This window comes from Micromonospora yongxingensis, assembly GCF_052601155.1.
This window is the reverse complement of the sequence record NZ_JBQXEO010000006.1, coordinates 173,014-228,549: the sequence shown is the minus strand read 5'-3', so window position 1 is coordinate 228,549 and position 55,536 is coordinate 173,014. Positions and strand designations below refer to the sequence as shown.

Below are 55,536 nucleotides of genomic sequence, written 5' to 3'. Positions count from 1 at the left end.
GACGGCCCGGCGTGGGTCCGCCACCACGTGCCGCACGTCGGCCGCCCGGGCGCCGCCGACAACCCGGGGAGCCGGTCCGCCCATCGCCTCGGCCAGGGTCGCCGCCAACTCCCCCACCGTGTGCGGCTCACCCGAGCAGATGTTCACCGGCACCAGCGTGGCCGGTGGCGCGGCGCCGGCCAGGGCCAGCAGGTTGGCCCGCGCGACGTCGGTGACGTGCACGAAGTCGCGCCGCTGCCGGCCGTCCTCCAACACCCGGGGTGCCTCGCCGGCCGCCAGCGCGGACCGGAAGATCGACGCCACTCCGGCGTACGGGGTGTCGCGGGGCATCCGGGGACCGTAGACGTTGTGGTAGCGCAGTGCCCAGACCGTGCCACCGGTCTGGCGGGCCCACGCCGCCGCCAGGTGCTCCTGGGCGAGCTTGGTCGCCGCGTACGTGCTGCGCGGGTCGAGTGGTGCGTCCTCGGGCACGAGGGCCGGGTCGAGGTCGAGGCCGCAGTGTGGGCAGGTCGGGTCGTACCGGCCGGCCGCCACGTCCTCGGCCCGGCGGGGCTCCGGGCGCACCGTGCCGTGGCCGGGGCAGGTGTAGCGCCCCTCGCCGTAGACCACCATCGAGCTGGCCAGCACCAAGCGTCCGATCCCTGCCCGGTGCAGCGCCGCCAGCAGCACCGCCGTGCCGTAGTCGTTGTGCGTGACGTAGTCGGGGGCGTCCGACGGGTCCAGGCCGTGCCCGACCATCGCCGCCTGGTGGCAGACCGCGTCCACCCCGGACAGCAGCCGGTCCAGCAGTGGGCCGTCGCGGACGTCCCCGCGTACCACGTCGTGCGTGCGGGACCACGCGGGCAGCTCACCGCCGTGCGCCTGCGGCAGCAGCGCGTCCAACGCCACCACCTCGTGCCCCTGCTCGACCAGCAGGTCGACGACCTGCGACCCGATGAACCCGGCCGCGCCGGTGACCAGTACCCGCATACCCGGTCACGGTAGGGCGGACGGGTGCCCGGCGGGCCGGTTCCGGCGACCCGTAAGGAGTTCGCAACAGGTCGACGGGCACAGGTCAGCCGGTAAGCGTTCGGTAATCCGGCAAACGCGTCCGGGCCCGACCTGCGCGTTCTAGCCTGCCCGCAGCGCATCCGCCGCCGACCGACGGCGGCCCGCCGCCCGCCCGGCCGCCGGCCGGTGCGGCACCCGGCGGCGAGGAAGGAGCAACGGTGTCTCGCAGCAGACCCGGTCCGAGCACCGACCCGACCGGCGCGCCACCGGCGAACGCGGACGACCACGGCGCACCGCGCCGGTTCTGGCGGGCGCTGGACCGGCACCGGCCACCCGGCGTGGACACCCTCGACCGGAGCTGGCGCAGCCCGCTGCGCGGCCCCTGGCTCACCGCCGTCTACGGGTCGGTGCTGCTGGTCGGACTGCCGCTGGTGATCATCACCGGGCTGCTCGACTACGCGGCCTACGGCCCTCGCTTCGGCCAGGCGTTCCCGCACGACGTGGGCTGGCTGCGGCTGCCCACGTTCGACTGGCCGACCCGGCCGTCCTGGCTGTTCCGGGTCACCCAGGGACTGCACGTCACGCTCGGGATCGTGCTCATCCCCGTGGTGCTGGGCAAGCTCTGGTCGGTGATCCCGAAGCTGTTCAACTGGCCGCCGGCCCGCTCGCTGGCCCAGGTGCTGGAACGGCTCACCCTGCTGCTGCTGGTCGGGGGGATCCTGTTCCAGATCGCCACCGGGCTGCTCAACATCCAGTACGCGTACCTGTTCGGTTTCGACTTCTACACCGCCCACTACTTCGGCGGGTGGGTCTTCATCGGGGCGTTCGTGGCGCACGTGGTACTCAAGCTGCCCCGCCTGGTGACCGCGCTACGGTCCCGCCCGCTCGCCGCCGAGCTGCGTACCCCGGTCGTCGCGACCCGCCCCGAGCCACCCGACCCGGACGACCTGGTGGCGGCACGACCCGGCCCGGCCACGGTCAGCCGGCGCGGCGCGGTCGGCCTGGTCGGCGGCGCGACGCTGCTGCTGGCGGCGCTGACCGTCGGGCAGACCCTGGACGGCCCGCTACGTCGCACCGCGCTGTTGCTGCCGCGCGGGCGCGACAACGGCCCCGGGCCGAACGGCTTCCCGGTCAACCGCACCGTCGCCGCCGCCGGCGTACGTCCCGAGGAAACGGGCAGCGGCTGGCGACTGACCCTGCGCGGCGCGGGCCGCACGGTGACCCTGGACCGGCCCGGGCTGCTGGCCATGGCGCAGCACACCGCCGCGCTGCCGATCGCCTGCGTGGAGGGCTGGTCGACCCGGCAGACCTGGACCGGCGTACGGCTGCGTGACCTCGCCGCCCTGGCCGGGGTCGCCGACCCGGCCTCCGCGCGGGTGTCGTCACTGGAGAAGGCCGGGCTGTTCCGGGAGGCGGTGCTCGCGCCCAACCAGGTCCTCGACCCGGATTCCCTGCTCGCGCTGCGGGTCAACGGCGTCGACCTCTCCCCCGACCACGGTTTCCCGGCCCGGGTCATCGTCCCGGCCCTGCCGGGGGTGCACTGCACCAAGTGGGTCGCCGAGATCGACTTCCGGGTGCGCGGCGATGACTGAGCTGACCGCCCGGCTGCGCGCCGGTTACGGCGCCGGCCCCCGGCACCTGATCGTGGTGACGGCCGCCATCGTGCTCGCCGGCTGGGTGGCGCTGCGGCTGGCCGGCGAGGCGACGGCCGGCCGCATGCTGCTCTGGTTCCTCGGCGCGGTCATCGCCCACGACCTGGTGCTCTTCCCGGCGTACGCGACCGCCGACCGGGTGCTGCGGGCCGTGATCCGCCCCGGGCCGGACCGCCGGGTCGCACTGCTCAACCATCTCCGGGCGCCGGCGCTCGCCAGCGCCCTGCTGTTCCTGGTCTTCGCCCCCGGCATCCTGAGGTTGGGCGAGACCACCCACCTCGCGGCCACCGGCCAGAACCAGCACCCCTACCTGTCCCACTGGCTGCTGCTCACCGCCGCCCTCTTCCTGTCCAGCGCCCTGACCTACGCCCTCCGCGCAGCCTGGCGCCGCCTGACCACCCGCCGGCGATCATGAGGTTGGCGGGGCGATCGGAGACCGAATCGCCCGCCAACCTCATGATCAACGGGGTCGGGTGTGGGGGAAACGGCGGTCAGGCTCCCGGGAAGCGGTCGGAGAGGGCGTAGCGGAGGAGGACCACGTCGCCGATCTGGCGCGTCTCGGCCAGGCGGGCGCGGCGGCCGGGGTGCCAGGGGAACCGGCCCTCGCCGACGAACCGGGGCGCGCGGCCGTCCCCGACGAAGAACGGGGCGACCACCAGGTGCAACTCGTCGGCGAGGCCGGCGGTGAGGAACTGGGCGTGCACCGTCCCGCCACCCTCCACCATCAGCCGCCGCACACCCCGGCCGGCCAGGTCGGCCAGGACCCACCCGGGGTCGACCGGGTCACCCGCGTCCACCACCGTGGAGACCCGACCCAGCCGCTCCTGCGTCTTCTCCAACGCGCCGGTGGCGCAGTAGACGAGCCGGGGTGGGTCGCCGGCGGTGAAGAAGCGGGCGGTCGGGTCGAGGTCGCCCCGGGCGGTCAGGGTGACCTTGGTGGGCGTGGAGGGCCGGCCGCACGCCACCCGCTCGGCCCGACGGCGGGCTGAGCGCACCAGCAACCGGGGGTCGTCGCGGCGGACCGTGCCGGCGCCGACCAGGATCGCGTCGCAGCTGGCCCGGACCGCGTCTACCCGGTCCAGGTCGTCGTCGTTGGACAGCAGCAGCCGCTGGTCCGAGGCGTCGTCGATGTAGCCGTCGATCGAGGTGGCGCAGCTCAGCAGCACGTACGGCCGCGTCGGCGCCGGCCGGCAGGTCACCGCGAGAAGGGCCGGTCGGGGGTACGGCCCGCCGGCGCGGGAGGCGCACCGTCGGCCACCTCGGACCGTGTCGCCCCGGCCGCCGCCGCTGCCCTGGCCTCGGCCAACTCGGTCTCCGCCGCCTTGGCCGCCTTCGCCGCGAGATAGTCGGCGTTGGCCGGGGACAGGAAGATGCCGGTGGGCACCCGCTCGACGACCGTGACGCCCAGCCGCGTCAACTGCTCGGCCTTGTCCGGGTTGTTGCTGAGCAGCCGGATCCGCGGCACGCCCAGGGTGGCCAGCATCTGCGCCGCGACGCTGTAGTCCCGCTCGTCCTCGCCCCGACCGAGCGCGAGGTTGGCCTGGTAGGTGTCCAGGCCGGCGTCCTGCAGGGCGTACGCGTCCAGCTTGGCGTACAGGCCGATGCCCCGGCCCTCCTGCCGCAGGTAGAGCAGGAACCCACCGGCCTCGGCGATCCGCTGCACGGCCTCGCGCAACTGCGGCCCGCAGTCGCAGCGCTGACTGCCGAACACGTCCCCGGTCAGGCATTCGCTGTGCGGGCGGACCAGCGGCGGCTCACCCCCGGCGGCGAGCCGGTCCAGCGCGCCGGCCCAGTCGCCGAGACCGAGGGCGAGGTGTTCCCGGCCGTCCACGAGGCCCTTGAACGAGAACACCCGGGCGGTCGTGGCGTAGCCGTCGGGAAACGCCAACGGCACCGTGACCTGCGTACGGACCGTGGCTACCGGCAGTGCTTCGCGCATGGGACTCCTTTGTCCGGCGCCACCGTCGCGCGGCGGCGCGTCCTTCCACAACCGGCTCAACAGCCGTCGCCGGTTTCCCGCCCGCCCGCCGGAACCCGAGCACGCCGGGCGAGCAGCACAGCGGCACCGGGCAGGCTTGCCACCAGCACAAGTCCACCGTAGACGGTGGCGGTGGCAATTCCCTGGGCGGCGGTGAGCCCGGCCGCGCCGAACACCCACGCGGCCACCCCCTCGCGCGGGCCGAAGCCGGCGATGTTCAGCGGCAAGCCCATGGCCAGCAGGGCGAGCAGCGTCAACGGCAGCAGCCGGGACAGCGGGGCGTCCGAGCCGGCGGTACGCGCCGCCACCAGGAAGGTGGCCAGGTGACCGGCGACCATCACGGTGGAGGCGAGCAGCACGCCGAACCAGGTCCGGCGGGACAGCAGCCCGGCCCGGACGTCCGCCACGGCCGTGCGCAGCCCTCGTGCCCACCGCGACCGACCGGTCCGGGGCAGGACCCGGGCCAGCAGCACGGCCGCCAACCCGGCGGCGACCAGCAACGCGGCGGCGGCCGGCAGATAGGGGCGCACCGGCGACGGGAAGGCGGCCAGCACCACGAGCGCCACGGCCACCAGCACCACCTGACCGGCGGCACGTTCCCAGACCACCGCGCGGATGCCCCGGCTCACGTCGCCGGCGTCCCGGCCGTGGCGTACCGCACGGTGCACGTCCCCGAGCACACCGCCGGGCAGGGTGGCGTTGAGGAACACCGCGCGGTAGCAGTGCGCCACCGCGGTCGCCAGCGGCAGCCGTACGCCCAGGCCACCGGCGACCAGGCTCCACCGCCAGGCCGCGCAGACCGTGGTGAGCACACCGATGAGCAGGGCCGCGGCCAGCGCCGGCGCGTCGATCAGCCGCACCCCGGCCAGGAACGGACCGGTGCCCACCTGCCACAGCAGGACGGCGAGCAGGCCCACCCCGCCGACCACTCGTGCCCAGGCCCAGAACATCGGCGCCGGTCCTCCCTGAAGATCGTCCACTTGCCCCAGTTCACGTATCCGGGCCGCGAGCGGTTCATCCGTGGGCGAGGAGGTCCCGGTGCTCGACCAGCACACCGAGCCGGCCGGCGGCCGCGTCGGCCAGCCTGCGCCGGGCGTACGGCCCGACCCGGTCGGCCAGTTCCGGGCGCTGTGCGCAGGCCGCTCCCAGCCAGCCCCGGAACCACTCGACGGCCAGGTCGGCCTGTTCGGGGCCGAGCCGCCACGGGCTGGGCCGCTGGCGTACCGGGACGCCCCGGCGGGCGAACGCGGCGGCGGTCGCGTCGGCGGCGTCGGGGCCGAGCAGCCGCCGGCCGTCGACGGTACGGCGCTGGTGGTCGTTGAACGCGGCCTCGATCACCGGGTCCAGCGGGTCCGCCGGGGTGAGCCGGACCTGCCCGGTCACCGAGATCGCGAACAGGGTGGGGCGGCCGGCGGCGGCGCAGGCGTCCACCACCCTCTCGACCTCCTCGGCGGTCAGCATGTCCAGCAGCGCCGACGCGGTGATCAGGGCGCCGTCGGCCAGGTCCTCGGCGGTCAGCCGGGTGAGGTCACCGTGCCGGGTGCTCACCGTGACCGGCGCTCCGTCCGCGGCGGTTACGCCGGCCATGGCGTCGGCGGCCCGGGACAGCAGGTCGGCGTCCCGGTCGTGCAGCACCCAGTGCTGTGGGCCGGGCAGGCGGGCCGCCAGCCAGCGGCTCATCGAGCCGGTGCCGCTGCCCAGGTCGTGGATCAGCGTCGGGCCGTCGCCGGTCAACCGGGGCCGGAGCACGTCGACCAGGTCCTCGGCGCGGGCCGCCGCGTCGGCGGCTTCGCGCAGCCGTAGCCAGTCGGCGAACGGCAGGGTCTCCTCGACGGTCATCCCGTCACCTCCTCCAGCGCGGCGGCCAGCAGCGCGGTCGTCACCGGCCAGTCGGTCAGGGTCTCCCGCCGGGCGAGGGCGGCGCGCCGCAGGCGAGTGCGCAGCGTGTCGTCGCCCAGCCAGCGGGCCAGCGCTCCGGCCAGCGCCGCCGGGTCGTCCGGCGGGACCAGCAACCCGGGCCGGTCACCGCCGGGGGCGTGGCCGAGCGCCTCGGGCAGACCACCGACCTCCGTGCCGAGCACCGGCAGGCCTCGGGCCAGCGCCTCGGTGACGACCATCCCGTACGTCTCGCCCCGCGACGGGAGCACCAGCAGGTCGGCGGCGGCGTACTCGGCGTCCAGCGCCGCCCCGGTCAACGGGCCGGCCAGCCGGACCCGGTCGGCGACCTGCGCCCCCGCCAGCCGCTCCCGCAGCCGGTGCACCAACTCCGGCTCCCGGGCCAGTGTGCCGGCGCAGACCAGCGTCCACGGCAGCCCGGCCAGGGTGGACAGCGCGTCGACCAGCACGTCGTGCCCCTTGTGGCGGGTCACCGCCGCCACGCAGAGCAGCCGGTTGCCGGCGGCGGAGCCGGGCACCGCCGGGGCGGCGGTCACCCCCGGCGGTGCCGCCCGGACCCGGTCGGCGGGCAGCGGGTGGCGGGCGAGCAACCGGCGGCGGGTCCACTCGCTGGTGGTGACCACAACCCGGGCGGTGGCCAGCGCGGCGGCCTCGGCGTCGTCGTCCAGCGGCATGTGCACCAGGACGACCAGGCGCAACCGGCGGGCGTGCGGGGCGAGCAGGTCCGGCACGGTCGAGGCGATCAGGCCGTCGAGCAGCACCACCGCGTCGTCCGGCGTGGCCGCGAGCAACCGGGCGAGCGCCGACCGGTCCACCGGGTCGGGGTGCGGCCAGGCGCCGCGCACCGGATGCTCACGCACCGACCAGCCCTGCTCACCCAGCCCTCGACAGATCCGCCGGTCGTAGACGTTGCCGCCGCTGGGCGTCGCCGGGTCGTCGATGTCGCCGGGCAGGACGACGTGGACGGTGCGGCCCTGCGCTCCCGGCCGGCCGACCGGCGTCGCCCGACCCGCACCGATCACAGCGACCGCTCGTAGCTGGCCCAGGCGACGTGCGACTCGTGCAGGGTGACGGTGATGCCGGCCAGCTCGCGCGCCCCGGCGCCGAGCTGGCCGGCGTGCACCCGCTCGGCCAGCCGGTCGGCGACCGTACGGGCCAGCACCTCGGTCGTGGTGTTCACCCCGGCGAACGCGGCCTCGTCGTCCAGGTTGCGGTAGGTCAGCTCGCCGAGCACGGCGCGCAGCTGCTCGGTGGCCAGACCGATGTCGACCACGATGCCGTCGGCGTCCAGGTCCGGCCGACGGAACGTCGCGTCCACCACGAAGGTCGCCCCGTGCAGACGCTGGGCCGGGCCGAACACCTCGCCCCGGAAACTGTGGGCGATCATCATGTGATCCCGAACGGTCACGCTGAACACGGTCACTCCCCGTCGTAGGTGATGAGGTGGCAGAGCGCGGGCAGGTCGCCCGTGCTGAGTCGAGCGAGCACGTCGGGCAGCTCCGCGAAGCGGGACGCACCGGTGATCAGCGCGTCGAACGCGGGGTCGTCGAGCAGGTCCAGGGCGAGCGCCAGCCGCTCGGCGTAGCTGCGCCGGCCCCGCCGGGCGGGCGCGACCATACCGACCTGACTGCTGCGTACGGTCAGCCGGCCGGAGTGGAAGGCCCCGCCCAGCGACACCTGCACCGGGCGGTCGCCGTACCAGCTCAGCTCGACCACCGTGCCCTCCGGCGCGAGCAGGTCCAGCGAGCGCTGCAGCCCGGCGGCGGTGGCGCTGGCGTGCACGACCAGGTCCCGGTCACCGGAGGCGTCCGCCGGGCGGGCGAACGCCACGCCGAGCGCGCCGGCCACCCCGGCCCGGCGGGCGTCGGTGTCGATCAACTCGACGTCCACGCCGGGGAACCGGGCGAGCAGCGCGGCGACGCAGCAGCCCACCATGCCCGCGCCGACCACGCTGACCCGGTCACCGACCAGCGGCGCGGCGTCCCACAGCGCGTTCACCGCGGTCTCCACGGTGCCGGCGAGCACCGCCCGCGCGGGCGGCACCCCGTCGGGCACCGGCACCACGGCGGTGGCCGGCACGACGTACGCGCTCTGGTGGGGGTGCAGGCAGAAGACCGTGCGCCCCAGCAGGGCCGGTGGACCCTGCTCGACCACGCCGACGCTCAGGTAGCCGTACTTCACCGGGCCCGGGAAGTCGCCCTCCTGGAACGGCGCGCGCATCGCGGCGTACTGGTCGGGGGGCACCCGGCCGGCGAAGACCAGCGTCTCGGTGCCCCGGCTGACCCCGGAGTATCGCGCCCGGACCAGCACCTCGTCGGGACCCGGTGCGGGCAGCGTCACCGGCCGGATCTCCGCCGAGCCGGGCTCGCGCACCCAGCAGGCGTACGCCTCGCGGATCACCGTCGCGCACCTCACCTTTGCTTCCGGCCGAACCGAACGGCCACGTTTTCCGTGTTCCCTGTCGGGGTCGTCGATCATAAACACGGAGGTACGGTGCCCACAGTTCGAAGTGGTCCGATGATCGGGCTGGGCGCGCAACTGGTCGTGCTGGCGGCGTTGGCCGCCACCGTGGGGCTGGGCGGCGCGGGTTGGCTGGTCGGGACCGGCTACGCGGTGGTCACCTGCATCGCGTTGAGCCGGGGCCTGCGCCAGGCCGGCGCGTCGCGGTTGGGCCCCGCCGACCGGGTGACGCTGACCCGGGCCGTCCTGGTCGGAGCTGTCACCGCACTGGTGGTGGACTCGTTCGGCCGGCCCTCGCCGGTGGGGCTGCTGGTCGCGGTGAGCGCGGTGGCACTGCTGCTGGACGCCGTGGACGGTCAGGTGGCGCGGCGCACCGGCACGGTCAGCGCTCTCGGCGCGCGCTTCGACATGGAGGTCGACGCGTTCCTCATCCTGGTGCTCAGCGTGTACGTCGCGCCGGCCGCCGGAGCGTGGGTGCTGGCCATCGGCGCGATGCGGTACGCGTTCGTCGCGGCGAGCGCGGTGCTGCCCTGGCTCAGCGGGTCGCTGCCACCGCGCTACTGGCGCAAGGTGGTGGCCGCCGCGCAGGGTGTGCTGCTGGCGGTGGCCGCGGCGCGGGTGCTGCCGGAGCCGTGGACGACGCTGGTGCTGGTGGTGGCGCTGACGCTGCTGGTGGAGTCGTTCGGACGGGACGTCGCCTGGCTGTGGCGCCGCCGCCCGGCGGCCCGCCCGGTCGCGCCGGCACCGGTCGCTGTCGCCGCACCCGCGCCGGCCGCGTCGCCGGTTCCGGTGCCACGGGTCGTGCCCGTCCCGGTGGTGCTGCTGCCGGTGGCCGGGCACTCCCCCGTCACCGTGCCGCCCCTGCTGCCGGTGCACGCTCCGGCGATGGCGGCGCGCTCGGCCGGTACCGTCCACTCCGACTGGAGGCTCTGATGACCCTTCCCACCCGGGTACGCCGGCTGGCCGGCCGGTTCGGCTCGCGCCCCTCCGCCGCGGAGGAGGCGTCGGCGCGTACTCCCGGGGTGTCGGCGGCCGAGCGCGGCCCAGCGCGGCGGGCGGTGGCCGGGGTGGGCAGTGTGCTGGCGGTGCTGCTGGTGTTCGTCGTCCTGGTCGGCCCGGACCGGCTCGGTCTGCTGACGCCCGGGGCCTTCCTGCGCATCCCGCTGGAAGGGTTGGTCATGGCCGCGCTGCTGCTGGCGCTGCCCACGCGACCCCGGCGGGCGGTGGTGGTCGTCGTGGGGCCGCTGCTCGGCCTGCTGGCCATCGTGAAGCTCGCCGACCTGGGCTTCCGCGCGGCCCTCGACCGGCCGTTCGACCTGGTGCTGGACTGGCTGCTGCTGGACGACGCGTTCGGCTTCGTCCGGGACTCGGCCGGTCGGGCCGGCGCGGTCGGCGCGGCGGTGGGCGCCGTGCTGCTGGTCGGCGCGCTGCTGCTGGTGCTGACGCTGGCGCTGCGGCGGCTGGCGGCCCTGCTGGCCCGTCACGAGCGGGTGGCGACCCGGGCGGTGGCCACGCTGACGGTCGCCTGGCTGGCCTGCGCCGTCGTCGGGGTCCGGGTGGTCCCGGGCGTGCCGGTGGCCGACGCCGGGATCACCGCGCTGGTCGGCGCGCACGCCGGGCAGGTGGACGAGCGGCTGCGCGACCGCGGCGCCTTCACCGCCCAGATCGCCACCGACCCGTTCCGCGACACCCCGGGCGACCAACTGCTGACCGGGCTACGCGGAAAGGACGTCATCCTCGCCTTCGTGGAGAGCTACGGGCGGGACGCGGTGGAGGACCCGGAGTTGGCGCCGCAGGTCAACGCGGTGCTGGACTCGGGAACCCAGCGACTGCGCGCGGCCGGGTACGGCTCCCGCAGCGGCTTCCTCACCTCCCCGACCTTCGGCGGTGGCAGCTGGTTGGCGCACGACACGCTGCTGTCCGGCCTGTGGACGGACAACGAGCAGCGGCACCGCAGCCTGCTGGCCAGTGACCGGCTCACCCTCAACGGCGCGTTCCAGCGGGCCGGTTGGCAGACCGTCGGGGTGTTGCCGGCGGCCACCCAACCGTGGCCGGAGAAGGGGTTCTTCTCCTACGACCGCTACTACGACGCCGAGGTGCTCGGCTATCGGGGGCCGTCGTTCAGCTACGCCCCGATGCCCGACCAGTACACGATGTCGTTCTTCCAGCGGCAGGTTCGCGCCCGCGCGGACCAGCCGGTGATGGCCGAGATCCCGCTGGTCTCCAGCCACTCGCCCTGGACGGCGATACCCCGGATGATCGGCTGGGACGAGGTGGGCGACGGCTCGATCTACCACGGCGCCGCCGCCGGCGAGGACAGCGGCGACGCCGACGGTGACACCAGCCGGATCCGGGCCGGATACCGGCAGGCCATCGGGTACTCGCTGGAGACGTTGATCTCCTACGTGCAGACCTACGGCGACGACGACCTGGTGCTGGTCTTCCTCGGCGACCACCAGCCCGCCCCCGTGGTCACCGGCGAGGGCGCCAGCCGGGACGTGCCGATCACCATCGTCGCCCGTGACCCGGCCGTACTGGCCCGAGCGGCCGGCTGGGGCTGGGAGGACGGCCTGCGGCCGGGTCCGCGGGCCCCGGTGTGGCCGATGGACACCTTCCGGGACCGGTTCCTGACCAGCTTCGGGCCGTCGACGCCGCCGATCGCCGCACCCCGCTGAGGGGCGGCCCCGTGGTGACGACGAGGGATCCCGCCCCTATGGTGGACCGATGGCGTCGGTCAGGCAGGTCCAGGTCACCTTCGACTGCGCGGAACCCGAGCGCGTCGCCCGCTTCTGGTGCGAGGTGCTGGGGTACGTCGTACCGCCGCCACCGGAGGGGTTCGCCACCTGGGACGAGTTCGACCGTGCGCTGCCGCCTGAGCAGCAGGGCTCGGCGTTCGCCTGCGTCGATCCCACCGGTGTGGGCCCGCGACTGTTCTTCCAGCGCGTCCCCGAAGGCAAGGTCGTCAAGAATCGGGTGCATCTTGACGTGCGGGTCGGCACCGGGCTCGTGGGTGACGAGCGCCTGGCGGCACTTGAGGCCGAATGCGCACGACTGGTCGCGCTCGGCGGGGTGCGCGTGCGCCTGCTGCCCGCCGATGGCGTCAACGAGTCGTGTCTCGTGATGCAGGACGTCGAGGGCAACGAGTTCTGCCTCGACTGAGTGCCGCCAACCCGGCGCGGGTCGGGTGGGTGCGTCATCGGCTCTCCGCCGGAACTCGGTCCAGGAAGCCCAGCACCTGGGTCAGGCGTCCGTTGCCGTCGACCACTGCGACGTCGAAACCCGCGATCGGTGCCTCGCCGCTCTCCGGCCCGAGCTCCCAGGTGAAGCGGACCTGGTTGTGGTGGCCGTCGACCGGGCCGGCCAACCGGAACGTCATGCCGGGGAACTGACTCTGCACCGCGGCGATCGTCGCGTCGACGGCCTCCCGGCCCTCGGCGACGGCCAGCGGGTCCACGTAGCGGCCCTCGGGTGCCCACAGGTCGTCGATGTCCTGACGCCGCCTCGCCGGATCGGTCTCATTCCAGATCGCGATGTACCGCTCGGCCAGCTCATCGAATGCCGCAGTCATGGAACTCTCCTCGTTCGCCGGAAATGGGGGCGGGTCGCCGCCTCTGGAAAAAGGATCTCCGGTGCCGTGGCGCCTGTCGATTACGTCGCAGGTAATGGCCCGCGCTCCGATGCGGTACCTAGGGTCGGGGCGTGACGACCATGACAAGGCAGGGGCGACCCGTCGGAGAGCTGCTGCGCGACTGGCGCCGAACGCGCGGGCTGAGCCAGCTCGACCTGTCGATCGAGGCGGGGGTGTCGACCCGGCATCTGAGCTTCGTGGAGACCGGGCGATCCCGGCCGAGTCCGGATCTCATCCTGCGGTTGGCGGACCAGCTCGACATGCCGCTGGCCGAGCGCAACACGGCGCTGCTCGCCGGCGGCTACGCGCCCGCCTACCCCAGCCACGAGCTCAGTGATCCGGAACTGGTTCCGGTACGTGCCGCCGTACGGCAGATCCTCGACGGACACGACCCGTACCCCGCGGTGCTCATCGACCAGCACTGGCATCTCGTCGAAGCCAACCCGGCCGTCGCTCTGCTCACCGCTGGCGCCGAACCCCACCTCCTGACCCCACCGGTCAACGTGCTGCGACTCAGCCTGCACCCCGACGGCATGGCCCCGCGAATCCTCAACCTGCCGGAGTGGCGCGCCCACCTGCTCCACCGGCTGCGCCAGCAGGCCGCGACGACCAACGACCCGGCCCTGCACGAACTGCACGAGGAGCTTCGCGGCTATCCGGGCGACAACGACCGTACGACGCCGGTCAGGGACGCGGTCGCGCGCGTCGTCATCCCGCTGCGGTACTGCCACGACGGCCGGGAGCTGTCGTTCTTCACGACCACCACCGTCTTCGGCACACCTCGGGATGTCACCGTCTCCGGGCTGGCCGTCGAGGCCTTCTTCCCTGCCGACCCGGCGACCACGGACACGCTCCACACCCTCGCCAGGACCCGAGCCCGAACGGACACTTGACCAGGAACAGCACGGGCGCTCCCGAGCCGCGACTACCGGTCGTCGGACCCGGTGGGGCGGGCGCGGACGTGCAGCCGCTCCCCCTGCGGCCCGAAGAGGCTGAGGACCTCGGTGGTGCCGGGGCCGGGGTTGGACAACCGGTGCGGGACGCGGGTGTCGAACTCGGCCACCTCGCCCGGGGTCAGCGTCAGGTCGTGCTCGCCGAGCAGCAGGCGCAGCCGGCCGGAGAGCACGTAGATCCACTCGTACCCCTCGTGGGTCTGCTGGGTCAGCTCCCCGGTGGGCGTGTTCGGCGGGAGGATCTGCTTGAACGCCTGCAGACCACCCGGTCGGCGGGTCAGGGGCAGGAACGTCACGCCGTGCTTGACGATGGGCTTGGGGCGTACCCGGGGGTCTCCGGTCGCCGGGGCGTCCACCAGCTCGTCCAACGGCACCTGGTAGGCCCGGGCCAGCGGGAGCAGCAGCTCCAGGGTGGGCCGGCGGCTGCCGGACTCCAGCCGGGACAGGGTGCTCACCGAGATGCCGGTCAGGTCGGCGAGCTGGGCCAGGGTGGTCCCGCGCTGGTGGCGCAGGGCACGCAGCCGCGGGCCGACGGCGGCCAGCGCCGCGCTGTCGTCGTTTGCCATAACGGCAAGGATAGTTGCCGCCCGGCCGGCGGCGACGGATGGTGGGCTCAGCCGAGAAGCAGGGAGACACACCGGTGGACGAGACATATGACGTGGTGGTGGTGGGCGGCGGCGCGGCGGGGCTCAGCGGAGCCCTGGCACTGAGCCGCGCCCGACGGTCGGTGCTCGTGATCGACTCCGGCGAGCCGCGCAACGCGCCGGCCGACCACGTGCACAACTACCTGGCGCGCGAGGGAACGCCGCCGGCCGAACTGGTCGCGGCCGGCCGCGCCGAGGTGGCCGGGTACGGCGGGACGTTCCTGGCCGGGCGGGTGGAGACGGCGACCCGGGACGACGACGGGTTCCGCCTCAGCCTCGACGACGGGCAGGCGGTGCGCGCCCGGCGGCTGCTGGTGGCCACCGGCCTGACCGACGAACTGCCCGACGTGCCCGGGTTGGCGCAGCGGTGGGGTCGCGACGTGCTGCACTGCCCGTACTGCCACGGCTGGGAGGTCCAGGACCGGCGGATCGGTGTGCTGGCCACCGGGCCGATGGCCGTGCACCAGGCCGAGATGTGGCGGCAGTGGAGCTCGGACGTGCTGCTCCTGCTGCACGACGCCCCGGCACCGGACGAGGAGGCGGCCGAGCGGCTCGCCGCCCGGAGCATCGCCGTGGTGCCGGGTCCGGTCGCCGCGCTGGAGGTGACCGGGGACGCGCTGACCGGCGTCCGGCTCGCCTCCGGCCGGGTGGTGGCGCTCGACGCGGTGGTGGTCACCACCCGGACGGCCCCGCGCGCCGGGTTGCTGGTGGGGCTGGGCCTGGCCCCGGAGGAGGTCACGATGGGCGGGTACGTGATCGGCAGCCAGATCCCGGCCGACGCCACCGGGGCGACGACCGTGCCGGGAGTCTGGGTGGCCGGCAACGTCGCCGACGTACGAGGCCAGGTGATCACAGCCGCCGCGGCCGGCCTGACGGCCGGGGCGGCCATCAACGCCGACCTGATCGCCGAGGAGACCCGCGACGCGGTGACCGCGTACCGGCAGCTGGTGGCCACGGCCTTCGAGGAGCCGGCGTGGGAGGAGCGCTACCGTTCCCGGCCGGCCGTGTGGAGTGGCCGGGCGAACCCGCAACTGGTCACCGAGGCCGCCGATCTGGCACCGGGGCGGGCACTGGACGTGGGCAGCGGCGAGGGCGCCGACGCCGTGTGGTTGGCCGAGCGCGGCTGGCGGGTGACGGCGGTGGACATCTCCACCACCGCGCTGGGCCGGGCCGCCGGGCACGCCGACGCCGCCGGGGTCGGCGACCGCATCGAGTGGACGCACGCCGACCTGCGCGAGAAGCCGCCCACCGAGGAGGCGTACGACCTGGTGTCCGCGCAGTTCATGCACCTGCCGCCGGCGCAGCGGCGGGAGCTGTTCGCCCGGCTGGCCGCAGCGGTGGCGCCGGGCGGCACCCTGCTGATCGTCGGGCACCACCCGTCGGACCTGTGGACGTCCGCGCACCGGATGCACATGCCCGACATGATGTACACGGCCGAGGACGTGGCCGGCGAGCTGGATCCGGCCCGGTGGGAGGTGCTCACCGCCGAGGCCCGGCCTCGCGCCGCCACGGACCCGGAGGGCCGGGACATCACCCTGCACGACGCGGTGCTGGTCGCCCGCCGGCGCTGAACACCGATGCCGGTGGCGGCCCGTCCGCCACCGGCTCGCGCCACTGTGGACGGCGACAAAGGTCGCGGATCACCGTCTTCCGGGCGGCGCTCCGTCACGATCCACCGGGGAAAGGACGGGTGCTCGGAGGTTGTCGTGGGCGGTGGTGGGGCGGGCCTACTCACGGCGCGGCCTCGGCGGTAGCGTTGCGCCACATTCACGGCCCGCGCGGGGCGGTCGACCGCCGGCCCTGGCGCCCCGATCGTACGGAGGATGGTGCATGTCCATCGGCGCTGAGCCGCACGCAGCACGCGACGATGCGGCCTCGCGGCCGAGCTTCGAGCTCGCCCTGCGCGGCTACGACAAACGCCAGGTCGACAAGCACCTGGAGCAGCTCGACGGTCAGCTGGCGATGCTGAGCGGGGAGCACGGGCGCTCCGCGGTCCGCGTCCGTGAGCTGACCGCCGAGGTGCAGCGGCTGCGCGCCGAGCTGGCCGAGCTTCAGGAGCAGCCCGTGCAGGTGGACCGCGCCTCGTTCCAGGATCTGGGTCCCATGGTCGGCGAGATCCTGGCCCTCGCCGAGAAGCAGGCGTCGATGATCACCGACTCGGCCATGGATCGTGCGAACGAGCTGCGGACCGAGGCGGAGCGCATCCTCGTCGACACGCGGGAGCGGGCCGCGCAGGCGCGCCAGGATCTGGGCGAGGAGCTGGCGGCCCGGCGCGCGGAGCAGGAGCAGGCGTACGAGGAGCGGCGCCGGGTGGCCGAGGCCGAGCTGACCGCGATCCGGGAGCACGCCGAGCAGTTGCGGGCCGACGGTGAGGCCGCGCACGAGCGTGCGCAGCACGAGGCGAAGCGGATCACCGAGCAGAGCGCCCAGCAGCTCAACCAGACCAGGGTCGCCGCCGACGCGCTGATGAAGTCGGCCCGCACCCAGATCCAGCAGGAGCTCCAGGCCGCCCGGGCCAAGGGCCAGCAGGAGATGGCCCAGTGGCAGGCCGGGGTGGAGCGCGAGGTCAACGACCGGCGAGCCGCCGCCGAGCAGGAAATCGCCGAGCAGCAGGCGGTCGCCGAGCGGGAGCTGGCCGAGCAGCGCAGCACCACCGAGCAGCAGATCGCGGCGCTGCTGGCCGAGGCACAGCAGCACGTGACGGAGCTGCGCAACCGGGCCGACGAGCAGGCCGCCACCCAGCAGGAGCAGCTTGCCGCCGTGCAGGAGGAGCTTGAGGAGCGCCGCCAGGAGTCGGCCCAGTTGCACGCCGAGCTGGAGACCGCCCGCCAGCAGCTCGCCGAGGTCCGCCAGGAGGGCGAGACCCTGGAGAACGAGCTGGGCCGGATCCAGCAGCGGCTGAACGAGGTGCGCCGGGACCTGACCGCCGAGAGCGCGCGTCTGGACGAGGCCCGCCGCGCCGGGGATTCCGCCGAGCGGCACGCCAAGGACGTCCGCGCCCGGGTGCAGCGGGAGGCGAAGCGGGTGGCCGACCTGGCCGCCGCCGCGGTGATGGCCGCCGCCGCGGGTGGCACGGAGACCGCCGAGTACCCGATGGTGGGCAGCCGGTCCGGCACCGACCGGCCCGTCGTCGAGCGGCCCGCCGCCCACCGACTCGTCAGCGAGCGGCCGATCGACGAGCGGGCCGCCGACGACCAGCCGGGTGACGAGCTGCCCGGCGGCGACCAGTCCGAGGACGGACGGCCCGACGGCGAGCCGGCCGACAGCCCGGGCGGCACGGACGAGCCGGCCGTGACCGTCGACCGTCCGGCCGCCACGAACGCACCCACCAGCGATGCCGGGCCGGCCTTCGGGCGACCAGGCGGCACCGGGGACCCGACGCCCGTGCCGTTCCTGCCCTTCGGGCAGCCGATCAGCGAGAACGGCGCCGCCCGGACCTGACGCCGGTGGCGGTCGACCTCGGGCCGGCTCGGACGTGGGGCGATTCTGCGCGGAACCCGGTCGACGGTCCCGTCGGAGCTGACAGGCTGGGCTGGCCGCCGCGCACCGGCGGCGGCCGCCGGCCGGGGCCGGCGACCGAGAGGAGCGCCGGTGACCGACCAACCGGAGGAGTTCGACCTGCTCGTCGTGGGCGGCGGCAAGGCCGGCAAGACGTTGAGCATGGACGTTGCCCGTTCCGGCCGGCGCGTCGCCATGGTCGAACGCGGGATGATCGGCGGCAGCTGCATCAACGTGGCGTGCATCCCGACCAAGGCGCTGGTGACCAGCGCGCGGGCCGCACGCCAACTGCGTGGCGCCCGCGCGCTCGGCCTGGTGGTCGAGGGGGGCCGGGTCGACGTGGACCTGCTGCGCGCCCACAAGCAGGACGTCGTCGAGGGGATGATCGCCGCCAACCGGCAGCAGTTCCTCGAATCCGGCCTGCACCTGGTGATCGGCGAGGCCCGCTTCGTCGGGCCGCGTACCGTGCGGGTGTCCCTGGCCGACGGGGGTGAGCGGCTGCTCCGCGGCGCCGACGTGGTGGTCAACACAGGCACCCGACCACACGTGCCGTCCGTGCCCGGGATGGCGGAGGCCAGGGTTCTGACCAGCGACAGCCTGCTGCACCTGGACCGGCTGCCGGCCCGCCTGGTGGTGCTCGGGGGCGGCACCGTCGGGGTGGAGTTCGCGCAGATGTTCGCGTCGTTCGGCAGCACGGTGACACTGATCGAGGGCGGTCCCCGGTTGCTCACCCGCGAGGATCCCGACCTGAGCGACGCGGTGATGCGGATCTTCATCGACGACGGCATCGACGTACGCGTCGGCGTGACGGTCGCCCGGGTCGACCGCGACGACGACGGCACCGTCGGGGTGACCCTGGACGACGGCAGCCTGGTGACCGGGGACGAGGTGCTCGTGGCGGCCGGTCGGGCGCCGGTCACCGACGGGCTCGGGCTGGACGCCGCCGGTGTCCGGCTGAACGAGCGCGGCTTCGTGCTGGTCGACGAGTACCTGCGTACCACCGCCGAGCGGACCTGGGCGGCAGGGGACGTCGCGGGCACGCCGCAGTTCACCCACGCCTCGCTGGACGACTACCGGATCATCCGGGCGAACCTGGCGGGTGAGCGGCGCAGCACCGCCGGCCGGCTCATCCCGTACACCATCTTCACCACCCCGGAGCTGGCCCGGGTCGGGCTCACCGAGACCGAGGCGCGCCGCGCCGGGTACGACGTGCAGGTGGCCCACCTGCCGGTCTCCGCGATCCCCCGGGCGCGCACCCTGCGGCAGACCGAGGGCATGTGGAAGGCGGTGATCGACGCCGGCAGCGGGCGGATCCTCGGCGCGGCGCTGCTCGGCGCCGAGGCCGGAGAGGTGATCACCTCCGTGCAGCTGGCGATGCTCGCCGGCATGCCGTGGACCGCCCTGCGGGACGCGATCATCACCCACCCGACCATGGCCGAGGGCCTCAACCTGCTCTTCGCCTCGCTCCAGCCCCGCCCGGTCCGCTAGGGCACGTTCACCAGCTGATGCTGGCCGCCACCGGTAGGTGGTCGCCGCCGGTGGCCGGCAGCACCCAGGAACTCTCCGGCTTCACACCGCGGACCAGGATCTGGTCGATCCGCACCACCGGGAACGTCGCCGGCCAGGTGAAGCCGAAGCCGTCCCCGGCCTCGACCTGGGCCGAGCGCAACCGCGAGGTGATGCTGCCGAACACCCGGTCGTCCATGGTGCCGTTCAGGTCACCGAGCAGCACCACCCGCTCGTTCCGTTCGGCGGCGACGGCCTCGCCGAGCGCCCACGCGTTCCTGTCCCGATGGGCCGTCCAGAAGCCCGCCCTGGGATTCACCCGCACGGACCCCAGGTGGGCCACGTACACCGCCAGCGGCCCCTGGTCCGTGACCACCGTGGCGCGCAGCGCCCGGTTGTAGGCCATCGTGATGTCGGCCGGCTTGGTGGCCGCCAGCGGGCCGGCGTCCATCCGGATGTCCACCGGCTGACTGTCCGACAGCGGCAGCTTGCTCCACAGCCCGACCGTGCCCTGCACCGTGTGGTACGGGTACGCGTTCGCCAGTTCCCTCTCGTACGTGCCCGCGGCCTGCGGGCTCAGCTCCACCAGGGCCAGCACGTCGGCACCGGCCGCGGCCAGGTCGCGGGCGGTCCCGGCCGGGTCGGGGTTGTTGGCGTTGACGTTCTGCTGGGCCACGGTGAGGTCGCCGCCGGGACGGGACTTGTCGACGAGCAGCCCGCCGAAGAGGTTCAGCCACACCACGGCCGGCAGCAGCAGCGCGGCCACCGCGGAGGCGGAACGGCGCCACAGCGCCCCGATCAGCAGTACGGGGATGAGCAGGCCGAACCACGGCAGGAACGTCTCCACCAGGCTGCCGAGGTTCCCGATCCGGTTCGGGATCTGCGCGTGCAGCAGCAGGATCAGGCCGAGCAGCAGCGCCAGCGCCGCGAGCACCAGGCCCCGTTTCCAGGGGCTCGGCCGGAAGATCGCCCGGCGGATGCGCGTGCGCCATGTCCCGGTACCGGCGTCCCGTCGGCCGGCGTCGCCCTGCCCGGTCTCCGCCGAGTCCACCTGCGTCATCGTCCGCCCCCGCTCACCGTCGGTCACTGCTGCATCCTATTTTGATCAACAGGCTGTCCGGGTGAGGTCTCTGACCTGGCCTTCTTCTGCTCGGCAGCATCCTTCTCCGGGGGCGGTGAGCACGCCCCACCCGGGTGCGTCCGAGCGGCGTCGTGGTGACCGGGCCGCTAGTCGGGCTGGCCGGCGATCTCGGCGCGGACCCGCTGCTGGAAGGCGCGCGCCTGCGCGCCGGAGGGTGGCGGCCCGCCGTGCCGGGCGGCGACCGCCCGGCGGACCACCTCGGCCGCGTCCCCGGCGTCGATCAGCCGCTGCCCGGCCGCCACCTTGGACAGCCAGACGCCGTCGCGGTGGCGTACCAGCGACCGGCACGCGCCGAGCACCGCGTCCTCCGCGCCGGGCGCGGGCTGGTCGCCGGGTGGCATCGGGAGGGCCAGCCACCAGGTCAGCGCCTCGATCAGCAGGCGGCGAAGGTCGGCCGGGGCCAGGTCGGCGAAGACCTCCCCCGCCGGCGGCCCGAGCAGCGGCAAGCCGCTCTGGTGCAGGATGCTGCGATCCAGCCCGTACCAGAACCGGCCGTCGGTCGCGGGCCGGTCCGCCGGGTCGAGGGTGCGCCGGAACGGCATCCCGGAACCGGTGTTCAGCTCGACCTCGAAGCCGGGTTCCGGCCGGCCGGCGGCGGCCACGGACCGCTGGTAGGCGACCAGTTCCAGCCCGCGCGCCGGGCAGGGCAGGGCCTCGTGTCGCAGCCGCGCCACCAGCGCCACCTTGTCGGTCCCGGTCAGCGGCCCGGCACAGACCAGCGCCACGTCCACGTCACTGCGACCGCGCTGGTACGCGCCGAGCCCCACCGAGCCGGCGGCGTACGCGCCCACCAGGTCGTCGCCGAGCACGTCCTGGGCGGCGTCGACCAGCTCGTCGAGGTAGCGGCGAAGATCGGAATCCACGCCCCATCCTCACCTGTGGGCCGCACCGCCCCGAACCCGGGTCGCCCGGCCGGCGGCGGTCCTACCCGGCGTAGAGCAGCAGCAGGCCGGCGACGGTGTAGGCGACCATCAGCGCCAGCAGTGGGAGCTGACCGGCCACCGCCCGGGCACGGGGGAACAGGTACAGGGCGCGGTCGTGAGCGAGCAGCGTGCCGAGCAGGTGCCCGAGGATGATGACGGTGATCTGGAGGCTGGCCACCCCGCCGGGGGTGACCAGGCCGGTGTGCGGTTGCCAGCCGGCCGTGCCGAACCAGTTCGCGCCGGTGCCGAGGGGGTCGGAGTGCAGCGCGACGGTGCGCTGACCCTCCAGGATCAGCAGCGAGTAGTAGTGCGCCACCAGGTAGCCCGCGGCGATCGGCACGATCGAGTGGGCGAGTTCGCCGGGCACGCCGCGGGCCGACGCGGCACCGTCGGCCGGGTCGTCGCCGGCGCGGCCGATCCGGGCGGCGGCCCCGGTGGCGGCGAGGTACGCCGCGGCGACGGCGGCGATGACCAGGATCAGCCCGACGCTGCCGATGACCGCCGGAGGCTGGCCGTTCTCCTGGGCGAAGCGCAGCCACGCGGGCGCGTTGGAGAGGCTGTCGAACATCGTCGAGCCGAGCAGCACGACCACCACGGCGACCAGGCCGGGTCGGGGGCGCAGGCCGGCGATCCCGTCCAGCGGGTTGCGCCACACCAGCACGCCGTCCGCGGCCCGGCCGACCGGGGCGAGGTGGCCGACCAGTCCGCTGTACACCTCGAACGGGTCGGCCCGGTCGAACCAGCCCGCGCCGAACAGCGCCGCCCCGGCCAGCATGACCACGGCGTACCCGGCGAGCCAGGCGGTGATGACCGGCAGCGTGGCCCGATCGGGTGCGACCAGTTCCAGCCAGACGAACCCGAACAGCGTGACGGCCGCCGGCCAGATCCCCAGGCCGGCCGGCAGCTCGCGGAAGCCGCGCTCCGGGTCCCGCCGTACCGCCAGCGCGGCGAGCAGGTGCACCGTACGCAGCGGGTTGACCGCCCGCCAGACCGGACCGAGCAGCAACGACACGGGCACCAGCCCGACCCAGAGCAGCACGTAGAGCGCGCCGGCCGTCGGGTTGTCCGGGGTGTCCGGTCCGGCCAGCAGGCCAAGGCAGAACCACCCGGCGGCGAGCAGGCCCAACGCGCGCAGCGCCCATCGGAGGGTGGGCGCGTCGACGAGCCGGGCCAGGCGCTGCGGCACCGGCCGGCCGCCGGCGGCGTCGCGGTCGAGTCGTGGCTCGCGCCAGAGCAGGCCCAGCGCGAGGAACGTGACGACGAGGGTCAGGGCCGCGGCGACGACGAGCTGCGGCAGCGTGATCGGAAGGTCCTGACGGCCACCGACACCGTGTGCCAGCACGGCGGTCGCGCCGGTCACGGTGCTCAGCGGACGACGAGCTGGAACAGCACCAGCTCGGTCTCGTGCGTCTCCACCTCGAACAGCCCGGTCTTGTCGGCGCGGAACTCCACCGAGGCGGGCGCGCCGGCCGGCAGGCGGGCGCCCAGGTCGTAGCCGTGCAGGTGCAGCTCGTCGGGAACGTCCGAGGTGACCGTGATCCGCACCAGCTGACCCTTACTCACGGTGACCCGCCCGGTCGGCGGGTTGACCCGCCGCTTCGCGATCGTCACGGTGATCTCCCGGTCCACCGCCGGCGTGCTGGCGGTGGCGCCGGGTGTCGGGCTGGCCGACGGCGCCGGCGTGGTGGCGGTCGTCGGCGGCGCGGCGGCCGTCGGTGATGCCGACGGGTCGGCCACGGACGGGTCGTCGCCCTGCCCGCAACCGGTGGCGAGCAGGGCGGCGAGGACACCGGAGGCGAGGACGGCGGGAACCCGGGAACCGGGGGCACGGACGAACACGGGCGGACTCCGAACGACGCGGGGGGACGGGTGTCGAACTGATCGTCGGGGACGTGAACTCTACGTCTTGTTCGGCGGGGAGGAAATGACCATGATGAACGAATGCGATCGAGGCTGGTCACTGTCCGTCACGTCCTGAGCCGAGCGGTGGCGGCGCTGGCCGCGACGCTGGTGGTGTCCCTGCTGCTGCCCGCCGCTCCGGCGTCCGCGCACGGCCAGTTGGCGACGTCGACCCCGCTGACCGGCACCGTTGTCCGTGAGCCGCTGGCGCAGGTGGCGTTGTACTTCACCGAGAAGCCGGCGTCCAACGCCCACTTCACCGTCACCGGGCCGAACGGGTCGCGGGTGGACAACGGCTGGTCGTACGGCGAACCGAAGCGGTTGGACAAGCCGGTCCAGGAGTACTTCATGGTCAACGGGGTCTTCGAGCCTCGGCTGTACCACACCGGCTTCCCCGCCGTGGTGTCCGTCGCGCACTGGCCGGCGAAGGGCCGGTACACCGCCAACTATCTCTCCGTCGCCTCCGATGGTGAGGCCGTGCGCGGCAGCGTCACGTTCGACTACCAGGGCTCCAGCACGACGGCACCGGCCGGTTGGACGGCGCCCACGGACGGGCCCGCGCCGGCGCTGCTCGCCCAGGTCGAGGGCACCCCGTCGGCGAGCCCCGGAGCAGCCGACGCGAGCCCCGGCCCGGCGGGCGCGAGCGGCGCTGCGGCGAGCGAGCCGGCGGGCGCCACGACCGGGCAGGGCGGCGGCCTGCCGCCGTGGCTTTTGCCGGCCGTGATCGTGGCGGTGGTCGCGGTCGTCGTGCTGGTGGCGGCCCGCCGTCGACCCGCTCCGCGCGGCGCTGCCAATCCGGCCCGCCATCCCGCCGGCCCGGCCCGTGGGTCCGCCGTCCCGGCCCGTAGGCCGGGCACCGCGACCCGGAAGCCCGGCAACCGGGCCGGTGGTCCGGCCCGGCGCGGTCGGCGGTAGGTCCAGGGCTCGACACCGGGCATTCATCGCGTACCACCGCGAACTTTCGCACATACATCGGGAACTTTTGATGTATCGATGCAAAGGCATGGACAGCCCAATCGAAACAACTTAATGTCTCGACCCATCAACCCGGTGTTTCCAGAACGTCACTCGTCGGCGTCGAGGGCGTTTCGGAACCGGGCCGACGGCCATCGCCTCCACCACTGATCCACGCCGGCCGTCGGACACTCCTATCCCTCATGGAGGAACGATGGGCACACGGCTGCTGCGCCGATTCCGCAGTCCTGTCCTGGGTGCGCTGGCACTCGTCCTCGCCGCCGGCTTCTGGGCCGACCCGGCCGGCGCCGCCCCCGACCAGGAACCGGGCGTCACACTGCGCGTCTTCGACGTGCAGGTGCCGCTGTCCGAGCTCTGCACGCTCAAGCCCGCGCAGACCCCGAACGTGGACAAGCTGATGTCCACGATCAACTGGACGTCGACCGCCGACTTCGGCTTCGACAACTACTTCGTCTCGCAGGTCCTCGGCAACATCACCACCACCCAGGCCGGCAGCTACACGTTCCGGCTCAGCAGCGACGACGGATCCAAGCTGACCATCGACAACAGCGTGGTGATCAACCACGACGGCCTGCACGGCGCGACGCCGCCCAAGGAGGGCACGGTCACCCTCACCGCCGGGCTGCACCCGCTGCGCATCGACCACTTCGAGCGCGACGGCGGGCAGCAGATCACCCTGGAGTGGAAGACGCCCGGCTCGTCGTCCTTCGTGGTCGTGCCGAACTCGGCGCTGAGCACCGACGCCGGGGTGGTCCGGGTGACCGCTCCCGGCCGCAAGGAGTGCGAGGGGGTCACCGACTCCCCCGGTGACGGCCTGCCGCTGACCGGTGTGCACCCCGGCTACACGCTGACGAACCTGCGGCCCACCGGCTTCCAGCCGAAGGTCACCGGGATGGACTGGCTGCCCGACGGCCGACTGGTCATCTCGACCTGGGGTGGCAGCGACCAGTCCGGCACCTCGCAGGACGGCGAGGTGTGGATCATGAACAACACCGGCGGCGCGACCGCGCCGGGCAACGTGACCACCAAGAAGATCGCTGGAGGTCTCAAGGAGCCGATGGGGCTCAAGGTCGTCGACGGAGTGGTCTACGTCTCGGAGAAGCAGCGGCTGACCCGACTGGTCGACAGCACCGGCGACGAGGTGGCCGACCAGCTCCAGACGGTCGCCACCTGGCCGTACGGCGGGAACTTTCACGAGTTCGCGTTCGGCCTGCTCTACCAGGACGGGTTCTTCTACCTGAACCTGTCGGTGTCGATCAACTCCGGCGGCGCGACCACCAACCCGCAGCCCGCCGTCAACCGGGGCACCACCCTCAAGGTCAACAAGGACACCGGCGCGGTCAGCTACGTCGCCGGTGGCCTGCGCACCCCGCACGGCATCGGCTGGGGCCCGGAGGGCGGCATCTTCGTCACCGACAACCAGGGCGGCTGGCTACCCTCCTCGAAGTTGGTGCACGTCAAGCAGGGCCGGTTCTTCAACCACTACATGAACCCGGCCGGCCCGTTCGACGCCAACCCGGTCACCCCGCCGGTGCTCTGGATGCCGCAGAACGAGATCGCCAACTCCCCCAGCACGCCGATGTACCTGACCACCGGCCGGTACGCCGGGCAGTTCGTCATCGGTGACGTGACCTACGGCGGCCTGCAGAGAGCCAATGTGGAGAAGGTCAACGGCGAGTACCAGGGTGCCCTGTTCCGGCTGACCCAGGGCCTGGAGGCGGGCGTCTCCGAGGTGAACGTCGGCCCCGACGGTGCGATCTACGTCGGCGGGCTCGGCGCGGGCGGCAACTGGGGCCAGACCGGCAAGCTGTCGTACGGCCTGCAGAAGCTCACCCCGAACACCACCAACGCCTTCGAGATGCTCGCCATGCGGGCCACCGAGACCGGCTTCGAGGTGGAGTACACCCAGCCGGTCTCGGCGGAGACCGCCGCCAACCTGGCCGCGCACTACAAGGTCAAGCAGTGGCGGTACCAGGCGACCGCCAGCTACGGCGGTCCGAAGATCGACGAGGAGACGCTGACCGTCACCTCGGCCACCCTCTCGGCGGACGGAAAGAAGGTCAGCCTCGCCGTTGGTGGGCGCAAGGCCGGCCACGTCGTGTACCTGCGCTCGCCGCGCCCGTTCACCTCGACCACCGGGCAGTCACTGTGGAGCACCGAGGCGTGGTACACGCTGAACGCCATCCCGGGCACCACCCCGCCGCCGACCGGCGGGGCCAACCTGGCGCTCAACAAGCTGGCCACGGCGGACAGCTCCTGCTCGGCGACCGAGGCCCCGGCCAAGGCCGTCAACGGCAGCGTCGCCGGCGGCAACGGCGACAAGTGGTGCTCGACGGGCGCCACGAAGTACCTCCAGGTGGATCTGGGGGCCAGCTACGCGGTGAACCGGGTGGTGGTCAAGCACGCCGGGGCCGGCGGTGAGAACACCGCCTGGAACACCCGGGACTTCACGGTCGCGTCCAGCGCGGACGGCACGACCTGGACCACCCGCGCCACAGTGACCGGCAACACGGCGAGCACCACGACCCACAACGTCACCGCCCCCGGCACCCGCCACGTGCGGTTGGCCATCACCGCGCCGACCAGCACCAGCGATCCGGCCGCACGCATCTACGAACTGGAGGTGTACGCGGCCACCAGCGGCGGCTCGGGCACCATCACCGGCGTCGGCGGCAAGTGCCTGGACGTGAACAACGCCGGCACCGCCGACGGCACGAAGATCCAGCTCTGGACCTGCAACAGCACCAGCGCCCAGTCCTGGAGCCGGGTCGGCGACACCTACCGCGCTCTGGGCAAGTGCCTGGACGTGGACAACGGCGGCACCGCCGACGGCACGAAGGTGCAGTTGTGGACCTGCAACGGCACCGGCTCGCAGGTGTGGCAGCCGCAGCCCGACGGGTCGATCCGCAACCCGCAGTCGGGCAAGGTGATGCAGGCAGCCGGGGGCGCCACCGCCGACGGCACCCAGATCCAGATCGGCACGTACGCCGGCGGCGCCCACCAGAAGTGGGTCGTCAGCGCGGGGTAGGCACCGGCACCCGAGGCGCGGTCTGACCGGCAACCGGTCAGGCCGTGCCCCGGCCGCCCGGCGCGATCCCCAGCGGTCCGTACGGTCAGGGGCCTTGCGGCAGCGGCTGGGCCAGCGCCCGCAGATCGGCCGGGAGCTGTGACAGCGCGTCCTCGAACTCGCGGTGCCCGACCACCCGGTGCATCGTCTGGAGGACGGCCCGGACGCCCTTCTCGGCGGTGGGTCGGTCCGTGCCGGCGCGGTCGGCCACCCGGCGCATGAACTCGTCGTAACCGAACGCCTCCGGCGCCTCGACCGCCTTGATCAGCAGCGGGCTCAACTCGGGGGCCAGGTGGGGGGCCAACTCGGCCGCCTCACCGCCGCTGAGCCGCTCGGTGAGGGTACGCAGAACGGCCTCGGTCAGCGGGCGCGCCTGCTCCGGCGGGACACCCGCCCGTCCCGCGACCTTGTCGACGAACATCAGCTCGGCCATGGCCCGCCCCTTCCGTCCGGAGACGCGTGGCTACCCGGGCCCACCGGCCACAAACCCCGGGCCGTGCGCGGGTGTCCGATTTACGAACCGGAGCGCTGTGGGAGCATGGTTGTCCTTCGTGTCTTCCCCACCCCCCAGCGGAAGGACGCCCGTGGCAGAAGCGGCACCTCTCCCGGCCACCGACCAGCCCAAGATCGATACCAGCGTTCCGCACTCCGCCCGGATCTGGAACTACTGGCTGGGCGGCAAGGACAACTTCGAAATCGACCGGCTGGCGGGTGAGCAGGTCCGCGAGCTGTTCCCCGCGATGATCGAGACGGCGCGCGAGTCCCGGGCGTTCCTGTCCCGCGCGGTGCGCTTCCTCGCCGGTGAGGCCGGCATCCGGCAGTTCCTCGACGTCGGCACCGGGCTGCCCACCGCCGACAACACGCACCAGGTGGCCCAGCGGGTCAACCCGCAGAGCCGCGTCGTGTACGTCGACAACGACCCGATGGTCCTGGCCCACGCGCGGGCACTGCTGGTCGGCAGCCCGGAGGGGCTGACCCGGTACATCCACGCCGACCTGCGTGACCCGCAGGCGGTGCTCCGACAGGCCACCGAGCACCTCGACCTCGGCCAGCCCGTCGCGGTCCTGCTGTTCGGCGTGATGGGACACGTCGGCGACGACGACCAGGCGGTCGCCATCGTCCGTACCCTGCTCGACGCGGTGCCGTCCGGCAGCTACCTCGCGCTGTCCGACGGCACCGACACCAGCGAGGCGGTCGTCGAGTCGCACCGGCAGTACAACGAGAGCGGCGCGCTGCCGTACCACCTGCGCAGCCCGGAGCGGATCGCCCGGTTCTTCGACGGCCTGGAGCTGGTCGAGCCCGGCCTGGTGCCGTTCACCCACTGGCGACCCGAGCGGGACGGCCCGCCCGCCGACCTGGACGGCTACTGCGCCGTCGGCCGCAAGCCCTGACCCACGCCGGACCTCCGGAGGGTTCTCCTGGTTGCTCCGCGCGGCGCGGGCCCCGTCTCGTACGGTGAGGTCGGACGCGTATCCGGCGGCCGCCGACGGCGGCCCGCGCCGCAGGAGGAGCAGATGGCGGTCGACCTGCCCGACGTGATCGACCGGTACTTCCGGGCCGTCGACGACGGCGATCTCGACGCCTTCGTCGCCTGCTTCGCGGACACCGCCACCGTGGCCGACGAGGACCGGCTGCACGAGGGGCGGGCCGCGATCCGCGCCTGGCGGGAGCGGACGGCGGCTGCCTACTCGTACACGGCCGAGCCGGTGGGGCTCACGCCGCAGGCCGGTGACTCGTACGTGGTCCTCACCCGGGTGTCGGGCGGTTTTCCCGGCAGCCCCGTCGAGCTGCGGTACCGGTTCACGCTGCGCGACGACCTGATCGGCGCCCTGGACATCCGCCCGTAGCGACCCTCGCGGCGTGCGACGCACGGTGGTGCGAGCTGCGTCAGCCCATCATCGTCGACTCCTGATCGTCGGTCCTTGATCGCCGCCGAACGGAGGACGCTGCCAAGCGGCGGGCGGGTGACATGATGTGCCCCACAACGGCTGTCGCTAGGAGGAAGGTGCTGCTGCCCGATGGCGCACTTCGAGGCCCGCACATCCACGGCACCGGGCCGGATCGTGGTCACGCTGACCGGCGAGTGTGACCTGGCCGTCCGGGACGAACTGACCACCGTGCTCGCCGCGGCGGTCCGCGGCGCCCCGGTGGTCGTGGTCGACGTGGGCGGGTTGCGCTTCCTCGATTCCACCGGCCTGCACACCCTGGTGACCGCCCACCGGACGGCTCGCGCGGACGGCCGGCGGTTGTACGCCGTCAACGCCGGCGGGCCGGTCGCCGCCGTGCTGGACATCACCGGCGTCGGCAACCTGCTGCGACCACCCGCCGACGACCCGCGGCTGGCGGGCTGATGCCCGGCGACCGGCGGGAGATCCGCACGATTGCCGAGCAGTCCACCTCCGCGCACAGCACGGACAGCATGGCGTACCACGCGGCCGCCGACCTCCGGGCGCTGCGCGCGTTCGTCTGCGCCGGGGCGGTAGCCCGGGGCCTGTCGCCGCAACGGGTGGAGCTGCTGGCGCTGGCCGTCAGCGAGTTGGCCACCAACACCTTGCAGCACACAACCGGCGGCGGCCGGGTCCGGCTCTGGGCCGAGGCCGACCACCTGATCTGCGACGTCGTCGACCAGGGGCCGATGCGGGCGTTCGGCCGCGACATGCCGCCGGCCGAGGCGGTACGGGGTCGAGGGCTGGCGATCGTCGAGCAGGTCTGCGACGAGGTCGCCGTGTTGCCGATGCCGGAGGGGACCGTGGTCCGCATCCGGCTCGGCCTGTGAGCCCGGCGGCTCAGGGCAGCACGCGTACGGCCAGTGTGCAGGTGTCGTCGTCCGGGTTGGGCCGGTGCAGCAGGCCACGCAGTCGGGAGAGGGTCTGCTCCCCCGGCGCGACGGAGAGCGCGGAGAGCATCGCCCGCACCTGTTCGAGCAGATCGTTGTCGGTGGCGCGTCGTTCCACCAACCCGTCGGTGTAGAACAGCACCAGGTCACCCGGGCGCAGTCGCGGGGTGAGCACCGGGTACGCGGAGTCCTCTCCGGCGCCCAGCAGCAGGCCCGCCGGACGGTCGAGTGGGCCGGTCTCGCCGGCACGGGACAGCAGCGGCGCCATGTGCCCGGCGCGTCCCCAGCGGAGCACCCGGGTCGCCGGGTCGTAGACGGCGACCACCGCGGTCCCGGTGATCGCGAGCTGACCGCAGAGCCGATTGAGGTTCCCGAGCAGCACCGCCGGGTCACGGATGCCGATCGAGAGCCAGGCCACCAGCGCGAAGCGCAGGTGCGCCATCCCGCTCGCGGCGTCCAGCCCGTGACCGGTCACGTCGCCGACGGCGAGCACGACCTGCCCGTCGGGCAGGGTCTGCGCGTGGTACCAGTCACCGCCCACCCGGGCCGCGCTCTCCGCCGGCAGGTAGTTGACCATCGCCTCCAGCCCGGCGAGCGGGAACGGCGCGCGGGGCACGGGTTGGATCAGGTTCTGCAACTGCCCGGCCAGCCGGTGCTCGGCCAGCGCCGTCATCTCCCGGGTCCGCACCTGGTCGCTGAGCCGCTCGATGGCGGTCCGCGAGTCCACCCGGGCCGTCACGTCCTGCACCACGGCATGGATCTTCAACGGCGCGCCGTCGGCGTCCCGGGAGACGTCGGAGAGGATCCGCAGGTACTTCACGGTGCCCGCCGGCTGGAACCGGACCGTCACGTCCGAGGACGCCCCGCTGTCCAGCGTCTGCCAGGCGGCCTCGCGCAGCATGTCGTCGTCCGGGAGTACGGCCGCGGACTGCTCGGCTCGGGACAGCGGGCCGAGCGCCGGGTCGCGTTCGAAGATCCGGTACATGCCGGGAGACCACTGGCTGACCCCGCTGGCCAGGTCGTACTCCGCCCAGCCGAGGCTGCCCAGCAACTCGGTGCGCTCCAGCCGACGCCGGTCCTCGTCGAGCCGCTCCCACGCGACCAGCAGGCCGCCGAGCACCCGGTGCACGTGCACGTCGAACAGGGAGTCGGCGACGACGCCGGCACGCTTCTCGGCGTACCGGAAGTCGGCCAGCCGGCCGGACGATCCGCTGGACAGCACCTCGTGGTACAGCTGCCAGAGCGGACCGTCGACCATGCTCGGATACAGCTCGCTGAGCCGCTCGCCGACCCGCTCGACCCCCCGACCGTAGATGTCATAACCCTCGCCGCTGGTGGCCGCGATGCGAAAGTCCGCGACCGGCCGCCCGTCATCCGGCACCGGCAGCAACCACGTACAGCCGGCGGGGACGACGGCCAGGACCTCGCGGACCACCGCTTCGACCGGGCGTGCCGCCGCGGCGGCGCGCCCGCCCTGGTCTGCCATGGCAGCAGCCTAGCCACCGGCCGGCCGCCGGCCGAGGCGGCGCGGGGCGGATTCAGCAGCCGGGCGGGACTCGCCGCCGGGCCGATCCGTCGCGTCGGGCCTCCTCGGCTGCCACAATGCGGACAGCCCCGGTGGCACCGGGTGGACCCCGATCGGGAGGACGGCAGCATGCCGGACAGCGAACGCGAGGCGGAACTGTTCGATGCCGAGCGCACCCTGCAGGCCGCGCAGCGGGCCGGCGACGTCGCGGCTCTCGACCAGCTGCTCGTCGACCAGCTGATCGCCGTCGGCCCGGACGGCGGCACGTACACCAAGCGCGACGACCTGGCCGCGCACCGGGACCGGACCTCGGTCATCGAGGAGCTGGTCGAGGAGGATCTGAACCTGCTCGTCGTCGGGTCGACCGGAGTGACGTTCTTCCTGGGCCGGGTGGCCGGGGTGTTCGACGGGGTGCCGTTCGCGGGGCGTCTGCGGTACACCCGGACCTGGGTGCGCGACGACACCCACGGCTGGCGGGTGCTCGCCGCACACATCAGCCCGGTCTGACCCTCCGGCAGGCTGGCGGCGGCACTACGGCGTGGGCGCGCGCTCGATGCTGACGTCGAGCGGCCCGATGCGCAGGGTGCCGTCGTTGAGCGGCGTGCAGCGGATGCCGCCCGTGGTGCGCAGTGCCTTCCGCGCACCCGGGCCGACCGTGACGTCCATCCACGCGCAGGGCCGGGCCGCCCGGTTGACCCGAAGACTGACCGGGCCGTCGCCGGAGTCCAGCACCAGCACCTTGCCGATCAGCTCGTCCACCGCGATGCCGGTGGTGAGGACGTTGCGCCGGACCTCCGCCAGGCCCACACCGGGTGGTAGCGACTCCTGGGCGATCACCGTCACGCTGGCGTCGCGGTGCGCCGGCTGACCGAAGTACCGGTCACCGACGATGCCGAGGCCGGCCCGGATCCGGACCACGTCGACCAGCTCACCGGGAGGTGCCGGAGCCGGACCGTCGGCGGGCCGGCCCAGGAAGCGGTGCACGGGCGAGGCCAGCAACTCGACGATCCGCGGCATGGCACGGATTCTACGAACCGGACGGACCCCTCCGGGCCGGCTCGGCGGACCCGGGCGTCGGCTGACGGTGGGGACGGTGGCATCGTCGCCCCGTCCCCACCGCGACGCCGATCAGGCCGGCGTGCCCGTGACGGTCAGGTCGCGCAGTCGGCCCACGTTGTCGAACGAGCCGAAGCCCACCCGCCCGGAGCCGAACGTGGTGTCCTTCGCCGTCATCAGCGGGTCCTTGCGCCCGTCGACGTAGACCGCGATCTCACCGCTGGCCGGCAGGTGGACGACCCGCACACGGTGCCAGTCGGCGTCGGTGATCGCCGGGTTGGCGCCGCGCGAGCGGCCGTTCCACTGGTGGTCGATGCGTTCCCGGTCCGCATTGTCGACCTTGAAGATGCCGTTGTGCGGATAGATCGTGTTGTCGGTGGACAGGTGCGCGTAGTAGAACTCCGTGTCCGACCGCCAGCCGAAGACGATGATGACGTCCCGGTTGCTGACCTCCACGGGGGCGTCGAGCCGTACCCGCGCGTCGACCTCGACCGACGACCACGCCGGACCGGCGGTCAGGACGGCGTACTCGAAGGGCCGGCGCGGCCCGGGCCGGCTGACCCCTGCCTCGGCGAGGATGACCTGGTCGCGGGTGAACTGCCACTTCGCCGGGGTCACCGGCGCCCAGTTGGAGGCCCCCGCCGTGCGACGCACGGTGGTGTTCCCGACGTCGCCGCTGGCGAAGACCCGGGTGCCGGTGACCTTCCAGATCTTTCCGTTGGCCTTGGCGACCACGTAGAGCTCACCGGCGGCGTCGGTGCCGAAGCGCAGGTCGACGCGGTTGGGGTCACCGGGGGCGCCGGGCCCGGAGAGGTCCCGCATCCGGACGGGGCTGCCCGCGGCGTTGAACAGGGCGAGCTGGTGGATCGGGGCCAGGCCCCGGCCACGGCGCATCTCGTTGGCCTCGGTGTAGAGCACCCGGCCGTCGACCAGGTCGCCGAAGACGTACTTGCCGCGCAGCGCGGGCACGGCGCGTCCGCGGTAGACGAACCCGCCGGCCACCGCGACGCCGACGTCGGCCGTGCAGTTCCAGTCCGCGGCCGGGTCGTGGTCGTACGCGGCGACCGGATACGTGTATCCGTACCGGTCGTCGTCGGCGGGCAGCGGGAACAGCCGGTCACAGGGGTTCGTGGCCGCCTTGTCGAAGACGAAGGATCCCTCGCGCTCGCTCCAGCCGAAGTTGTCGCCGGCGCGGACCTCGTAGATCGCCTCGATGGCGTGCTCACCGATGTGCCCGAGGTACATCCGGCCGGTGGCCCGGTCCCAGCTGAAGCGGTGCGGGTCGCGGAAGCCCAGGGCGTAGATCTCGCCGAGCGCGCCGGCCCGGCCGACGAACGGGTTCGAGGGGGGAATGCCGTACCGCCCGTTGGCGGAGTTGGTGCCGCGGGGGTCGATGCGCAGCAGCTTGCCGTGCGGCAGGCCCAGGTTCTGCGGGTCGGTGTTGCGTACGCCCAGGCCACCGTCGCCGACCGCGAGGTACAGCAGGCCGTAGTCCCGGTCGTGGCGCTTCGCGGTCGGATTGAAGTTGATCTCCTGGATGCCGTGCACCTGGCCGCCGAAGCCGATGCGCAGCACCTCGCGCCGGGTACCGGCGAACGTGTCGGCCGCCGGGTCGGTCGCCGTCCACTCGGTGATGACGCCGTGATAGATCGTCCCGGCCTGGGCAAAGTCCGGCGGGGTGGTCGTCGCCGACGCCAACTCGGTGTGGATGGTGTAGAACCGGCCGTTGGCGCCGAACTCCGGGTGGAAGGCGACGTACCCGAAGCCCTGCCCCAGGCCGCGGCCGGAGAAGAACCGCGGGGCGAACGTCGCCGCCACGTCGAGGTAGACGTGCGGCACGCCGCCCTCGACCAGGTAGAGGTTGCCGTTCAGGTCCGGCACGGCACGCCGGCCCGAGCCGTCGGGCAGCTCCATGATGGTGTTGATCCGGGCGGTACGCATGAGCCGCTGATCCGTGGGAGCCGGTGTGGGGTACGACTGCGGGAAGCTGGCGTACTCGCTGAGGACCAGCCCCAGCCGCGACTGGACCGGCATCTGCGGGACCGGGTCGTACACCGCGTCGGCGGCCCGGGCGGGTGTCGCGAGCAGGGTGGACAGGACCAGCACGACGGCGGTGAGGCCGGCCGTCAGTACGGATCTGCGGATACCGCGGGCGCGGTCGTGGAGGGTGAGCACGCGTGTCTCCTTCTCGGTGGGACGGTGCCGAGGGTGGTCAGCGGGCCAGGTGGCGGTACTGCCTCCGCACGTCGCTCGCGGAGACCACGCTGTCGAGGAACATCAGGCCGTCCATGCGGCAGTCGCACGGATTGCGCTCCAGCGTGTCCTGCGGGAAGCTTCCGCCGATCTTGATACCCCGGGGGTCGGACGCGGTGGTCACGTGCGGGCCGGGTCCCGACACGAGCCACGGGTCGTCGGTGCGGGTGTAGAAGCCCGGCACCGGTTCGCCGTTGCGGTAGAGGGCGAGGGCTCCGGTGCCGAAGTCGAAGGTGGCGGCGAGGTGCACCCACTCCCCCGCCGGCAGCAGGTCCCGCCAGTCCTGACTGGCGGCGAACGTCTGCGAGTTGCCGCCGTCGAGCCGGCGGCCGAGCGCGACCAGGCGCAGCTCCCCGTCGACGTCGATCAGCTCCAGCAGGGCCCGGACGCCGTGGCCGTCGGAGTCGCCGGTCAGCACGCCGGCCAGCCCGATGGCGTTGTACCGGTCGTTGGGGTCGGCGGTGGTGGAGTTGGGCAGCGGGCTGTCCATCTGCAGCTTGAACCACCCCATCACGGTGGTGCCCGCGGTGGCACTGAAGGCGCGGAGCGTCCGGACCCCGCTGGCCGACCAGGTGCCGGCCTTCCAGTCGTCGTTGCCGGCCACCGCCGGGTCGACCTGCCGGGTCTGCAGCGCTCTGCCGCTGCCCCGGTAGGCGTGGTCCGCCACGCGCATGGCAGGACCGCCGTTGATCAGCTCGATCTCGGTCCCGGAGCGGCCCTGGTCGCGTTCCAGCGCGGGGTCGCCCGGCACCGGGTGGTCGAAGTCGTACGCGGCGACCAGGTGTGGGCGCAGCGCCGGATGGACATCGGACGGACGGTTCCGGTCCGCCTGCGCCGGTGGGGCCCCCGTGCCGGTCAGCACGCCGACCGCCAGCAGGGAGACGGTGGCGACGGCGGCTCTTCTGGCCCTGGACATCGCGTTCACCTCATTTCGCGGCACGCCGGTGCGGACCGACGTAAGCGCTTACGTAAGCGCTTACGTACCCTAGGCTTCGACGATCGTCACTGGCAATAGATCAGGTGACATGGATGTCTCCAGGGAGTTGCGGATGCCCAGGGCCGGCCAGCGACCTCGCCTCGTGGACGTGGCGGACCGCGCCGCCGTCTCGCTGGCGACCGCCTCCCGCGCTCTGGCCGGCCGCGAGGGGGTCAGCGCCGAGGTGGCCGACCGGGTCCGGCAGGTCGCCCGCGAGCTGGGATACGTCGCCAACCCGTACGCCCGCACCCTCGCCGGCGGCGCCAGCTCCACCGTGGGGCTGATCGTGCACCAGGTCGACGACCCCTACTTCTCCGAGATCGCCAGCGGGGTCATCCAGGTCGCCGCCGAGCAGGGGCTGCTGGTGCAGATCTGCGAGTCCGGTCGCGACCCGGCCTACGAGCTGCAACAGCTACGCCACCTCATCGCGCAGCGGGTCGGCGTCATCCTGATCAGCGGCTCCGGTTACGACGATCCCCGGTTGGAGGCCGAGGCCCGCGCCGAGCTGGCGGCGTTCCAGGACCACGGCGGCCGGGTCGCCGCCATCGGGCGGCACGCGCTCGGCGTCGACGCCGTCCTGCCCGACAACGAGGCCGGCGGCTGCGCGCTCGCCGAGCACCTGATGGATCTCGGCCACCGGCGGATCGCGGTGGCCGCGGGCAGCGCCGGTCTCACCACGGTCGCCGACCGACTCGCGGGCGTGTCGGCGGCGCTGCGGCAGCGCGGGCTGTCCCCCGCCGACCTCGCCGTGGTGCACGGCGACTTCACCCGTGGCGGCGGCCGGGCGGCCACCGAGCAGATCCTGAACCAGCACCCGGAGACGACGGCGATCATCGCGCTCAACGACGCGATGGCGATCGGGGTGCTGTCGACGCTGCGAGCGCGCCGCGTCCCGGTGCCCGAACGGATGTCCGTCGTCGGCTTCGACGACGTCTCCGTGGCCGCCGACCTCGCGCCCAGCCTCACCACCATCCGACTGCCGATGACCGAGATGGGCCGCACCGCTCTCACCCTCGCGCTCAAGCCCCGCTCGGCGCGGCCCAGGCGCCGCGCCACCGGGCACCTGCTGGTTGTCCGCGACTCGACCGGCCCCGCGCCGAGGGCCTGATCCGGCAGGCCGGCCGTCCGGATTCGGCCGCGATCCCGTACCGCTTCTGGCACGGTCGAGAGGTCCGCCCACCCCGTGGCTGATCAGGAGAGGTCATGGCCGAGCACGCTGTGCGCCACCGGACGGTGGTGGTCGACGGCATCACGATCTTCTACCGCGAGGCCGGTGCCGCCGACGCGCCCGTGGTGCTGCTGCCGCACGGCTACCCGTCGTCGTCGTTCCAGTTCCGCCACCTGCTGCCCGCGCTGGCCGACCGGTGGCGGGCCATCGCCCCCGACTACCCCGGCTTCGGCTACAGCGACCTGCCCGACCCCGGCCGGTTCGCGTACACCTTCGACGCGCATGCCGAGCTGCTCCGGCGGTTCACCGAGGTGCTGGGGCTGACCCGCTACGTGATCTACCTCCAGGACTACGGCAGCCAGTTCGGGTTGCGCCTGGCGATGGCCGCGCCGGAGCGCGTCGCCGGTCTCGTCATCCAGAACGGCGACATCTATCCCGACCAGCACGGGCCGAAGTACGAACCACTCAAGCGGTTCTGGCGCGATCCGACCGACGAGGGCCGCGACCAACTGGCCGCCGCCATCACCGAGGAGGGGTTCCGCCGCGAGTTCCTGGGCGAGCTGCCGGACACCCTGACCGACCGGGTGAGCCCGGATCTGTGGCGGCTCTCCGGGGCGCTGATCGCCGATCCCCGGCGACGCGACGCCTGGCTCCGCCTGCTGGCCGACCAGGGCAGCACCGTCGACTGGTTCCCCCGCCAGCAGGAGTACCTGCGCACCCACCAACCGCCCACGCTGATCGTCTGGGGACCGCACGACGGCTACATGCCGGCGGGCGCGGCCCGCGCGTACCTGCGGGACCTGCCCGACGCCGAGCTGCACCTGCTCGACGGCGGCCACTGGCTGCTGGAGACGCACCTCGACGAGGTGGTACCGCTGGTCCGCGACTTCCTCGCCCGCGTCCAGCCCTGATCGGCCGGGCGCCGTCACAGGTGGGTGCCGGTGCTCATTTCCAGACGGCGCCGCGCGGGGGATGATCTCGGGATGACTGCGACGAGGGGTACGCACGCACTGCTCGGGGCTCTGTACCTGGCGGTGGCCACGGTCGGGGTGTGGTTGCTCTGGCTGGGTTGGGACACCGAGTACACCGTCGACCCGGAAACCGGCTCGACCAGCGGCCCGTACGCCGCGTGGCAGGTGATTGGCTGCGTGCTGAGCCTCGTGCTGCTCGCCACCCTCGCTGTCCGGCGGCTCAGCCCGTGGCTGGTGGCGCCTGTCATGACGGTGGCCTTCACGGTGGCCTGGTCGTGGCGGGCCACCTCGACCGACGACAGCGGGACCTGGGCCGTCGGCGCCGTCCTGGTGCTGGTCGGGATGGCAGCCGGCAGTGTCGCGGTGAGCCTCGCCGTACGCGGTCTGGGCCGACGGTTCGCCAGCCGATCCAGTTAGGCCCACGTCCGCCCATCGTGGACGGTCCGAATCTGTGATCTCATGTCGCCATGATCACTCCGACTCCCCTCATGAGCCTGGTGGCCGGCGTCTGGGGGTTCAAGACCCTCGCGGTCGGCGTCGAACTCGGCCTGTTCACCCGGCTCGCCGACGGCCGGACGATGACCGTCGAGCAGGCCGCCGCCGAGTTCGGGCTGGCCGACCGCCCCGCGGACCTGCTGCTGGCTGCCAGCGCCTCACTCGGTCTGCTGGAGAAGGCCGGCGACGGGTACCGCAACTCGGAGCTGGCCGAGCAGTTCCTGGTGGAGGGTCGCCCGTACTACTTCGGAGCCCAGGTCCGCTACTCCGACCTGCGCACCTACCTGCCCTGGCACCGCATAGCCGAGGCTCTGCGCACCGACCGGCCGCTGACCTGGGACCCGCAGACCCAGCAGTCGATGTTCGACACCGAGGACCCGGAGATGCTGGCGCAGTTCTGGGACGCCATGTACTCCACGTCCAGCTTCACCGCCAGCGCCCTGGGCGAGGCGTACGACTTCTCGGCGTACCGCCGCCTGCTCGACGTGGGCGGTGGGGCGGGCGCGTTCCCGATCGAGCTCTGCCGTCGGCTGCCGGAGCTGCGGGCGACCGTCCTGGACCTTCCACACGTGTGCGTCCGCGCCGAGGAACGGATCGCGGAGGCCGGTCTGACCGGCCGCATCGACGCGGTCGCCGGCGACTTCCTCGCCGATCCGGCCCTGCCGGACGGGCACGACGTCATCCTGCTCAGCATGATCCTGCACGACTGGGACGAGCCGACGAACCGGGCGCTGCTGGCGCGGTGCCACGCCGCGCTGCCGCCCGGCGGCGCGATCGTCGTCTGCGAACTGCTGCTCAACGACGAGCGCACCGGCCCGCCGGAGGCGGCGCTGATGGGCATGAACATGCTGGTCGAGACCGAGGGCGGCCGCAACTACTCGGGTGCCGAGTACGTCGCCTGGCTCACCGACGCCGGCTTCGTGGACGCCCGGGTCGTGCCGTTCGATGCTCCCGGCGCCAACGGCGCGGTGGTGGCCCGCCGGCCCTGACGGACGACGACACCCGGCCCACGGCGGGCCGGGTGTCGCGGTGTCCTCGCCGTGCAGACGTCCGATCCGGTACGGCCGCGGATCAGGCTCGCGCCTTCGCCGGCTGCTTCATGAAGTCCATGATCGCCTTGTTGACGTCGTCGGCGTGCGTCCACGGGATGCCGTGCGGCGCGCCCTTGAGCGTGATGAGCTGGCTGGTCGGCAGCATCGGCGCGAGCCGCTGACCGGTCACCGGAAGGGGCAGCACGTTGTCCTTGTCGCCCTGGACGATCAGAACAGGCACGTCGATCTTCGGGAGGTCGGGGCGGAAGTCCTCCAGCCAGGCGTCCACCGAGTTGTGGGTGGCCCTGCCCGAGGCCATGGCGCCGATCTGCCAGTGCGCCCGGTACGCCTCCTCGCTGACCAGCTTGCCCTTGTTCTCGCTGTAGTTGAAGAACGCGTCGCAGAACTGGGTCAGGTAGGCGAAGCGGTCCTTGATGATGGCCTGCTGGAAACCCGTGAAGAGGCCCCTGTCGACGCCCTCCGGGTTGTCGTTCGCCTTGCCCAGCATGGGTTGCAGCGGGCTGAGCAGCACCGCCCTGCTCACTCGCCGCGAGCCGTAGTTGCCGAGGTAGCGGACGACCTCGCCGGTGCCCATCGAGTGACCCACCAGGGTCACGTCGCTCAGGTCCAGCTCGGTCATCAGCACGTCGAGGTCGGCGGCGAAGGTGTTGTAGTCGTACCCGAACGCCGGCTGGGCGGAGTTGCCGAAACCGCGCCGATCGAGGGTGATCGTCCGGTATCCGGCGTTGAGCAGCGCGTTGGTCTCCTTCTCCCAGGTCGCCCCGTTGAACGGGAAGCCATGGATCAGCACCACCGGCTGTCCGGTCCCGTGGTCCTCGTAGTACAGGTCGATGGGCGCGGAATTTTCCGTCCCGACGGTGATGAAAGGCATGGTTTTCTCCTGCTCCGGTTCGGGCTGTCGGACGCCAGCGCTTTCCCGCCCGGTCGCCGGATATGCCGGCACCGCAAGGCCCTCACCGGGTCCCACCCCCGCTCGACCCCATCGACATTTATCAACGTCGTTGCTAGGGTCGCCGGTAGGAAAGTTTCGCCACACGGGAGGTGGGCATGCCTCGACGGACCCGCACGGGGGTCGCCGCGTTGGCCGTCGGAGCGGCCACGGCCGCCCTCGGCGCCACGCCGGCCCACGCCGACCCGGTGGTGCCCCGGCACGCCATCGTCGTCTGCCAGAGCGCCAGCTTCTACGCCAACTACGACTCCGCCGGCGGTCCCACCGGCCTGAAGCGCACGCTCGGCTACGGCGACAAGATCGGCCACACGCCGGGCGCGCACCCGGTCTACAACGGGTGGGCGGCCTCGTTCGACTTCGGTCCGAACGACTGGGGCTACCTGCGGGCCGAGTGCATCGGCGGGTACGACTCGTGGTGACCCGGGCCGCCATCCGGGCGACGTCCTGCCTGCTGGTCGGGGTCGTCGCCGCGACGATCGCCGCGCCGGCCCCCGCGCAGGCCGCCAACGGCACGATCGGCCAGCGGGAGACGGTGTGCGCGAGCGACCTGTTCGTCCGCACCCAACCCAACGGGGCGTGGATGGGCACCCTCTACCAGGGCCAGACCTTCCTCGTCGAGGGTCCTCGCAGCGGCGGCTACATCTACGGCTTCGCCTACGGGCACATCAACCGGCGCGGCTGGGTCCAGGATGGCTGGTTCTGCTGATTCCGCCGCCGGCGACACCGATCGGTCGGAGGTGTCCGACCGTGCCGCACCGGCCTAGCCTCGAAGCGTGACTCTTCCACCCCGGCTACGGGCCGTCAGCGACCTGCACATCGGCCATCCGGAGAACCGCTCGTTCGTGCGGGAGCTGCGCCCGGGCAACGAGAGTGACTGGCTGCTCGTCGCGGGCGACGTGGCCGAGCGCTTCGCCGACATCGAGTGGGCGCTCGGGCTGCTCAGCAGCCGGTTCGCGAGAGTGGTCTGGGCGCCGGGCAACCACGAGCTGTGGACACCGCCCGACGACCCGGTGCAGCTACGCGGCGAGGAACGCTACCGCGAGCTCGTACGGCTGTGCCGGCGGTTGGGTGTCGTCAGCCCGGAGGATCCGTACCCGGTGTGGGACGGCGACGGCGGGCCGGCCACGATCGCCCCGCTCTTCGTGCTCTACGACTACACGTTCCGGGTGCCCGGGGCGCACACCAAGCAACGGTCACTGGAGCTGGCGTACGAGGCCGGGGTGGTGTGCACCGACGAGTTGCTGCTGCACCCCGATCCCCACCCGACCCGGGAGGCGTGGTGCGAGGCCCGGGTCGTCGAGACCGAGCGCCGGCTGGCCGAGCGGGACCCGGCCCTGCCGACCGTGCTGGTCAACCACTACCCGCTGGTACGGGAACCCACCGACGTCCTGTGGTACCCGCAGTTCGCCCAGTGGTGCGGCACCGTCCGCACCCGGGACTGGCACCTGCGCTTCGGGGCCGCCACCGTGGTCTACGGGCACCTGCACATCCCCCGGACGACGTTCCACGATGGCGTGCGTTTCGAGGAGGTGTCCCTCGGCTACCCGCGTGAGTGGAAACGGCGCGGGCCGGTGCCCGACCCCGTCCGCACCATCCACCCTGCCGACGACCTGCGCCGGATGGAACAGCCAGCGGGATGACGCACCGCGGTCCGGGCGGCCACCGGTCCTCTCCGGCGGCCGCCCGCTCGCCGGTCAGCTCGCGTACGCCTCCAGCGTCGCCAACTGTCCCGCCGGCCAGCCGGTGTTGCCGGTGACCGTGATCCGCAGGTAGCGGGTCTGCGCGGCGGTGAAGGTGAGCGTCACCTGGTTGCCGGTGGCCGGGTTGAAGGTGCGCCCGGCCGAGGCGACCAAGGTGCCGAAGCTCGACCCGTCGGTGCTGCCCTGCACCGCGAGGGTCTGCGTCCGGGTGGCCCACGCCGCCGCCGGCGGCAGTTTGAGCACCACCCGCCCGACCGTGCGGGCCGCGCCCAGGTCGACCTGGACCCACTGCGGGAAGGCGCTGTTGACGCTCTCCCAGTAGCTGTTCGGGTCGCCGTCGACGATGTTGCCCGATCCGTAGCTCTGGGTGTGGCTGCTCTCCGCGGTGGGTCGGCCCCGGGCGAGGTCCGCGTTGGCGGGGGCGTCCGTGGTCGCCGTGACCGCGTTCGACGGGGCCGAGGTGTTGCCCGCGGCGTCTCGCGCGGTGACCGTGAAGCTGTACGCGGTGGACGAGCTGAGCCCACTCACGGTGGCCGTGGTGCCCGTGACGGTCGCGACGACCGTCGCGCCCTGGCGCACCTGATAGCCGCTGACCCCGGTGTCGTCGGTCGACGCCGTCCAGGCCAGTGACACGCTGGTCGCCGTCCGGCCGGTGACGGTGAGGCCGCTCGGCGCGGTCGGCGGCGTGTCCGGCGTGCTGGTCGAGGCGTACACCTCGACCTGGGCGAGTTGGGCGGCCGACCAGCCGGTGTTGCCGCCGATGCTGAGGCGGACGTAGCGGGCGGCGCTGGCCGGCAACGCACGGGTGACGGTGTTTCCGGTCGCCGGGTCGAAGGTGAACCCGGCGGCGGGGCTGATGGTCGTGAAGGACGTGCCGTCGACGCTGCCCAGCACGGTGATGGTCTGGGTCCGGGCACCCCAGCCGGCGGGCAGGCGCAGCACGAGCCGGGCGAGCTGGTGGCTCGCGCCGAGGTCGACCTGCCACCACTGTGGGAAGCTGCCGTTGGCGCTCTCCCAGTAACTGGAGGCGTTGGCGTCCACGGCGTTCGCCGCCGGGAACGCGCCGCCCTGGCTGCTGGCCGAGGCGGGCCGGCCGGCGGCCAGGTTCCCGCCCGGCACCGGAGGCGGGTCGCCCACCATCGGTTGCGTGGGGCGCACCGGGGTGAGGGCGAGCTGTCCCTTGAGCATCCGACCGCCGTCGGCGGTGATCCGCAGGTAGTAGTCGGAGGAGCAGGCCACGCCGTCCTCGTCCAGCGCCCGGATGTTCGCTCCGGTCGGGGTGGTGGCCTGTGTCTCGGAGGTCTTGGCGATCTGGTTGCCCTCGTTGTACTCGTCGAACATGGACACGTAGAGGCCCTGGGAGCCGAGCCGGACCATGTTGTAGATGTGCCGCCAGTAGAAGTCGCCGTGTCGGCGGTGACCCCCGGCGAGGTCACCGGGCATCACGCAGGGCTGGTAGTCGATGCCGCGTGCCGCGCAGTCGGCCATGTCACCGACGTTGACGTTGTTGTAGTACGAGTCGAGCTCCTCCACGGTCCTGGCCCGGTAGACCATCCAGGGCGAGATCATGTTGAACGCGTGGTAGACGTCGAGGAAGCCGGGGCGGGAGTCCTCGATGCCCTGCCGCCACCAGGTGGGCACGCCACCGATGACGTAGCAGCCCTGCGCCTTGAACCAGTTGACGACCTCCAGGCAGGGCCCCGGGGTGAAGGGCCGGCTGGGCTCGCTGAAGCCGAAGCCCCAGATGCAGACGACGGGCTTGCCGTTCTGCCGGGCGTACGCGGAGGACGCGACGTGCGCCGACATCTTCGTCGTCCAGTCGGTCTTGATGTCCGACTGGAAGGTCAACCAGTCGGTGACGTCGTACATGATGTAGAACTTGCGCCCGTACCGCTCGGCGGCGGAGCGCACCTTCTGGGTCATCGCGTCGCGGGTCGGGCCCTCGTCGCCGGTCGGGTTGAACCGTTGCAGTGCGGCGGTGTCGCAGCCGTACTCCTGCATCCACCGGAAGTGGGTGTCCACCGTCTGCTGGTCGTAGGAGGAGAAGAGGGTGGCCGGTGAGCCGTTGCCGAGGTTGGGATAGGCGGTCGGGTAGCTGCGCGTGTACTCGCGCATGTCCGGCCAGGACACGATCGTGGTGTTGGCGGGCGAGGGCGGTTGGAACCGGTCGCGGCTCCAGTGCCACCAGCCGCCGATGGGCGCCGAGTCGCCGGGGGCGCTGAACCAGCCCTGGTAGCCGACCGTCACCTTGCCGACCACGTCGCCGGGAGGGCTGGCGGCGTGGGCCGGGCTGGCGAGGGTGGTGAGCAGCTCGGTGGTGGAGGCGGCGGCGAGGGCGGACCCCGCCATCACCGATGTGACGAACCTGCGGCGGGAGACCGCCATGACGACCACTCCTTCGGGACGGAAGGCATTGACGGTCATCGTGGCAGTAGCGAATGTCGGCACGCAAGAGTTCGACTGATCCGTGAAATTACTGGCCAAAGCAACGGCAGGAGACGAGCACCCCGCCCCTCCGGTCCGGGAGGGGCGGGGTGCGACGATTCAGGCCGCGAAGTTGCGGAACAGCAGGGACGCCAGGGCGAGCGCCAGCGCCAGGTTGAACACGGTGGCGCTGGCGAACACCGCGACGGGCCGCCAGCCGGCCTCCCGCAGCGACGCGACCCGGACCTCCAGGCCGATGCTGACGAAGGCCAGGATGAGGAACCAGACGCGCAGGTCGTTGACGATGGCGATGGTGGCCTTGCCGTCCGCGCCAGCCGCGTCGAGATACCAGGTGGCGATGACCGACGCGGCGACGAAGCCCAGGACGAACTTCGGGAAGCGCCGCCACAACTCCCCCAGACCCGGTCGGGCCGCGCCGGGCCGGCGCTCCACCCGCAGCGTGAAGTACGCGGTCAGGGCGACCGCGACCACGCCCATGAGCGCGTTCTGCGTGACCTTGACGATGCTGGCGATCTGGAGTGCCTCCTCGCCCGCGAGCGCTCCGGCGGCGGTGACCGCGGCGGTGGTGTCGATGTTGCCACCAATCCAGGCACCGGCCACCGCGTCGGACAACCCGAACACGTCAGCCAGCCAGGGCAGGACGAAGATGGACGGCAGCGCGAACACGATCACCAGACTCGCCGTGTAGGCCAGTTGCTCCCGACGCGCCCGGACGGCGCCGGCGGCGGCGATCGCCGCGCTGACCCCGCAGATCGACACCGCCGAGGCGAGCAACGCGCGCAGCTTGTCGTCGAGCCCGAACCGGCCGGCCAGCCACCAGGTGAACAGGAAGACCCCGCTGATCAGCAGGATCGCCTGGGCGATCGCCGGGCCGGCGGCGCTGGCGATGACGGCCAGGTTGATCGACGCTCCGAGCAGCACCAGACCGGTCTTGATGAAGAACTCGGTCCGGAACGCTGCGGCGATCCGGTCACGCCACCCGAGCAGCGTGACGGCGACGTTGCCGAGCAGGCCGAGCAGGATCGCGTAGACCGGGTACTCGATCGCCGCCCCGATGTCCTCGACGGCGGTGCCCTCGGCCCACGCGGGAACGTTCTGCTCCAGGTAGCGGGTGAGCGCGGCGAGCCCCACCACGACCACCAGACCGAGCGCCGTCCACGCCCAGAACCCGCCGTCGCGCGCCACGCTGGCGGATGCGGCGGGGTCGACGGTCGCCGGCGGCCCACTGTCCGAGGCGGGCTCGGCGCTCCCGGCCGGCCCGTCGTCCGTGCGGGGGGCGCCGGCCGTGGGGGTCTCGGCGTCCGTGCGCGTCGCGTCGGTGGCCATCAGGGCACCAACCCGGCGGGAATGGCACCGACCAGGACCAGACCGAGCAGGACCAGACCGAGGATGGTGGCCACCCAGTCCTCGTTGACGGCGAGCCGGGACTCCCCGGCGGTTGGCGGGGTGGACGGTGACGAATCCGTGCTCATGGCATACCTCCGAGGGGAAGGGCCCGATCCGGCCGTGGCGGGATCGGGACGGAACGCGGCTCGCCGAACGGCGAGCGGCGCCTGGCGCGATGGGCCACGGTCGACGTGACTGGCCGGCGGCCGAGGCCGGGTGGGTGCGCAGGCGGCGACGGCTCAGTCGGTCGCCGTCGAGCCGGGACAGAGCTCGGAGGCGACCCGCATCAGGTCCACGACCCGGCGGGAGGTGAGGAACGGACCGACCGGCATTCACCCATTTTCCTATCAGGACGATAGGAATTCAAGCCCGAGGGAATGACTTCTTCACCCGGCCGATCCATCACCAGCCGCGGCGGAGGGCCGGAGCCACACCGGCTCCGGCCCTCCGTCGGTACGCCCGACCTGCCTACGGCAGCGGGTACTGCGCGAGGTAGACCGGGACGCCGACCTTCGTCATGTCGGCCGCGTCGCCCACGCCGTTGACCACGTGGTCGATCGTGCCGGCACTGAGGTTGACGGTCATGATGTGGTGCAACCGCACGCCCGGCCGGTCCGGCACCTCGAACCCGTTCTCGGTGTGGATCGAGGGGTTGTTCTGGTTGAAGACGTAGACCCCGCCGCCGTACAGGGTGTGGTTGCGCACCCGGTCGCCGACCTTGTAGCCGGCCCAGCCCTCGACCGCGCCGTTCATCCAGTCCGCCTGCGTCGGCGGGTCGTACGGCAGCTCGTTCTGGTAGAGGATCGTCGTGCCGTGCTCGCCGTTCCAGACCGTGTTGTACCGCTGGAAGTGCTCGACGAACAGGCCGGTGGCGGTCACGTGGTCGCCGTTGATCACCGCGCCGTAGCGACCGGTGTTGGTCCTCCAGCGGTCCGTGTCACCGTTCACGCCCTGCGTGAAGCCCTCGACGCCGTGGTCACCGCGCCACACCCAGGTGTGGTCGATGAGCACGTTGTCGCTGTTGACCTGCAACGCCGTGTCCGCCCGGCCGATGTGCGGGCCGCCGACCCGGAAGTACACGTCGGACAGGGTGGTCGGGTTGGCCGCGCTGCTCGCGTTGTGCCCGTGCTGCCGGCCCACCCGCAGCAGGACCGGTGACTCGACGCGCCCGGCGTCGATCGTGACGCCGGCGACGACCACACCGGGCACGCCGGCGACGTCCAGCGGGATGGAGCCGTTCACCGCGGTGAGCGTGGCGTGGCCGATGCCGAGCACCACGGTGTTGGGCCGTCGCACCTCGATGCTGCGCGCGATGTCGTACGTGCCGGGAGTGAGCAGCAGGTGCTTGCCCCGGGCGAGCTGGCTGTTGATGACGTGCACCGAGTCCGACGGCTTGGCGACGAAGAAGTCGCGGATCGAGATCGTCCGCCCCGGCGTCAGGCCGTCGGCCCACGAGACGCCCCGACTGTCGCGCTGCACGGCGGGCACCCGCACGTTGTAGCGGCCCTTGCCGTCGACGAAGAGGTACGGCTTCTCCCGGCTCAGCGGAGTCGTCTCCAGCGTGGTGTACGGCGGGTCCGGGAAGGAGGCGTCGTCCGGTGCGCCCTCGACCCCGGCGAAGACCTGGTTCCACACCGCGTTGGACCAGCCGGCGACCTCGCTGTTGCGGGTCAGCCACTGCTGCTGCGACCCGTTGGTGGTGGCGGGCAGCCGGGAGTCGGCGATGAAGCCCCCGCTGGCGAACTGGGGGCCGGCGGTGCAGTAGTCCATCAGCGACAGCCCGCCGCCGCTGATGTTCAGCCGGCGCATCGACACCGCCTGGGACACCGCCCAGAAGTTCGCCGACGAGCGGCAGCCGTCCTGGCCCGCCGCGTTGATGGTGAGCGAGAGGTTGGACAGGGTGCGCCAGAAGTTGACCAGCGCGAGACAGTTGCCGGTGCCGCCGTCGGCCAGGCAGCGGTTGTAGACCTCCAGCTTGCCGTTGACGGTCACGTCGGTGGGCGAGGCGCCCAGACCGGAGACCTCGGTGTAGTAGCCGACCTTGGCCTGCAGGGGCTGCTCGGTCGTGCCGTACGTGCCCGGCTTGAACAGGTAGGCGTGCCGCGCGGTCCCCATCTCGTTGTTGACCTGCGCCGCGTGCGCCGCGTCCAGCGTCTGCTGGATCTCGCTGATCGGCATGCCCGGGTCGAAGATCGTGACGTTGGGTCCGAAGTCCGGCTCGCCGTAGGTCGGCCGGCCGGCGCTGGCGGCTGTGCTGGTCAACGTGACGGCGGTGGTCAGCGCCAGAGCGAGAAGGAGGGTGCGGCCGGATCGCCGGCGCACCCGTCGGGGCTGGGTTGTCATGCGGTTCGTCCTCTCCGCCGGCCGGAACGTGCTCCGGCCGGCTGGGGCGTGAGAGCGCTCTCTTGCCCCTCCGGGCGGCGGTTGGGCCGGATGGAGGGGTTGGCATGTTTCTACCTGGTAAATCGGCCGCACGCCATGACCGGGACCGGCGAAGTTCGGATCGGGCCGGCGAGAGTGGACGTTCCGCCCCTACACCTCGTTCAGGAACTCGTCGATCATCGGCGCGAGCCAGTCCGCGCGCTGCGGGATCGTCGTGTGGGTGGTGCCGGGCAGGATGGCCAGCCGGCAGGGCGGCAGACCGGTCAGGTCCCCGGGCACCGCGCCGCCGAGCAGCCGGAACATGCGCACCGCGTGCTCGGGCTGGACGATGTCCGCGTCGGCCAGCACGATCATCGTGGGCGCGGCCAGCTCGCGGATCTGCTCGGGGGCCCACTGCGGCAGATTCGCGTCCAGCACCTTCATCTTGGTGACCAGGTTGGCCCAGCCCGCCGGGTCCGGGGCGGTCCGCAGGTACTCCTCGTGGAACTCCGAGCCGTGCAGGTGCTCCGGTTGCAGATCCTGGATCCCGTCGAGCAGCCCCGGGTGCAGACCGGCGTCGTCGAAGCTCACCGAGGCGAGCACCAGGCGCCCGATCCGGTCGGGGTGATCGGTGCCGAGGCGCAGCGCGACCGCCGCGCCCATGCTCCAGCCGTACACGTCCGCCCGCTCGATGCCGAGGCGGTCGAGCAGCTCGACCACGTCGGCGGCGAAGTGCTCCACGGTCAGAGGGCGATCGACGTCAGGGGTACGACCGTGGCCCTGCAACTCGACGGCGATGACCCGGCGGGTCTTCGCCAGGAACGGCAGGATCGTGCCGAACGAGGTGCCGATGCCGGAGAGTGCGCCGTGGATCAGTACCAGCGGCCGGCCCTCGCCGTTGCCGTGCGATTCGTGGTGGATATCCATGCCCCCACGGTCCACCGGGGCGCTTACGGTCGCCTTCAGGTCCCCTTACCGCCTCGGGGCGTGGGGCAGACGGGGCCGGGCACGTCCGACACACGCTCTAGGATGACCGCCGTGCAGTTCGGGGTGCTCGGGCCGCTCGCCGTCACCACCGACGCCGGCGAGCCGGTGGTGGTGCCCGGCACCAAGGTGCGGGCGCTGCTGGCCGACCTGCTGACCAACCGCAACCAGGTGGTCTCGGCGGACCGGCTCATCGACGACCTGTGGGGCGACGACGCGCCCGCGAACCCGACCGGCGCCCTTCAGGTGCGGGTGTCCCAGTTGCGCAAGGCGCTCAACGACGCCGAGCCGGGTGCCCGCGAGCTGGTCGAGTCCCGGTCGCCCGGTTACCTGCTGCGGGCCGGCGCGGTCGACGCCGACCGGTTCGCCGAGCTGGCCCGGTGCACCGACGTCGACCGGCTGACCGAGGCCCTCGCGCTGTGGCGCGGCGACGCGTACGCCGACGTGGCCGACGCGGAGTTCGTCCGCGCGGAGGCGACCCGGCTGGCCGAGCAGCGTCTCGCCGTACACGAGCGGCTGGCCGGGGCGCGGGTGGCCCGGGGCGAGCACGACCTGGCCGCCGCCGACCTCGCGGAACTGGTGGCCCGGCACCCGCTGCACGAGGGCCTGCGGGCGGTGCAGCTCCGCGCTCTGTACGCGGCCGGCCGCCAGTCCGAGGCGCTGGACAGCTACGCCGACCTGCGCGACCGGCTCGCCGACGAGTTGGGCCTCGATCCGGGGCCGGAGCTGGTCGCCCTGCACCGGAAGATCCTCGAACAGGACGCCGCGCTGAGCGCGCCGCCAAAGGCCGCGATCATCCGCAACAGCCTGCCGGCCCAGCTCGACGAGCTGGTCGGGCGGGCCGAGGCGCTCACCGAGCTGCGCGACCTGCTACCCCGGCAGAGGCTGGTCACGCTGGTCGGGCCCGGCGGCGTCGGCAAGACCCGGCTGGCCACCGAGACGGCCCGCAGCCAGTCCTTTCCGGACGGCGTCCAACTGGTCGAGCTGGCCCCCCTGCCGGCGGGCGACCCCCGCGTCGCCGAGCAGGTGCTCGGCGCGCTGGACACCCGCGAAACCGCCGGCACGAGCCTGTCCGCCGCGGATCGGCTCGTCGCCGCGCTGCGGCACCGACAGCTACTGCTCGTGCTCGACAACTGCGAGCACGTGATCGAGCCGGTCGCCGAGCTGGTGGCCCGACTGCTGCGGGACGCTCCCGGGGTGAGCGTGCTGGCCACCAGCCGGGAACCGCTCGGCCTGACCGGGGAGCTGCTCTGGGAGGTACCCCCGCTGTCCGTGCCGGAGGACGGCGACCTGGACGCGGTCCGGCGCTCGGCGGCGGCCCGGTTGTTCACCGCACGCGCCGCCGCGCAGCAGCGCGGTTTCCGCCTCGACGGCCGGACCGCACCCGCCGTGGCCCAGCTCTGCCGCCGCCTCGACGGGCTGCCGCTGGCACTGGAGCTGGCCGCGACCCGCGTCCGCGCCCTGGGAGTGCGGGGGGTGGTGGACCGCCTCGACGACCGCTTCCAGCTGCTCACCACCCAGCAACGGGACGTGCCGCCACGGCAGCGGACACTGACCGCGGTGATCGGCTGGAGCTGGGAGCTGCTGGACGAGCCCGACCAGCGGGTGCTCGCGCGGCTCGCGGTGTTCAGTGACGGCTGCACCCCGGAGGCCGCCGAGCGGGTCTGCCGGACCGACCTCGACACCCTGGCCCGGCTCGTGGACCGGTCACTGGTCGTGTTGGACGACTCCGGCGTCAGCCCACGCTACCGGCTGCTCGAATCGGTCGCCGCCTTCTGCCTGGCCCGGCTGACCGACGCCGACGAGGCACGCGCGCGGCACGCCGCGTACTACACGGAGCTGGCCGAACGCGCCGATCCGCGGTTGCGCGGCGCCGACCAGCAGCGGTGGCTGGCACTGCTGGACGCGGAGACGGCGAACCTGCGCTCGGCGCTGCTCCACGGCGGCGGGCTGCGGCTGGCCGTCGCGCTGAGCTGGTACTGGTATCTGCGCGGTCAGCTCACCGAGGCCCGACGGGCGTTGGCGGTGCCCGGTGACCCGGCGCAGGAGGCACGAGCCGCGGCCTGGCGGGTCGGTTTCGCGCTGTTGCAGGGCGAGCCGGTCGCGGCGGCCGAGGTTCGCGCCGCGCTGGCCGGCGACCCGGACGGCCGCGCCGCCTGGTTCGCGGCCAACGCGGTGATCGAACACAGCGACCTGGCCCTGGCGTCGGAGCTGCTGCCCGCCGCGGCCGCCGACCCGTGGACCGAGGCGGCGGTGCTCAGTTCCCGGGCGAAGATCGCGCACGCCAACGGCGACCAGGCCACGCTGGAGCACGCCGCGACCCGCAGCGCCGCGCTGTTCGCCAGCATCGGCGACCGGTGGGGCCGGCTCCAGGCGACCGAGTGGGTGGGTGGGCTGGCCGACATGCGCGGCGAGCAGGAACGCGCCGCCGCCCTGCACCGGGAGGGGCTGCGGTGGGCCGAGGAGCTGGCGCTGTGGCCGCAGGTGTGCACCGAACTGTCGTGGCTGGCCTGGCTCGCGGTGCAGACCCGCGACTACGCGCAGGGTCGGGAGTTGGCCGAGCGCGCGTACCAACTTGCGGTGGAGCAGGCGATCCCCAGTGCGTTGGTCTTCGCGGAGATGAGCCTCGGGCTGGCAGCCCGCCGCGACGGCAAGCTCGACGTGGCCGTAACCCACCTCACCCGCCTCGTCGAGCAGGGACGCGGCGAGACGCAGCCCGCCCTCTACCTGCCCATGATCCTGGTCGAGCTGGGCCACGCGGTCGAGCAGGCCGGTGACCCGGACGCCGCGCTGGCCCTGCACGTCGAGGCGTTCGACGCCGCCGAGGCGATGGCGATCCCACGGGACGCGGTCATCACCCTGGAGGGGATGGCGTCGGCGGTGCGCTCCCCCGAGGTCGCCGCCCGCCTGTTGGGCGCCGCGGTCGCCGCCCGGCTCGCGGTGCGGGCCCCGGCCTCCCCGGCGGAACGCGACGACATCGACCGGGTGACCGGACGGGTGCTGGCCGCCCTGGGGCGGGAGCGCTTCGACGCCCTGGTCGCCGAGGGCACGAAGCTGAGCCCGGGCGAGGCCCGGGCCCAGCTCTGATCAGGTGCTCAGGCGGCCTTCGGCCGGTACGAGGCGATGATCACGCCGCTCTTGTGCACCCGGGTGTCGATCAGCTCGAACGAGGCCTTGAACTCCGTCAACGGGGCGGTCAGGTTGGCGCCACCCTCCAGCACCGGGGTGATCCAGAACCGGACCTCGTCGACCAGGCCCGCCTTGACCAGCTGCGCGGTGACCGAGCCGTAGCCGTACTGGATGATGTCCTTGCCGTCCTGCGCCTTGAGCTTCCTGACCGCCTCGACCAGGTCGCCCTGGAGCACCTCCGTGTTGTTCCAGGTAGGGTTGGTCAGGGTGGTCGAGGCGACGTACTTCTTGACGTTGTTGAAGTAGGCAGCGCCGGTGCTGGGGTCGCTCTCGTCCATGCTCGGCCAGGCGACGGACATGCCGTCGTAGGTGGCCCGGCCCATCAGCATCGCGTCGGCCTCGTCCGTCTGGGCACCGGCGAAGGCGGCGGCCTCCTCGTCGAAGTACGGCCCGGTCCACATGGGGTTCTCGATGACGCCGTCGAGGGTGATGTAGGTCGAGTTGATGAGCTTGCGCATCGGGATCTCCTGGTTGTCGGTGGTGCTCTCCGGTGACACCCAGAACCTTGCCGGCTGCCGCTTACGATTCGCTTCAGGTGCCCTTCACGGCGCCCGGAAGCGCGTCGGTCAGACCGGCTGCTCCGGGTCGGTCAGCGGGATCGGGAGCGCCTGCGCGGCCGCCGTGCCGCCACCGGCCGAGTGAGCTGGCGCGGGCCGGTCGCCGGTGCGGCTGTGCAGCCGCCCGCGCCCCGCCGGCCCGGCACGCCGGGTCACCTCGACAGTCACCATCCGGACCGGCGGCGGGGGCGCGGTGAAGCGTCCGGTTCCCCAGCGCACCCAGAGCGGAATCCGACCGGCGTCCGCCTCCGCCCGTAGTTTCTGCACCGTCCGCGCCCGGTCGGTGTGGTCGACCTCCACGACGACCGGCGGGCCGTCGGGGCGGGCGCACGCCACGTCGAGGACCGAGTGCCGCTGCTCCAGCGGTGGTGGCAGCGGCAGGACGCTGGGCGCGCGCCGGTAGACCCGCCAGCCCTGGGCCTCGGCCCACCGCGCCACCGACTCGATCACCCGCGTGGTGACCTCGTCGGCGTCCAGGTCGACGAAGGTCAGGTCGCCCAGCCACCGACCGAGGTCGGCGGCCAGCCGCTCGCCCTCCGTCGTGACCTCCACGGGCGCAGGATAACGCCTCGGCCGGCGGTGGTCGCGGTCGCGGCGAGGCGCATTGCCTGGGACTGCTCCGCGACTTGGACCACCTCGCCGGCCCGGGGTCAGCTCCTCCGCCACCCCCAGCGACGTGAGCCGGTCGAACCTCGGGACGTCGCCCTCTCCCGGGCCACCATCTGCGCCGCCACGCGCAACTTCAGGGCGGGCTGCGCGCCTGCCGGCCCCAGCAGCTCCACCAGTCGGTTGCCGAGCCCCAGCACCATGTCGGCGCGGTCGAAGTCGCGGATCAGTGCCAGGCACTGCGCGTAGACCCCGTAGGTGTTGGCCATCTCCCAGAGACTGAGCGGGCGCAGCGGGTCCATCAGCTTCTGGCGCAGCTCGCAGGCCCGCGACGCGGCGAGCGCGGCCTCGCGGATGACCTCGTCCGAGGCGGGCCGCGTGACCGCCTGGTGCAGCAACGCGGTCGCCTGATTGTGGTACGCGGTGCCCATCGCCTCCCTGGTGGCCGGCCCGGCGGACGGCGGCGAGACGGTGAGCAGGCCCACCGCGACGGCTCGCTCCACCAACTCCATGCGGGTGGCGGGCTGACCGGCGGCGAACGCGACCTCCGCCAGGTCCACCAGGGCGGTGATCAGCTCTGCGAGGGCCTGATCCCGTGGCGGGTCGGCCACGTTCCCACCCTCGGCCGCCACCGCGTCGTTCACCCGCTCGAAGATGGTGACCGCCTCACCGCCGGGTGCCATCCCGTCGGCGGCCCGGCCGCGTGCGGACAACAGCATCCCCCGCCGCCACAACGCCCGGGCCAACTGCTGCTGATCGTGCCGGTCCGTCCGGCCCGGACCCCGCACGGCCTGCCGGTAGGCGTCGATCACCTGGACCCACAGACGGTCCGCCTCGGCCCAGGTCCCCTGCCGCGTCGACAGCTCCCGCGCCCGCTCGAACAGCCGTTCCCGCTCGTCCGGTCCCATCTCCCGCACCACCCTCGCCGGTAGCCGTCTGCCATGCCCCCGCCACTGACAGTGAACATCGTCGATTGTATGGCGGGGACGGCCACCCGGGCCGGCCCGGTCCGGACCGACCCGGGCGTGTCAGGCCGCCGGGCGTACCCGGTAGGCCAGGTGGGTGACCCCGGTGCCCTCGACGACGCTGATGGGCCCGTCCAGTTGGAGTGGCGCGATCTTCAGGTCGGCGAAGAGCGGGATGCCGTCACCGAGCACCACCGGGACGAGGTCGACGTGCACCTCGTCGAGCAGCCCGGCCTGGATCACCTGGGCGGCGATCGTCCCGCCGTTGACGCCGACCTCCTTGTCGCCGGCGATCGTCTTCGCCCGCGCGATCGCGCTGTCGATGCCGTCGGTCACGAAGACGAACGAGTCGTTCTCCGGCTCCCAGCCGTCCGGCACGCTGTGCGTGACGACCACCACGGGCACGTCCAGCGGATGCCGGCCGCCCCACCCGTCGGTCATGTCGAAGAGCCGCCGACCGACCACCAGCGCGCCGGTCCGCTCGGTGAGGTCGCGCAGGTGCCGCGCGCTCACGGCGGAGGTCCGGAACGTCAGGTCGGGATGGGCCGTCGGCGTCTCGACGTCGCCGTTCTCGTACCACTGGAACAGGTACTCGAAGCCACCGTGGGACGGGTCCGCGATGTAGCCGTCCAATGACATCGTCGCCCCGGTCGTCACCTTCGTCATCGATCCACTCCCTGGTCTCTGTCAGCGTGGCCAACCCGGCCCTCATTGTGTGGTCGAAGCCGGCACCACCGCGCTCGACACAACCGGCCGAGAAATTCGAGGAGACCGCAGGGGCTCGACATCACCTGGGTCAAGCTCCCAGTGATGAGCGGTGCCCTCAGGGGCGCAGCGCGTTGAGCACCATGT

General features: G+C 73.0%; 53 protein-coding genes and 1 pseudogene (2 of these 54 cut by a window edge). 24 read left to right on the top strand and 30 right to left on the bottom strand.

What is annotated here, in order from left to right; translation table 11 throughout:
• Positions 1-969, bottom strand: the 5' portion of a protein-coding gene (locus ACTWLT_RS10855) for an NAD-dependent epimerase/dehydratase family protein (RefSeq protein WP_445318221.1). The gene continues 96 nt to the left of window position 1, outside the view; 969 of the gene's 1,065 nt are visible here — the first part of the coding sequence; it begins with the start codon at positions 967-969; the stop codon falls past the left edge of the window.
• Positions 970-1,208: 239 nt separating this feature from the next.
• On the opposite strand from ACTWLT_RS10855, the gene ACTWLT_RS10850 reads away from it, so the two are divergent.
• Together ACTWLT_RS10850 and ACTWLT_RS10845 are read left to right on the top strand one after the other, a co-directional pair.
• Entirely contained in the window at positions 1,209-2,582 is a 1,374-nt protein-coding gene (locus ACTWLT_RS10850) for a molybdopterin-dependent oxidoreductase (protein ID WP_445318220.1), read from the top strand.
• Complete coding sequence (locus ACTWLT_RS10845) at positions 2,575-3,057, top strand: hypothetical protein (protein ID WP_445318219.1); 483 nt, start codon at positions 2,575-2,577, stop codon at positions 3,055-3,057. Before ACTWLT_RS10850 ends, ACTWLT_RS10845 begins: the two co-directional genes overlap by 8 nt.
• 76 nt (positions 3,058-3,133) lie before the next feature.
• On the opposite strand, the gene ACTWLT_RS10840 is transcribed toward ACTWLT_RS10845, so the two are convergent.
• The 7 genes from ACTWLT_RS10840 to ACTWLT_RS10810 form a co-directional block, all read right to left on the bottom strand.
• Positions 3,134-3,841: a RibD family protein gene (locus ACTWLT_RS10840; protein WP_445318218.1), complete on the bottom strand. Its 708-nt coding sequence runs from the start codon at positions 3,839-3,841 to the stop codon at positions 3,134-3,136.
• Positions 3,838-4,581 carry a GTP cyclohydrolase II gene (locus tag ACTWLT_RS10835; RefSeq protein WP_445318217.1) on the bottom strand — a complete coding sequence of 248 codons (744 nt, stop codon included), beginning with the start codon at positions 4,579-4,581 and terminating at the stop codon, positions 3,838-3,840. The genes ACTWLT_RS10840 and ACTWLT_RS10835 overlap by 4 nt, the downstream gene beginning before the upstream one ends.
• 56 nt (positions 4,582-4,637) lie before the next feature.
• Positions 4,638-5,570: a lysylphosphatidylglycerol synthase transmembrane domain-containing protein gene (locus tag ACTWLT_RS10830; protein ID WP_252415423.1), complete on the bottom strand. Its 933-nt coding sequence runs from the start codon at positions 5,568-5,570 to the stop codon at positions 4,638-4,640.
• A 64-nt stretch (positions 5,571-5,634) separates the two neighbouring features.
• A complete protein-coding gene (locus ACTWLT_RS10825) occupies positions 5,635-6,459 on the bottom strand; it encodes a class I SAM-dependent methyltransferase (protein WP_445318216.1) in 825 nt (274 codons plus the stop codon).
• Complete coding sequence (locus ACTWLT_RS10820) at positions 6,456-7,535, bottom strand: glycosyltransferase family 4 protein (RefSeq protein ID WP_445318251.1); 1,080 nt, start codon at positions 7,533-7,535, stop codon at positions 6,456-6,458. The genes ACTWLT_RS10825 and ACTWLT_RS10820 overlap by 4 nt, the downstream gene beginning before the upstream one ends.
• On the bottom strand, positions 7,535-7,933 hold the full coding sequence (locus tag ACTWLT_RS10815) for a 6-pyruvoyl trahydropterin synthase family protein (protein ID WP_252415421.1): 399 nt from the start codon (positions 7,931-7,933) through the stop codon (positions 7,535-7,537). Before ACTWLT_RS10815 ends, ACTWLT_RS10820 begins: the two co-directional genes overlap by 1 nt.
• 2 nt (positions 7,934-7,935) lie before the next feature.
• Positions 7,936-8,916, bottom strand: coding sequence for a zinc-dependent alcohol dehydrogenase (locus tag ACTWLT_RS10810; RefSeq protein WP_445318215.1), 981 nt, complete (start codon positions 8,914-8,916; stop codon positions 7,936-7,938).
• Positions 8,917-9,009: 93 nt separating this feature from the next.
• Here ACTWLT_RS10810 and ACTWLT_RS10805 point away from each other — a divergent pair, with 93 nt between their 5' ends.
• From ACTWLT_RS10805 to ACTWLT_RS10795, 3 genes are read left to right on the top strand one after another with little or no spacing between them, the layout of a single operon-like run.
• Complete coding sequence (locus ACTWLT_RS10805; RefSeq protein ID WP_445318214.1) at positions 9,010-9,909, top strand: CDP-alcohol phosphatidyltransferase family protein; 900 nt, start codon at positions 9,010-9,012, stop codon at positions 9,907-9,909.
• Positions 9,909-11,651 carry a sulfatase-like hydrolase/transferase gene (locus ACTWLT_RS10800; RefSeq protein ID WP_445318213.1) on the top strand — a complete coding sequence of 581 codons (1,743 nt, stop codon included), beginning with the start codon at positions 9,909-9,911 and terminating at the stop codon, positions 11,649-11,651. The genes ACTWLT_RS10805 and ACTWLT_RS10800 overlap by 1 nt, the downstream gene beginning before the upstream one ends.
• Before the next feature lie 49 nt (positions 11,652-11,700).
• Positions 11,701-12,135 (top strand): VOC family protein, encoded by a 435-nt coding sequence (locus tag ACTWLT_RS10795; protein ID WP_445318212.1) that lies wholly within the window; start codon positions 11,701-11,703, stop codon positions 12,133-12,135.
• A 34-nt stretch (positions 12,136-12,169) separates the two neighbouring features.
• Here the strand turns inward: ACTWLT_RS10795 and ACTWLT_RS10790 are convergent, their stop codons facing one another.
• Entirely contained in the window at positions 12,170-12,544 is a 375-nt protein-coding gene (locus ACTWLT_RS10790; RefSeq protein ID WP_445318211.1) for a nuclear transport factor 2 family protein, read from the bottom strand.
• Between the two features lie 140 nt (positions 12,545-12,684).
• Here ACTWLT_RS10790 and ACTWLT_RS10785 point away from each other — a divergent pair, with 140 nt between their 5' ends.
• Positions 12,685-13,497, top strand: coding sequence for a helix-turn-helix domain-containing protein (locus tag ACTWLT_RS10785; protein ID WP_445318250.1), 813 nt, complete (start codon positions 12,685-12,687; stop codon positions 13,495-13,497).
• 32 nt (positions 13,498-13,529) lie between these two features.
• Here ACTWLT_RS10785 and ACTWLT_RS10780 read toward each other — a convergent pair whose 3' ends face one another.
• Complete coding sequence (locus ACTWLT_RS10780; RefSeq protein WP_252415415.1) at positions 13,530-14,123, bottom strand: helix-turn-helix domain-containing protein; 594 nt, start codon at positions 14,121-14,123, stop codon at positions 13,530-13,532.
• Positions 14,124-14,161: 38 nt separating this feature from the next.
• Here ACTWLT_RS10780 and ACTWLT_RS10775 point away from each other — a divergent pair, with 38 nt between their 5' ends.
• The 3 genes from ACTWLT_RS10775 (at position 14,162) to ACTWLT_RS10765 (ending at position 19,187) form a co-directional block, all read left to right on the top strand.
• Positions 14,162-15,772 carry an FAD-dependent oxidoreductase gene (locus ACTWLT_RS10775; RefSeq protein WP_445318210.1) on the top strand — a complete coding sequence of 537 codons (1,611 nt, stop codon included), beginning with the start codon at positions 14,162-14,164 and terminating at the stop codon, positions 15,770-15,772.
• Positions 15,773-16,031: 259 nt separating this feature from the next.
• Positions 16,032-17,642, top strand: a complete 1,611-nt coding sequence (locus ACTWLT_RS10770; protein WP_445318209.1) for a coiled-coil domain-containing protein — start codon at positions 16,032-16,034, stop codon at positions 17,640-17,642.
• A 150-nt stretch (positions 17,643-17,792) separates the two neighbouring features.
• Positions 17,793-19,187: a dihydrolipoyl dehydrogenase family protein gene (locus tag ACTWLT_RS10765; RefSeq protein WP_445318208.1), complete on the top strand. Its 1,395-nt coding sequence runs from the start codon at positions 17,793-17,795 to the stop codon at positions 19,185-19,187.
• A gap of 7 nt (positions 19,188-19,194) precedes the next feature.
• Here ACTWLT_RS10765 and ACTWLT_RS10760 read toward each other — a convergent pair whose 3' ends face one another.
• The 4 genes from ACTWLT_RS10760 to ACTWLT_RS10745 form a co-directional block, all read right to left on the bottom strand.
• Positions 19,195-20,292, bottom strand: a complete 1,098-nt coding sequence (locus ACTWLT_RS10760) for an endonuclease/exonuclease/phosphatase family protein (RefSeq protein WP_445318207.1) — start codon at positions 20,290-20,292, stop codon at positions 19,195-19,197.
• 140 nt (positions 20,293-20,432) lie between these two features.
• The gene (locus ACTWLT_RS10755; RefSeq protein ID WP_445318206.1) at positions 20,433-21,209 is read right to left on the bottom strand and encodes a nucleotidyltransferase domain-containing protein; all 777 of its coding nucleotides are present in this window, start codon (positions 21,207-21,209) and stop codon (positions 20,433-20,435) included.
• A 61-nt stretch (positions 21,210-21,270) separates the two neighbouring features.
• Positions 21,271-22,629 carry a hypothetical protein gene (locus tag ACTWLT_RS10750; protein ID WP_445318205.1) on the bottom strand — a complete coding sequence of 453 codons (1,359 nt, stop codon included), beginning with the start codon at positions 22,627-22,629 and terminating at the stop codon, positions 21,271-21,273.
• A 5-nt stretch (positions 22,630-22,634) separates the two neighbouring features.
• Positions 22,635-23,108, bottom strand: coding sequence for a cupredoxin domain-containing protein (locus ACTWLT_RS10745; RefSeq protein ID WP_445318204.1), 474 nt, complete (start codon positions 23,106-23,108; stop codon positions 22,635-22,637).
• A 102-nt stretch (positions 23,109-23,210) separates the two neighbouring features.
• On the opposite strand from ACTWLT_RS10745, the gene ACTWLT_RS10740 reads away from it, so the two are divergent.
• The gene (locus ACTWLT_RS10740; RefSeq protein ID WP_445318203.1) at positions 23,211-24,083 is read left to right on the top strand and encodes a copper resistance CopC family protein; all 873 of its coding nucleotides are present in this window, start codon (positions 23,211-23,213) and stop codon (positions 24,081-24,083) included.
• A gap of 253 nt (positions 24,084-24,336) precedes the next feature.
• Positions 24,337-27,171, top strand: a complete 2,835-nt coding sequence (locus ACTWLT_RS10735; RefSeq protein ID WP_445318202.1) for a ricin-type beta-trefoil lectin domain protein — start codon at positions 24,337-24,339, stop codon at positions 27,169-27,171.
• An 85-nt stretch (positions 27,172-27,256) separates the two neighbouring features.
• Here ACTWLT_RS10735 and ACTWLT_RS10730 read toward each other — a convergent pair whose 3' ends face one another.
• Positions 27,257-27,643 (bottom strand): DUF2267 domain-containing protein, encoded by a 387-nt coding sequence (locus ACTWLT_RS10730; RefSeq protein ID WP_445318201.1) that lies wholly within the window; start codon positions 27,641-27,643, stop codon positions 27,257-27,259.
• A gap of 151 nt (positions 27,644-27,794) precedes the next feature.
• On the opposite strand from ACTWLT_RS10730, the gene ACTWLT_RS10725 reads away from it, so the two are divergent.
• The 4 genes from ACTWLT_RS10725 to ACTWLT_RS10710 all read left to right on the top strand — a co-directional run bounded on the left by ACTWLT_RS10725 (position 27,795) and on the right by ACTWLT_RS10710 (position 29,986).
• Entirely contained in the window at positions 27,795-28,601 is an 807-nt protein-coding gene (locus ACTWLT_RS10725; protein WP_445318200.1) for an SAM-dependent methyltransferase, read from the top strand.
• Positions 28,602-28,724: 123 nt separating this feature from the next.
• Positions 28,725-29,057 (top strand): nuclear transport factor 2 family protein, encoded by a 333-nt coding sequence (locus ACTWLT_RS10720; protein WP_445318199.1) that lies wholly within the window; start codon positions 28,725-28,727, stop codon positions 29,055-29,057.
• A gap of 171 nt (positions 29,058-29,228) precedes the next feature.
• Positions 29,229-29,561 (top strand): STAS domain-containing protein, encoded by a 333-nt coding sequence (locus ACTWLT_RS10715; protein ID WP_252415402.1) that lies wholly within the window; start codon positions 29,229-29,231, stop codon positions 29,559-29,561.
• Entirely contained in the window at positions 29,561-29,986 is a 426-nt protein-coding gene (locus ACTWLT_RS10710; RefSeq protein WP_445318198.1) for an ATP-binding protein, read from the top strand. Before ACTWLT_RS10715 ends, ACTWLT_RS10710 begins: the two co-directional genes overlap by 1 nt.
• Positions 29,987-29,996: 10 nt before the next feature.
• Here ACTWLT_RS10710 and ACTWLT_RS10705 read toward each other — a convergent pair whose 3' ends face one another.
• A complete protein-coding gene (locus tag ACTWLT_RS10705; protein ID WP_445318197.1) occupies positions 29,997-31,532 on the bottom strand; it encodes a PP2C family protein-serine/threonine phosphatase in 1,536 nt (511 codons plus the stop codon).
• 168 nt (positions 31,533-31,700) lie between these two features.
• Here ACTWLT_RS10705 and ACTWLT_RS10700 point away from each other — a divergent pair, with 168 nt between their 5' ends.
• Positions 31,701-32,078 (top strand): nuclear transport factor 2 family protein, encoded by a 378-nt coding sequence (locus ACTWLT_RS10700; protein ID WP_252415399.1) that lies wholly within the window; start codon positions 31,701-31,703, stop codon positions 32,076-32,078.
• Positions 32,079-32,102: 24 nt separating this feature from the next.
• On the opposite strand, the gene ACTWLT_RS10695 is transcribed toward ACTWLT_RS10700, so the two are convergent.
• The 3 genes and pseudogenes from ACTWLT_RS10695 to ACTWLT_RS10685 form a co-directional block, all read right to left on the bottom strand.
• Positions 32,103-32,588, bottom strand: a complete 486-nt coding sequence (locus ACTWLT_RS10695) for a molybdenum cofactor biosysynthesis protein (protein WP_445318196.1) — start codon at positions 32,586-32,588, stop codon at positions 32,103-32,105.
• Positions 32,589-33,530: 942 nt separating this feature from the next.
• Positions 33,531-34,541: pseudogene (locus tag ACTWLT_RS10690) on the bottom strand (PQQ-dependent sugar dehydrogenase); the annotation flags it as partial.
• 298 nt (positions 34,542-34,839) lie between these two features.
• Positions 34,840-35,796, bottom strand: a complete 957-nt coding sequence (locus ACTWLT_RS10685) for a LamG-like jellyroll fold domain-containing protein (RefSeq protein ID WP_445318195.1) — start codon at positions 35,794-35,796, stop codon at positions 34,840-34,842.
• A 133-nt stretch (positions 35,797-35,929) separates the two neighbouring features.
• Here ACTWLT_RS10685 and ACTWLT_RS10680 point away from each other — a divergent pair, with 133 nt between their 5' ends.
• The 4 genes from ACTWLT_RS10680 to ACTWLT_RS10665 all read left to right on the top strand — a co-directional run bounded on the left by ACTWLT_RS10680 (position 35,930) and on the right by ACTWLT_RS10665 (position 39,479).
• Positions 35,930-36,964 carry a LacI family DNA-binding transcriptional regulator gene (locus tag ACTWLT_RS10680; RefSeq protein ID WP_445318194.1) on the top strand — a complete coding sequence of 345 codons (1,035 nt, stop codon included), beginning with the start codon at positions 35,930-35,932 and terminating at the stop codon, positions 36,962-36,964.
• Positions 36,965-37,059: 95 nt separating this feature from the next.
• Positions 37,060-37,935 carry an alpha/beta fold hydrolase gene (locus tag ACTWLT_RS10675; RefSeq protein ID WP_445318193.1) on the top strand — a complete coding sequence of 292 codons (876 nt, stop codon included), beginning with the start codon at positions 37,060-37,062 and terminating at the stop codon, positions 37,933-37,935.
• Between the two features lie 72 nt (positions 37,936-38,007).
• On the top strand, positions 38,008-38,412 hold the full coding sequence (locus ACTWLT_RS10670) for a hypothetical protein (protein ID WP_445318192.1): 405 nt from the start codon (positions 38,008-38,010) through the stop codon (positions 38,410-38,412).
• Positions 38,413-38,462: 50 nt separating this feature from the next.
• A complete protein-coding gene (locus ACTWLT_RS10665; protein WP_445318191.1) occupies positions 38,463-39,479 on the top strand; it encodes a methyltransferase in 1,017 nt (338 codons plus the stop codon).
• 82 nt (positions 39,480-39,561) lie between these two features.
• On the opposite strand, the gene ACTWLT_RS10660 is transcribed toward ACTWLT_RS10665, so the two are convergent.
• The gene (locus ACTWLT_RS10660; protein ID WP_445318190.1) at positions 39,562-40,413 is read right to left on the bottom strand and encodes an alpha/beta fold hydrolase; all 852 of its coding nucleotides are present in this window, start codon (positions 40,411-40,413) and stop codon (positions 39,562-39,564) included.
• 176 nt (positions 40,414-40,589) lie between these two features.
• On the opposite strand from ACTWLT_RS10660, the gene ACTWLT_RS10655 reads away from it, so the two are divergent.
• From ACTWLT_RS10655 to ACTWLT_RS10645, 3 genes are all read left to right on the top strand, one after another.
• Positions 40,590-40,910: a hypothetical protein gene (locus tag ACTWLT_RS10655; protein ID WP_252415384.1), complete on the top strand. Its 321-nt coding sequence runs from the start codon at positions 40,590-40,592 to the stop codon at positions 40,908-40,910.
• On the top strand, positions 40,904-41,197 hold the full coding sequence (locus ACTWLT_RS10650; protein WP_445318189.1) for a hypothetical protein: 294 nt from the start codon (positions 40,904-40,906) through the stop codon (positions 41,195-41,197). The genes ACTWLT_RS10655 and ACTWLT_RS10650 overlap by 7 nt, the downstream gene beginning before the upstream one ends.
• A 67-nt stretch (positions 41,198-41,264) precedes the next feature.
• On the top strand, positions 41,265-42,131 hold the full coding sequence (locus ACTWLT_RS10645) for a metallophosphoesterase family protein (protein WP_445318188.1): 867 nt from the start codon (positions 41,265-41,267) through the stop codon (positions 42,129-42,131).
• Positions 42,132-42,185: 54 nt separating this feature from the next.
• Here the strand turns inward: ACTWLT_RS10645 and ACTWLT_RS10640 are convergent, their stop codons facing one another.
• The 5 genes from ACTWLT_RS10640 to ACTWLT_RS10620 form a co-directional block, all read right to left on the bottom strand.
• On the bottom strand, positions 42,186-44,576 hold the full coding sequence (locus ACTWLT_RS10640) for a glycoside hydrolase family 99 protein (RefSeq protein WP_445318187.1): 2,391 nt from the start codon (positions 44,574-44,576) through the stop codon (positions 42,186-42,188).
• Positions 44,577-44,735: 159 nt separating this feature from the next.
• Entirely contained in the window at positions 44,736-45,962 is a 1,227-nt protein-coding gene (locus ACTWLT_RS10635) for a YeiH family protein (protein WP_445318186.1), read from the bottom strand.
• Entirely contained in the window at positions 45,962-46,108 is a 147-nt protein-coding gene (locus tag ACTWLT_RS10630; protein WP_445318185.1) for a hypothetical protein, read from the bottom strand. Before ACTWLT_RS10630 ends, ACTWLT_RS10635 begins: the two co-directional genes overlap by 1 nt.
• A gap of 382 nt (positions 46,109-46,490) precedes the next feature.
• The gene (locus ACTWLT_RS10625) at positions 46,491-48,365 is read right to left on the bottom strand and encodes a pectate lyase-like domain-containing protein (protein WP_445318184.1); all 1,875 of its coding nucleotides are present in this window, start codon (positions 48,363-48,365) and stop codon (positions 46,491-46,493) included.
• 189 nt (positions 48,366-48,554) lie between these two features.
• Positions 48,555-49,310, bottom strand: coding sequence for an alpha/beta fold hydrolase (locus tag ACTWLT_RS10620; protein ID WP_445318183.1), 756 nt, complete (start codon positions 49,308-49,310; stop codon positions 48,555-48,557).
• A gap of 102 nt (positions 49,311-49,412) precedes the next feature.
• Here ACTWLT_RS10620 and ACTWLT_RS10615 point away from each other — a divergent pair, with 102 nt between their 5' ends.
• Complete coding sequence (locus tag ACTWLT_RS10615) at positions 49,413-52,454, top strand: AfsR/SARP family transcriptional regulator (RefSeq protein WP_445318182.1); 3,042 nt, start codon at positions 49,413-49,415, stop codon at positions 52,452-52,454.
• Between the two features lie 8 nt (positions 52,455-52,462).
• Here ACTWLT_RS10615 and ACTWLT_RS10610 read toward each other — a convergent pair whose 3' ends face one another.
• The 5 genes from ACTWLT_RS10610 to ACTWLT_RS10590 form a co-directional block, all read right to left on the bottom strand.
• Positions 52,463-53,053, bottom strand: coding sequence for a dihydrofolate reductase family protein (locus ACTWLT_RS10610; RefSeq protein WP_445318181.1), 591 nt, complete (start codon positions 53,051-53,053; stop codon positions 52,463-52,465).
• Between the two features lie 69 nt (positions 53,054-53,122).
• Positions 53,123-53,665 (bottom strand): hypothetical protein, encoded by a 543-nt coding sequence (locus ACTWLT_RS10605; RefSeq protein WP_445318180.1) that lies wholly within the window; start codon positions 53,663-53,665, stop codon positions 53,123-53,125.
• A 98-nt stretch (positions 53,666-53,763) separates the two neighbouring features.
• A complete protein-coding gene (locus tag ACTWLT_RS10600; protein WP_445318179.1) occupies positions 53,764-54,627 on the bottom strand; it encodes a hypothetical protein in 864 nt (287 codons plus the stop codon).
• Between the two features lie 120 nt (positions 54,628-54,747).
• Complete coding sequence (locus tag ACTWLT_RS10595; RefSeq protein WP_445318178.1) at positions 54,748-55,350, bottom strand: dihydrofolate reductase family protein; 603 nt, start codon at positions 55,348-55,350, stop codon at positions 54,748-54,750.
• Positions 55,351-55,507: 157 nt separating this feature from the next.
• Positions 55,508-55,536 carry the end of a TetR/AcrR family transcriptional regulator gene (locus ACTWLT_RS10590; protein WP_445318177.1) on the bottom strand. It continues 550 nt past the right edge of the window, so only the last 29 of its 579 coding nucleotides appear in the window; its start codon lies off the right edge, out of view; its stop codon occupies positions 55,508-55,510.

Coding starts and splice junctions, on each gene's coding strand:
- ACTWLT_RS10675 (WP_445318193.1), top strand. CDS start 37,060: ATGGCCGAGCACGCTGTGCGCCACCGGACGGTGGTGGTCGACGGCATC.
- ACTWLT_RS10620 (WP_445318183.1), bottom strand. CDS start 49,310: ATGGATATCCACCACGAATCGCACGGCAACGGCGAGGGCCGGCCGCTG.
- ACTWLT_RS10625 (WP_445318184.1), bottom strand. CDS start 48,365: ATGACAACCCAGCCCCGACGGGTGCGCCGGCGATCCGGCCGCACCCTC.
- ACTWLT_RS10835 (WP_445318217.1), bottom strand. CDS start 4,581: ATGCGCGAAGCACTGCCGGTAGCCACGGTCCGTACGCAGGTCACGGTG.
- ACTWLT_RS10595 (WP_445318178.1), bottom strand. CDS start 55,350: ATGACGAAGGTGACGACCGGGGCGACGATGTCATTGGACGGCTACATC.
- ACTWLT_RS10685 (WP_445318195.1), bottom strand. CDS start 35,796: ATGTCCAGGGCCAGAAGAGCCGCCGTCGCCACCGTCTCCCTGCTGGCG.
- ACTWLT_RS10780 (WP_252415415.1), bottom strand. CDS start 14,123: ATGGCAAACGACGACAGCGCGGCGCTGGCCGCCGTCGGCCCGCGGCTG.
- ACTWLT_RS10790 (WP_445318211.1), bottom strand. CDS start 12,544: ATGACTGCGGCATTCGATGAGCTGGCCGAGCGGTACATCGCGATCTGG.
- ACTWLT_RS10630 (WP_445318185.1), bottom strand. CDS start 46,108: ATGAGCACGGATTCGTCACCGTCCACCCCGCCAACCGCCGGGGAGTCC.
- ACTWLT_RS10640 (WP_445318187.1), bottom strand. CDS start 44,576: ATGGCGGTCTCCCGCCGCAGGTTCGTCACATCGGTGATGGCGGGGTCC.
- ACTWLT_RS10785 (WP_445318250.1), top strand. CDS start 12,685: ATGACAAGGCAGGGGCGACCCGTCGGAGAGCTGCTGCGCGACTGGCGC.
- ACTWLT_RS10600 (WP_445318179.1), bottom strand. CDS start 54,627: ATGGGACCGGACGAGCGGGAACGGCTGTTCGAGCGGGCGCGGGAGCTG.
- ACTWLT_RS10655 (WP_252415384.1), top strand. CDS start 40,590: ATGCCTCGACGGACCCGCACGGGGGTCGCCGCGTTGGCCGTCGGAGCG.
- ACTWLT_RS10710 (WP_445318198.1), top strand. CDS start 29,561: ATGCCCGGCGACCGGCGGGAGATCCGCACGATTGCCGAGCAGTCCACC.
- ACTWLT_RS10660 (WP_445318190.1), bottom strand. CDS start 40,413: ATGCCTTTCATCACCGTCGGGACGGAAAATTCCGCGCCCATCGACCTG.
- ACTWLT_RS10705 (WP_445318197.1), bottom strand. CDS start 31,532: ATGGCAGACCAGGGCGGGCGCGCCGCCGCGGCGGCACGCCCGGTCGAA.
- ACTWLT_RS10775 (WP_445318210.1), top strand. CDS start 14,162: ATGGTGGGCTCAGCCGAGAAGCAGGGAGACACACCGGTGGACGAGACA.
- ACTWLT_RS10635 (WP_445318186.1), bottom strand. CDS start 45,962: ATGGCCACCGACGCGACGCGCACGGACGCCGAGACCCCCACGGCCGGC.
- ACTWLT_RS10795 (WP_445318212.1), top strand. CDS start 11,701: ATGGCGTCGGTCAGGCAGGTCCAGGTCACCTTCGACTGCGCGGAACCC.
- ACTWLT_RS10730 (WP_445318201.1), bottom strand. CDS start 27,643: ATGGCCGAGCTGATGTTCGTCGACAAGGTCGCGGGACGGGCGGGTGTC.
- ACTWLT_RS10720 (WP_445318199.1), top strand. CDS start 28,725: ATGGCGGTCGACCTGCCCGACGTGATCGACCGGTACTTCCGGGCCGTC.
- ACTWLT_RS10825 (WP_445318216.1), bottom strand. CDS start 6,459: ATGACCGTCGAGGAGACCCTGCCGTTCGCCGACTGGCTACGGCTGCGC.
- ACTWLT_RS10845 (WP_445318219.1), top strand. CDS start 2,575: ATGACTGAGCTGACCGCCCGGCTGCGCGCCGGTTACGGCGCCGGCCCC.
- ACTWLT_RS10615 (WP_445318182.1), top strand. CDS start 49,413: ATGACCGCCGTGCAGTTCGGGGTGCTCGGGCCGCTCGCCGTCACCACC.
- ACTWLT_RS10830 (WP_252415423.1), bottom strand. CDS start 5,570: ATGTTCTGGGCCTGGGCACGAGTGGTCGGCGGGGTGGGCCTGCTCGCC.
- ACTWLT_RS10770 (WP_445318209.1), top strand. CDS start 16,032: ATGTCCATCGGCGCTGAGCCGCACGCAGCACGCGACGATGCGGCCTCG.
- ACTWLT_RS10740 (WP_445318203.1), top strand. CDS start 23,211: ATGCGATCGAGGCTGGTCACTGTCCGTCACGTCCTGAGCCGAGCGGTG.
- ACTWLT_RS10670 (WP_445318192.1), top strand. CDS start 38,008: ATGACTGCGACGAGGGGTACGCACGCACTGCTCGGGGCTCTGTACCTG.
- ACTWLT_RS10665 (WP_445318191.1), top strand. CDS start 38,463: ATGATCACTCCGACTCCCCTCATGAGCCTGGTGGCCGGCGTCTGGGGG.
- ACTWLT_RS10700 (WP_252415399.1), top strand. CDS start 31,701: ATGCCGGACAGCGAACGCGAGGCGGAACTGTTCGATGCCGAGCGCACC.
- ACTWLT_RS10715 (WP_252415402.1), top strand. CDS start 29,229: ATGGCGCACTTCGAGGCCCGCACATCCACGGCACCGGGCCGGATCGTG.
- ACTWLT_RS10695 (WP_445318196.1), bottom strand. CDS start 32,588: ATGCCGCGGATCGTCGAGTTGCTGGCCTCGCCCGTGCACCGCTTCCTG.
- ACTWLT_RS10800 (WP_445318213.1), top strand. CDS start 9,909: ATGACCCTTCCCACCCGGGTACGCCGGCTGGCCGGCCGGTTCGGCTCG.
- ACTWLT_RS10735 (WP_445318202.1), top strand. CDS start 24,337: ATGGGCACACGGCTGCTGCGCCGATTCCGCAGTCCTGTCCTGGGTGCG.
- ACTWLT_RS10680 (WP_445318194.1), top strand. CDS start 35,930: ATGCCCAGGGCCGGCCAGCGACCTCGCCTCGTGGACGTGGCGGACCGC.